Below are 56,573 nucleotides of genomic sequence, written 5' to 3' on the forward strand. Positions count from 1 at the left end.
CCCACCGCACGGCGGCCCGCCCGCTCAGTTTTGTCGTGGCCAGTGCGAATATCCGATCCACACTTCTCAGTGGCCACGTCAAAACGTTGGCGGTGGGCGTGTTACGACGCAGACGCCGGGGCGTGCACTGCTGGGGTCTGACGAACTGTGGATAGTCGTCCGCTCTCTCCACAGCCGCAGCCGACCCTATTCCGTCGACTGCCCGGCCGATCGACGATGACCGTGTGCGTACTTTTGACCCCGTCACCCCATTCCGTGGAAGCGCAGCATTGTCGGCGGGACATGTCAGTGCCTACCAACTGAGAGCCGAGTATCGGCGGCTGTTTCCAAATGTATATATCCATTCCGCGGGCGAGATCTCTGCTGGGAAGCTGGTGAGAGCAGCGTCGCTGTGGGCGCCGACAGGGTCCGTGATCGGCGGTCTCGGCGCAGCCCTGTTGCATGGCGAACGCTGGTACGCGCCTCATCGCGTCCGCGAGGCGATCGATGTTTATTGCGTCGGTACCTCGCCAGCGCCCCGGGGCGTGCGGATGCGCAGAATTGCACGGGAACTTCCGCCGAGCCACGTGCTGGAGCAGCACGGGCTGAGGTTGACGACCGCCGCGCGGACCGCGATTGATGTGGGTCGTTGGGAAAACGACGACAACACAGCGATCGCGAAGATCGACGCGGTATGTAACAGGAGCAAGACCCCGGTGGGATCGTTGGATTCCACACTGGAGCAGATGCGCGGTCTGCACGGGGTGAAGCGGGTTCGGTCGCTGCTGCGGTGGTGTGACGATCGAGCAGACTCCCCGCCGGAGACCCGCCTCCGACTGTTGCTGCCGCGCTCGGGGCTACCAGCTCCGACTCCACAATTGACGATCTATAACGAATTCGGGAGCAGGATCGCGACGGCTGATCTGGGATACGAAAAGCAGAAGGTGGCGATCTTCTACGACAGCGGACTGCATCGAGAGAAGTCGCAATGGGAGTACGACGCGTGGGTAAATGCGCAGTTGGCCGAGCTCGGCTGGGAGAGGTTCCGCGTCACTGCGCAGATGATGCGGACTCCTGTGACCCTGATCCGGCAGATCGCCTCGGCGCTGACGCGGGCGGCGTAGCGACGCATGCTCCAGTCGTTGCCTAGTGAAGTTGTTTTGACGTGCTCACTGCGAGATTTTCGGTGAATCGTCGCAGTGAGCACGACAAAGCCCGGCGGGAGGCGGCGGGAGGCGGCGGGAGGCGGAAGAGGCGGAGGCAGGGCGGGCGTGGCGTGGCGTCGGGGCGGAGGAGGCGGGGGACTGGGAGACGCGAGCGTGGCGTCGAGGCGGGGGAGGCGGGAAGCACCTCAGCTCGCGGGGCGGACGGCGGCCAGGAGAGCTTCTGCGTCGGTGAGGTCCGGGAGTACGGCATGGGCCCCGGCGGCGTGGAGGTCTGCGGCGCTCACCCGGCCCGTGGCCACACCGACGCAGCGAGCTCCCGCATCCAGAGCGCCGCGCACATCGTGGACGTGATCGCCCACCACCACGGCGTCGGCCATGGACACATCGAGATCGCGGGCACGCGCAGCCACCACCGCGTCGCGGACGAGGTGGGCACGGTCTGTGTGATGATCGCCAAACGCCCCGAGACCAGGATCGGGCAGCCCGTCGAATCCGCACAATCGCAGCTTGAGTAGAGCGGTCCGCCGCATATTGCCTGTCACGACCCCCTGGTGCAGCTGCGGGTCCGCGGCCAGGGCGTCGACCGCCCCCCGTGCGCCGGGCAGGGGACCGCCACCTCCCGCAAGCAGATCGTCACCGGATCTTTCGCACCTGTCGGCCACCGCATCCATCAGCGAGACGATCGCGTCGTCGTCGTCGTCGACCTTGACTCCGTTGCGCACCAGCAAGTCAGTGAGGATCGCCCGGTCGGTCCGGCCAGCGAACGAGGCGCCCATGGCGGGCACGCGGCCAAGGCGCTTGGTGAGAACAGTCGTGATCATGCGCGTACCGAAGCCGGCCGGGTCGAGCAGGGTCATGTCGAGGTCCCAGAGGACCAGCACGGGTGGGGCATTAAAGGCACGGTTCTGTGCACCGGCTCCTGCGCGGATCTCGGGCGGAGTCATCAGCTCACCGAGCCGGCTGCGGGCTCCGTTACCGCACGGCGGCGGCTGGCCCTGGCGCGTTCCGCCTCGGCGGCAGTCGCGGCGCTCGTGCAGCCTGCTTCACCGAGTGGTTCCGGGCTGTTTTCTACAGAGCCCGCGTGAGTTCGCATCGGGTCATTATGTCCGAGCCCCCGGAAGCTGCAGCTGAGCGCTACTCCGTTGAGTGTGGACAGCGGAAATAGAGACGCCGGCAAGATTGTAGTCCCGCCCGATTAGTGGGTGGGGCCGCCTAGGATCACCGCCATGGTCAGCAATAAGGACGGCAAGGACGGCAAGGACGGCAAGGACGGCAAGGACGGCAAGGACGGCAAGGACGGCAAGGACGGCAAGGACGGCAAGGACGGCAAGGACGGCAAGGACGGCAAGGACGGCAAGGACGGCAAGGACGGCAAGGACGGCAAGGACGGCAAGATCACTGAGACACTCGAGGGCGACTCGTCGAAGAAGGACCTCCTGCCCAGCGGCCTGGAGAAGCTGCCCAAGAAGAAGTACAAGAGGGAGCTCAAGCGCCTGCAGGCCGAACTCGTGGAGATGCAGGCGTGGCTCAAGGCCACCGGCAACCGGCTCGTGGTGGTGTTCGAGGGGCGTGACGCCGCCGGTAAGGGCTCGGCGATCAAGCGCATGACGCAATACCTCAATCCCAGGCACGCGCGGGTGGTGGCGTTGCCGGCGCCGTCCGAGGTGCACAAGACCCAGTGGTACTTCCAGCGCTACATCGAGCATCTGCCGGCCGCGGGGGAGATCGTTATCTTTGATCGCTCCTGGTACAACCGCGCCGGCGTCGAGCGCGTCATGGGCTTCTGCACCCCGGACGAGTACCGACGGTTCCTCCACCAGGCGCCGATCTTCGAGCGACTGCTCGTGGAGGACGGGATCATGCTGCGCAAGTACTGGTTCTCCGTCTCGGACGAGGAGCAGGAGCGCCGTTTCCGCGATCGGCACAACGACCCCATGCGTCGGTGGAAGCTCTCGCCCATGGACCTGGAATCGATTAATCGGTGGGAGGACTACAGCCGGGCCAAGGACGAGATGTTCGTGCACACCGATATCCCCGAGGCGCCCTGGTTCACCGTGGAGTCCGAGGACAAGAAGCGCTCGCGGATCAACGTCATCGCGCACTTGCTCTCGACCATCCCGTGGGAGCAGCTCGATCCACCGGAGCTCGAGATTCCGGAGCGACCCGAGGGCACGCACTACGAGCGTCCGCCGCGTGACGAATTCACGTACGTTCCGGACGTGGCCTCGAAACTGCTCGACGACTGACCTCCCCGGCTCGCAGTCCCGCTGCGCACCGCGAATTTCGTCGTCGCTACTGCGAAGACTGATTGAGATTCTCGCAGTGGCCCTGAGGGGCAGGATGGTTGTGAACCGGAGGTCAGGGAGTTGATGGCTATGAGTGTGACGGTCGAACCTCGGCAGTTCACGCCGGATCAGATCCGGGAGCACGTGTTGGCCTATACGCGGACCAAGCACGGGAGGAAAGCGGCGTACTTGGAGGTGCATGAGATCGGACGAGATCAGATGTACCGGTGGCGGGCGGCGTTCACCGACGGGGACCTCGACTCCGGCAAGATCCCGCGTCAGTCTGGTCGTATGACGCACAAGGATATCTCCGAGATCGAGCGACTCAAGCGACTGCTCGCCGAGCGTGATTCCCAGATCGACGAGCTCGAAGGTGAGATCGATCGGTCCCGGAAAGTGGCTGATGCGCTGGGAAAAGCTATCGACGTCATGCACTCACATGGCGTCGAACCCGACAAGGCGGAAAGCGACTGACCGACCAGCAGCAGGCCTGGTTCGACGAGCTCGTCGCCGCCGAAGGTCGACTGTTGGCCGAGCTCACCGGCGCTGGAACGACGCAGACGGCCGCGATGGCGTTGATCGGGTTGGCCAAGTCGGCGCTGCACTACCGGCGAAATCCCAGGCCGGGCGTGGCCGAGCCGATTGCGCACCGCGATCGGCGCCAGCCCACGGCTATCACTGACCAGGAGCGGGCGTGGATTATCGACCAGCTCAATGCCCATGACGGGGTGCCGGTCGAGCAGGTCTACTACCTGAGCCTGGACCAGGGTGAGGGCAGCTTCGTCAGCCTGGCCACGTTCCACCGCATCGCCCGGGTGATCGAGCGACCCTCGTGCCGTCGGCAACGCCGGGCCGGCACCCCAGATGCGGCTCGGCGACAGGCCCCGGACCTGCGGGCCACCGGCCCGGGGCAGGTGCTGTGCTGGGACATCACGGTCCTTCCTGGGCAGTACCGGGGACAGTCGTTCGCCTTGTACGCGGCGATCGACCTGTTCAGCCGCAAGGTGGTCGGCCACACCGTGCAGCCGCGTGAGGACCACATCGTGGCCGCGAAATGGATGGGCAAAGTGCTCGATTCCCTCGGCGGACGAACCAGGGTCGTGCACTCGGACAACGGCGCGGCGATGACCTCCAACAAGATGAAAGACCTGCTGGGAAAACGGGGCGTGACCCACTCACTTTCTCGGCCCGCGGTCAGTAACGACAATCCCCACATCGAGTCCTGGTTCTCCACCGTCAAGTACCACCGCCAGTACCCACAACTGTTCGACGACGTCCACGATGCAGCCAGCTGGTGCGACGAATTCATCGAGCACTACAACAGTGCCCACCGGCATTCCGGGGTCAACGGATACACCCCTGACCAGGTCTTCTCCGGAACCTGGCGCGAAGTGCACGCACGCCGTCAAGCCAGCGCCGACCAGGCCTACAACACCACGCCCATCCGATTCCGACGACCACCAACCGTGCCCGCCCCGCCCGAGCACACCCGCCTGGCCGTCACCGCACGCAAAGCACCCACCGCGACGAGCACAGTCGAACAACTACTCGCGGCTTAAACCAAACAAAAGTTCAAAAGAGGTTGACACCAAGCGAGCGACGACAAACCTGGGCTGCGACCGGTGGGATGCGACGGTGGGCTGCTGGGATGCGGGCGCGTGAGCGGGTGGCTGAGACGGTCGGCTGGCGGTTGGCTGGCGCCGGCTCGGTCCCGGGTGGTGACTGTGAGCCGCCGAAGGGTCGACGACGACACACTGTGCGCTCAACCCACCCGCTCGGTAGGAATTCCTAGTATCGGCTCGCCGTGCCACGCGGGGCCTGACAGACTGGGACCATGAGTGAATTCGTCATCTCCCGGCGCGAAGGCCGGATGCAGCACATTGTCCTGGACCGACCCAAGGCCCTGAACTCGCTGGACCTGCCGATGTGCCAGGCCCTGCACCAGGCGCTCGACGCGGCGACCGAGGATTCGGGCGTCGAGGCAGTGGTCACCACCAGTACTTCTGAGAAGGCGTTCTGCGCGGGTGGCGACATCGTTGCGCTGCGGGACGCGGCGGCGTCCGGCGACCACGAAACCAATCGCCGGTTCTTCTCCGAGGAATACGCGATGAATCACGCGTACCACACGCACCGACTGCCGACGGTCGCCGTGATCCACGGTGTCGCGATGGGCGGCGGGCTCGGCATCTCGATCAACGGATCGCACCGCGTGGTGACCAAGAAGGTCATGATGGCCATGCCTGAGACCGCGATCGGCTTCATTCCGGACGTCGGTGCGAGTCACTTCCTGCCGCGCCTGAGCGGTGGCGGCGCGCGCGGCCTCGCCGTAGCGATATACCTGGGCACCACGGGTGTTCGGATGAACACGGCCGATGCCCTCTACACCGGTCTCGCGACACATCTGGTCGACGACGACGAGCGCTACAACTTCGTCGAAGCCATCGGCACGGAAGGCCTCGACGCCGCGCTCGGAAAGTTCGGCCTCGACCGGTCAGCGGCGGGCGAGTCTGCTGTGGAGGCGCACATCGAGCGGATCGAGGACGTCTTCTCGCGCGATACCGCGCAGGCGATGATTGCCGCACTGGAGTCCGGAGAGCAGGACGAGTGGGCGAGCGCGACACTCTCGATGCTGCGTTCTCACTGCCCCACGTCCGTGGTGGCGACCATTGAGTTGCTGCGCGCGGGCGCCCGGGCCTCGAACTTGCGCGAGTGCCTGGACAACGAGTTGGCGCTCGGCGGCTGGATCACGGCCCGCCCCGATTTCGTGGAGGGGGTGCGCGCGGTGGTGATCGACAAGGACCGTAATCCCACGTGGAACCCGGCCGACCTCGACTCCGTCGACGTGGACGCCATCCGTTCGGTGCTCGCCGGGAGCTGATCGGGCTACTCTGATCGGCGTCCGGCGCAGGGTGCGCCGCCTGTCAGGAGAGTCATGACGACAACCGGAGACGACGATCGGTCGCCGATCGTCCGCGAGACCGCGGTCCCCGAGACTGATGCCCCGGAGGCTGAAGCGCCCGAGACCGCGGCTCGCGAACCGGAGGTGGCAGCACCGGACGAAGAGCCCAAGGGATGGGGGATCGGCACCGTTACCGTGGTGTCGTTGGCGGCCGCGTTCGTGGTGGTGTGGGGGATCTCCCAGCACGCGAGCATGGTGATGCCGGCATTCCTGGCGCTGAACCTGGTCATTGCCGCGCAACCCCTGCAGAAGCGGCTGGAGAGGTTCGGACTGCCGCGATGGGGCGGGATGATCGTCGTTCTTCTGGTGCTCTACATGGTCCTCGCGGCGCTCGTGGGGATGCTCGTGTGGGCGGTGTGGATCGCTGCGGAGGAGATCCCGCAGTACCAGGACAAGTTCACCGAACTGTATGAGCAGAGCATCGAGTTCCTCGGCACATTCGGGGTCAGTCAGGACCAGATCTCGTCGAGCCTGTCCGGGATCGACCCCCAGGCCATCATGGGAACGGTTCAGAATGTCGCGGGGCAACTCTCCTCTGCCGGGGGGATGCTCTCAGTGCTGGTGATCGCGCTGACGTTCCTCGTGTTTGATATCCCCGGCATCGCACGCCGTCGCGACGTGATTGCCCAGCAGCGGCCGCGGCTCGCGGACTCGCTCGGCTCGTTCACGGACGGCATCAAGTCGTACTGGATCGTCTCGACCGTGTTCGGGCTGATCGTCGCAGTGATGGACTGGGTGGCCCTGCTCATCCTCGGGGTTCCGCTGGCGATGGTGTGGGGTGTGCTCGCCTTTGTCACCAACTACATTCCCAACATCGGGTTCGTCCTGGGCCTGGTCCCGCCGGCCCTGTTCGCCCTGCTCACCGGCGGCCCCGTGGACGCGATCTGGGTGGTGGCGATCTACAGCGTGGTCAACCTGGTCATGCAAAGCTTTGTCCAGCCCAAGTTCACCGGTGACGCGGTGGGTCTCACTCCGACCGTCACGTTCCTGTCGCTGGTGTTCTGGTCCGCCATCGCCGGCGCGCTGGGCGCGATTCTGGCCGTGCCGCTGACGCTGGCGGTCAAGGCGTTCCTGGTAGACGCCGACCCGAGGATGAGGTGGCTCTCTGTATTCCTCACCACTCCGAACGCCGAAAGAAAACGGGACAGGCGTCGAGCGGAAACCGCGGCGTAATGCCGCGCCGGCCGGCGACGTCGCGGCGCCGGCCGGTGCGGACCGGTGCGGTCAGAACGCGCGAAGTCAGTCGTCCGCGCTGTCTGCGTCGTCCCCGACCCGAGCGAAATCGCCCCACCCGTTGGGGTCCAGCAGATCGATGGTGACGGTGTCGTCGTCAAAAACCACGCTGCCTCGCGAGCCGTCGGGCCAGTTTTCGCCCGACGGCGACATCGCGAACGTATCGCCGTCCCAGTGCTCGAGCGCCCACTCCTGGCGCTGCGCGTCGGGCCCGGCGGCGATCACGAGGTCGTCTTTGCCGGTCCGTCGCACGTCGACCGTGCCGAAGTAGTCGTTGCGGTAAGCGCCCGTCAGGTCGTCGAGCGGGGGCGGCGGTCGCGGGGACACCGGCTGCTTCTCCGACACCAGGTCGCCCACAGGGTCGAGTAGTGGCCCGAACGCGTTGCTGTAAATACTCCGCCAGTCCTGCGCCGGGTCGCCATACTGGGCCAGGTCCGCGAAGCGTGCGTTGACTGTCTCGGCCATCCCCGTCGGAGCGGCGTTGGTCAGCGTGATGATCCCCAGATCGAGTGAGGGCATCATCAGCATTGCGGTGCCGGCGCCCTGCGCGAACGCGCCCGAATGGCTCCACTGAACGCGACCGGACGAACTATCCGAGATGTTGAACCCGTAGCCGTAGGTCCCCGTGCGATCCACCGCGGATCGCGGGGGCGACGACACGGCCTGCGGGGTCAGGGCCTCGCGGAGCGCGCGTGAGGGGACCACCTGCGCACCGCCGGGGGCCCGCCCGTCCGCCAGCACCATCGACATCCACCGCGCCATGTCGGATAGGGACGAACTCAGGCCCCCGGCGGGCGCCTGGGCGTCGGGATCGCGGGCCGGATCGGCCGGAACCCAGTCGCCGGACGACTCACCTGAATCGGCGGCGGCTTGGCGGACATGACCCACTGCCCGGTTGGGGCGCTTGAGCAGCTCCTCGTGGGAGAACGACGTGTCGTCCATCCCCAACGGGGTGAAGATCCGCTCGTCGGCGAGCTCGTTCCATGGCGTTCCCGCCGCCACCGCCACGGCTTCGGCGCCAGCAGTCAAGCCGAAGTTCGTGTACGTATAAGATGCCCGGAACGGGGTGAGCGGCAGATGCCTCAGACCGTGGAGGACGGCAGGACGGTCGTAGCCGAGGTCTTCGAGGTCGTCGCCCGCGTGCTCCGGAAGACCCGAGCGGTGTGCGAACAGATCTCCTACTGTCACGGCGGTCGTCACGCCCGGCTCAGAGAGTGCGAACCAGGGCAGGTAATTCTGTACAGGGGTCGACCAATCTACGTCGCCGTTGCCGCTCTCCGCCGCCACCACGGTCGCACTGACCGACTTTGAGATCGACGCCAACGGGAAGACCGTGTCGGTGTTCACCGGCTCACCCGTAGAGGAGCCGCGGACACCGAATCCCCCGGCAAAGGCGACATCACCACCGTGGACCACAGCCACCGCGGCGCCCGGGGTGCCTGCGGCGTCCATCTCCTCGGTGACGATGTCCTCGACTTTGCTAATCGCATACTCGATCCGGTCCTCGCCCACGCCCAATCCCGAATAGGCCGACGGGCTCTGTCCCTCGACCGGGTCGGGGAGGGCGTCGCCGCACGCAGTGGCGGTCAGAGCGACGAGGGCGCCTATCGCGAGGAATCGGGTGGAGCGGCGCCACACCAGGCGGCTGCGGCGGCGTCGAGCCGGATCCCTGAGCATTCCCCCAGGTTAGTCCGTCGCAGTCTCGTGCGGCTCCCGCACTCGGCCGTGTCCGGCGAACGCCACCGTCGCCGCGGCGGAGGTGCTGCGCATGCGGCGGGACCGGACGATGAGCCAGCCCACGAGGGCCACGAGCAGGCCGACGAGGACGACGACGACGTCGGGGATGCGGCGTGCCCACCCGAGGACGTTCCCCTCGAGTTCGGCCTGCGTGCCCGCCCCGAGCAACCCGGTGAGTTCGGTGGTCCCCGCGGTGGCCAGGAGCAGAACGCCGACGGCGATGGTGAGGACGCCGCCGATGATCCCGGTCCAGGTGTTGCTCCAGCGGCCGAGCGTGACCTGACGCGGGCGCACGAGATTCCGCACGGCCGGGAGACGGCCCCACAACAGTGCCAGGACGAGCAGCGGCAGGGCCATGCCGGCGGCAAACACGAGCACGATAATCCCGCCGGTCAGTGCCGTGCCGGAGACTGCGGCGACGGTCAGAACGGCGCCCAGCAAGGGGCCAGCGCACACGCCCGCGAGACCGTACACGGTGCCGAGGGCGTAGACCGCGGTCATCGAGGTGCCCTCGGTGCTGGATCCCCGTCGCAGAAGCGGGACGGGGACGTTGAGCAGCATGAGCGCGCCGAGCACGATGACGACGAGCGAGGCGACGGTGACGAAGCTGAAGCGGTGAGCGTTGACGAACGCGCCGAGGGTCCCGGCGAGGATGCCGAGCGGGACGAGACTCGTGATCAGCCCGAGGTAGAAGACGCCGGTCCGGGTGAGCAGCTCGCGAGGGTGGGCGAACGCGTAGGAGAAGAACGCCGGCAGAAGCATTGCCGAGCACGGGCTGAGCAGGGTGAGCACGCCGCCGAGGAACGCACCGAGGAGTCCGATGTCCATGCGCTACTCGGCCTTGGCCAGGGCGTCGTCGAGGTACTCGCGGAAGCTGTCCAGCGGCTGCGCGCCGGACATCGCGGTCTTGCCCGCCACGAAGAACGGGACAGCCGAGACCCCGAGTTGCTGCGCGGTTGCCGTCTTGGCTTCGGCCCGGGCGCGGACCGTGGGGTCGTCGAGGTCCGCGGTGAACTTGCTGAGGTCCGGCATGTCGACCTTGGCGGCGAAGTCGATGAGGACCTCGCGGGTGAGGTCGGCGTGGCCGTTCTCGGGGGCCTCGTTGAACACCGCGGTGAGGAAGTCGACGTACTTGTCCTGGTTCGCAGCGGCATGTGCGGCGACCGAGGCATCTCCGGATTGCGCGCCGAAGTAGGCGACGTCGGTGAATTCGATCCTCACGCGGCCCGTGTCGACGTATTCCTCAATGAGGGTCGGCAGGGTGTCGCGGCTGAAGGAGGCGCAGAACGGGCACCGTAGGTCGACCCATTCGGTGAGGACGACCGGCGCGTCGACGTCGCCGATCGCCTTCGGATCGCCCGCTTCGCGCCGGACGAAGTCCATGTCGCCGCCCGTGGCCTGCTCGCCCCCGGTGGTCTCGGACGCGGCGGGGGTGGGGGAGGAGGTCGGCGACTGCCCGGGCAGCATCTGGGCCACCACCACGATGCCGAGGAACACGACGATCGCGGCCAGGACACCGTTCAAGATTTTCGACCTGCGGTACTTCGCCTCCAGGGTGTGTCGCGAGAGGGGGTCGTTCACGGGGCGGCCCTTCTGTCGGAGGCGGTGAGCACGCAAGCGACTATGGCACATAGTCGACTATCGCGGATAGTCGACGCGTGGCATGATCACCCCCGTGGACCGATTCAGGCGAGAAGTGTCCACCTGGCCCCGGGTGGTTTCTCAGGCGGCAATCGGGCTGCGGACCCTGACGCGTCGTCAGGTTGCCGTGGCCGTCGCTGTCGCGATCGCTTTCGGGATCCTTCTCGGCCTGGCGACGGTGCTGATCCCCAATTCCGTCTTTTCGCGCGACATCCCGCCGGTGTGTTGGAACTACCCGGTCTGGATCGCCACGTCGGCGTTCTCCGGTCTGCTGTTGGCGACCTACGTCCGGGATGATGCGCAACCGCAGGAGGACGACGACAACGACGAGGCCCGGCGGTCAGGCAGAGCGGGAGTGGCAGGGGCCTTCCTCGCGTGGTTCGCGGTCGGATGCCCGGTCTGCAACAAACTCGCCCTGCTGGCCCTGGGGTACTCCGGCGCGATCACCTGGTTCGTACCGCTCCAGCCGGTCCTCGCCGTGATCGCTCTGTTCCTCACCGGCATCGCACTCGTGGTTCGGCTACGCGGCCGCGTCGCGTGCCCGCTTCCATCGGGCAGCACGACGGAGGTGGCCCGATGACCGGACGACGGGATGCGTCGCGCCTGGGTGCGCTGGAGTCGCAGGTGATGGACCTCCTCTGGGACCAGGGGCAGTCGACCATCCGAGGGCTCATCGACAGGCTCCCGGGCGAGCCCGCCTACACCACCATCGCCACCGTGCTCGGCAACCTTCAGCGCAAGGATCTGGTGACCACCCGTAAAAAAGGTCGCTCGACGGTGTACCGATCCACGGTGACCAGAGATGAAAACGTGGCGTCGATGATGAACCACGCGCTCGGTGGGAGCCGGGACCGCGCGGCGTCCATCCTCCACTTCGCCGAGAGCATCCCTGACGCGGAGCTCGACCTGCTCCGTGACTTCCTCGCGCGCCGCGATCGGGAGCGCTCCTGATGACCGTGCACCTGCTGATGCTCCTCGTCGTCGTCGGGCTCGCCCTTCCCGCGTTGGCCGGGCCCCGCATCCTCAGGAGCGCAGCGCCTGCGCTGATGAGGTTGCCGCGGGTGGCGACAGGGCTGATCGTGGGGAGCACCACGGCGTGGGTTCTGGCAGCACTGTCGATCGGCCCGCTGCTCGCCTGGATGGTGACCGGCCCCGACATCCTGCCGGGCGGCGCCGCAGAGGTGTGTAGCAAGTGCCTCGCGGCCGCCGATCCGTTCGGCCTCGACCGCGTGGACACCGCGGTCCCGGTGATCCTCCTGCTGGTCGTGCCGTTTGCTGTCTCCGGGTTCCAGGTGGTCTCGATCGCGCGCGAGTTGCGTCGGAGGCATCATCGGCTCCGACGCACGGCCGACGAGCTACGGCACGGGAGCCGGACGCGGCGACTAGTCGGACACGCGGTCCGTGTGGTCGACGACGCCCATCCGTTCGCGATGACGCTGCCTCGCCGCTACGGCGGCATCGTCGTCTCCTCTGGTGCTCTCGAGGCGTTGGCGCCCGACGAGTTGCGGGCGGTTCTCGCCCATGAGCAGGCACACCTGAAGCAGCGACACCATCTCATCACGGCGTTCGTCACGATCGTCACCGCAAGGATGCGGTGGGTTCCGCTCTTCACTGCCGCCGAGTCGGCGCTCCACCACTACCTCGAGATCGCCGCTGATGATGCCGCCCGGCGGACCGTCGGCACCACCGCGCTAGCGAGTGCACTCCTCGTCCTGGGCCAGCAGGGGCATCCGGCCCGACACCGGTCCGGGTCTGACACCGCGCTGTTCGACGACGCGCTCCACGCTCTCGGCCCCGACCGCATCCGGCACCTGGTGGAGCCGGGGCGGGGGACGGCCGGCGTGGCGGCGACGGTGGCCACAGCGTTCTGCCTGACTTCTCTCGCCCTGCTCGCCGCGGTGGTCCACGTTCCGTACGCGATGCTCATGTTGACCGGGTGTTTCTGAGTGCTGGTCGGTGCCGGACGAGAGCCGGTCAGGCCTCGGCGCGCGCGATGAGGTCGCGGTACCAGTACCAGGAGTTTTTACGTGTTCGCTTCTGGGTCGCGTGGTCCACGTGGACGAGTCCGAAGCGCTCAGCGAAGCCCGCCGCCCACTCGAAGTTATCCATGGCAGACCACACGTAGTAGCCACGCACGTCCACGCCGGCGGCGATCGCGTCGGTCACCGCGGCCAGGTGCGCGCGCAGGTACTCGATCCGCTGATCGTCGTGGACGCGACCGGCCTCGTCCACGACGTCGTGGTACGAGCAGCCGTTCTCGGTGATGGTCACCGGCGGTAGCTCGGGGTAGCGCTCGTGTAGTTCGACGAGGATGTCGGTCAGCCCCGACGGCACGATCGGCCAGTCGAAATCCGTTCGCGGAACCCCGTCGACACGGACCGGCCGGAACGGCATGTCCTCGGGGAAGTCCACCTCCAGGACCCCGGAGTAGTCCTTGTCCGGGCGTGGAGCCTCGATCACGGTGGGCTCGTAGTAGTTGACCCCGTAGTGGTCGAGGGGACGGGAGATGACGACGAGGTCGCGCTCGAGCTGCTCCGGCGTCAGTCCCGCAGACTGCTGAACGAGCTCGGCAACCCAGTCCTCCGGATAGTGTCCGCGCAGGATGGGGTCCGAAAACGTCCAGTTGGTCAGGATCCGGAAGAGGTCGGCGGCGTCCACGTCCTCGGTGGACTCGCTCGCGGCCCGGACGGGGAAGTGCTGTTGCACGACGCCCACCTCGTGCCGGTCGCCGGTCGCGCGGATGGCGTCGACCGCCAACCCGTGCGCGCGCAGCAGATTGTGCGCCACTGGCAGACAGTCCAATCCACGTCCGAGCGCGGGCGCGTGATCGGTGAGCGCGTGGCCGTAGAGCGTGTGGACATTCATCTCGTTGAGGGTGAACCACGTCGTTACCCGGTCGCCGAGGGTCTCCACCATGAGCGAGGTGTAGTCGGCAAAGGTGTCAGACGTGGAGTGGGAGAGCCAACCGCCCTCATCCTGCAGAGCCTGCGGCAGGTCCCAGTGGTACAGGGTCGGCACCGGCCGGACCCCGGCGGCGAGCAGGTCGTCGACGAGCCGGGAGTAGAAGTCGAGCCCGGGCCGATTGACCCCACCGCGTCCGGTGGGCAGGACGCGAGACCAGGAGAGGGAGAAGCGGTAGTCGTGTACACCAAGGTCCGCCAGGTCCCGCACGTCTTGCGCGTGGCGGTGATAGTGGTCGCACGCAACCGCCGGGGTGTCGCCGCCGCGGATACGTCCCGGTTCGGCGGCGAAGGTGTCCCAGATGCTCGGTCCGCGACCGTCCGCGCTGGCACCGCCCTCGATCTGCGCGGCGGCTGTCGCGGTGCCGAATCGAAACATCGATGGAAGGTGTGGGTGCTCCGGGTTCACAGGAGTCCTTTCTCGGTCGGTGCAGGAAAGAGGCCCGCTCGGCGACGGGCGGTAGGCGGCGGTGTATCGAGCCGGTTCATCGGACAGAGCGCAGGGGCAGGGTGCACAGTGCGGCGGCCACAGCGATGGCCGCTCCGACTCCGTAGAGGCCGGGGTAGCCGGCGGCGGAGGTCACGAGCGGCGCGGCGATCGCCGGTGCCACCACTTGTGGCAGCGAGTTGGCGACGTTGGCCACACCCAGCAGTGTGCCGGCCGAGTCGGACGTCGTGAGCGAGCTGGTGACGATCGCCATGTCGACCGCGATGAACAGGCCCCATCCCAGCCCGAGCACGGTGGCGGCGGCCAGAACTGCCGGCAGAGAGGAGGACATGGCGAGACCCGCCAGTCCGCATGCCGTCGCCGCGGCCCCGGCCACGGCGAACACACGGCGCCGGCCGTACCTGTCCGAGATGGTCCCCGCGATCGCAGCGCAGGCCGCGGCCAAGACGAGGGTGATCACGGTGACCAGCAGGACTGCTCCGCCGGGGTCCGTCGTCTCAAGGACCCCGTCGAGAAAGAAATACAGGTAGATCAGCAGGATCGCGTTGGTGAGGTTCATCAGAAAGCGCAGCAGCCATGCCCACGCGAAGTCCCGGCTCGGGCGGAACGCCGCGAGTCGGAGGCCGCGGGCCGCGATGGCCTGGTCGCCGGCGATCAGTACTGTGTCGCCGCTATCTGCGCCGCGATCGTCGACGCGCGCGGGGACCCGCCTGGAGGCCAGCACGACCGCGCCCAATAGCAGCGGCGTGACCACAGCGAGCACGAGATAACCTGCGGGACCGCCGCCGACCGACTCGGCTACCACCGTGCCGGCGATCACTCCCGCGATCTGTCCTACCCCGAACAGTGAGCCCACCAGGCCGCGCTGGCGATCGGGGACATGGTCGACGATCAGCGCAGCCAGAACGGCAAAGGGACCGTTGAACCCCAGTTGGACCAGGATCCACCCCGCGAGCATGGCCGGTCCCGAGTCTGCGGTCAGAAGTACCAGTTGGCCGGCCACCCCGATCGCTGTTCCCGCAAACACGACGGGCATACGGCTGCCGAGGCGCTCCCGACAGCGGTCGGAGACGAACCCCCACGCCGGATTGGCCACCATGGACACGGCAGCGCCGCCGCCCACGATGACGGCCAGCAGCGCTTCCCGACCGCCGGGCCCGGCGATGCTGTCGGTCTGCGCCGGGAGCAGGATCTGCAGTGGGCCGAACCAGGAGGCGAAGACCGCCACCACGCCGAGAGTGAGCGCGAGCACCCACATCGGACCGACCCGACGATCGTTGCCGACCGCGGTGGCCGGTCCGGCATCGGTCACCTCACGCGCTCCCAACCGGCCGTCCAGGCCTCGGCTCCGCCCATGAGCTGCCGCTCGAGCTCGGCGCGGTCCGGCCCGGCTCGGTGGAGGACGTCCGCCACCCAGTCGGCGTACAGGCCGTACTGGGCCACCCCGTCCACGTTGAGGTCGTAGACACGGTCGCCGAAACGCCACCGGTCCATCACCTCGCCACTCGGAGCGGTGAAGGGATACACCAGCGGGTCAATCGCGGCGCTGGGCCGGGGCTCGGCGAGGGGAGCGAGACCGTTGACGTCGGATCCGATGCCGTACCCGTCCCAGGGCCGGCTGGTGCCGTGGGTGTTCTGGCGCCACAGGTCCAAGAAGCCCTCGTCGAAGTTCTCGGTCGGCTCGGCCGGGTACGCGAACGACGCGGTAAAGCCCCCCATCTCGTGGATCCGGTGATTGATACGCGGGTCCGCCCAGTCGTGGTCCACGACTATCCCGCTGTAGCCAGTCTCGTCGGCGATGTCGAGGGTGCGGTTGGCGGTCTTGACGCTCATATGGTCGATGTTGATGAGCATCCCGCGTTCCATGAGGCCACGCACCGCGTGCTCGCCCAGTGGGGTCAGCCCGCGCACGTTGCACAGGGGCTCATTCGGGTACACGGGGAGGGCCACGCCGTCCGGGGCCTGGGAGGACGCCGCCGCCAATCCGGTAGAGACACCGGTGTGGGCGAGCGGCTGGGCGTGGTCCGAGGCCGCCGTCTCGCACGGTTCGGTCTCCCAGAAACCCTGCGTGCCCAGCTTGTTGCCGATGTTGACCGCCAGCCCGGCCAGGTCCTCGTCCATCCGAGTGCCGCCCAGAGCGTTGTCGAATTTGTGCACTGGGAACACCGTGGACACGCCCCACGCTGCGAACTCGTCAAGACCCCGGTCGATGTCCTCGGTCGTACACAGCGGCCCGTCGTTGATCATGCGGCATCCGAACGGCTCCGACGTCTCCACGCCGAGCGTCACCGCGAGTTTGCCCTGTGCGGCGATGGCGCGAACATCCTCGGGAGACCGCGCTATCCGGAACCAGCCCTGCCCGGGCCCACCGTGCTCGGCGTCGATATGCGCTTCCATCTGGTTCAGAAAGCCCACCTGCCTGCGCAGTTGATCCATCTCGTCGCAGGAATACGGTGAGCCGATCAGCGTTTCGCACAGCACGCGATTGGCGACAAGGTGATTGTTGAGCACGCGCTGCCCCGACTTCCAGCCCCGTTCTATACCGGTGTAGTAGGCCTGCTCGTGCAGTTGCGTATTGTGCGCCGGCCACTGGGCGAACGTGGGGAAACCCTGCGGCCCGCCCGGGATATCCGTGCCACCGAGGATTCCCTCCAGCAGCGCGAAGTGCCCGGTTCCCGAGTGGGACGGGCAATCGGCCATCGCCTCTTCGAGTCCGCCGGGCGCGAATGGCTTGCCGCAGCGCAGTGCGCCGCCAAACGCGACCGACGCCGTGATGTGGGTGTGCGCGTCGATGAATCCGTCGATAGGGGCGCCCACCCGGCTCGGTGTGGCCGAGGCGGGACCGGTTATCGCCGTGCTCAGGGAAAGGACCATGACGACGACGGCGAGAACCGCGGCTGCAGCCCGTGGCCATCGTTCGGAGAGCATCGATATCGTCGTCGTTGTCGTCCCCTGCGCCACCATGGCCTGACACTAACCTCGCAGTGTCTGCGGCGGTGAGGGTTTCCCGGACCGCACCGCACCGCACCGCACCTCACCTCACAGAACCGGCCCCGGGAGCGAGTCAGAGCTGCCGGGCGACCTCAGAGGCGACCAACTCGAGATGATCCAAGTCGGACATGTCCAGGACCTGCAGATAGATCCGGCGGGCCCCGACCTCGGCGTACCGACCGATCTTGTCGACCACCTCGTCGGGAGTGCCGGCCGCGCCGTTGGTGCGCAGTTCCTCGACCTCGCGACCGATGGCGTCCGCTCGGCGTGCAATCTGCGCCTCGTCGCGACCGCAGCACAGCACGAGTGCCGCCGACCGGATGATCTCCTCCGGTGCGCGACCACGCTCCGCACACGCTTCGTCCACGCGCCGGTACTGGGTGGCCAGGGTGTCGAGATCGGCGAAGGGCACGTTGAACTCGTCGGCGAAGCGGGCCGCGAGAGCAGGGGTGCGGCGTTTGCCGTGGCCACCGACGATCACCGGCGGACGCGTCTGGACCGGCTTGGGCAGGGCGGGGGAGTCGACCATCGACACTCGCTTGCCCTTCACGGTCACGGTCTCGCTCGCCGGAGTGGTCCCGAACTGCTCGAGCGCACCGAGGGTGTCTTCGAGCAGATCGAAGCGTTGGCCCAGAGGCGGGAAGGGGATGCCGTAGGCGGTGTGCTCGTCTTCGTACCAGCCGGCGCCCAGCCCCACGTCGAGTCGGCCGCCCGACATCTGGTCGACCTGTGCGATGGAGATCGACAGCGGCCCGGGGTGGCGAAAAGTCACGGACGTCAGCAGCGTCCCGAGCCGGATGCGCGAGGTCTCGCGGGCCAGGCCGGCGAGTGTCAGCCACGCGTCGGTGGGACCGGGCAGGCCGCTGACGTCGCCCATTTTGAGGTAGTGGTCCGATCGGAAGAACGCCTCGTAGCCGAGATCCTCCGCCGCTCTGGCAACGGCGAGCTGGTCGGAGTACGCGGCGCCCTGCTGGGGTTCCACGAACACGCGGAGGCTGACGGTGTCGGTAGCGTTAGCGGGAGCGGGAGCGGGCGCTGAGGCTGCGGGAGTGGTGGGCATGTCATCCATGATGGCTGTGGTCGGGCCGCTGGCGCCACCGACCGTGCGTGGGCTGGGTGCCTGCCCCGAATCGTGCCCCGCCGCCGCCCCGATGCCGGGGGTCGACCCGTTTTGTCGTGGCCACTGCGGAAATTTCAAAACTTTGTCGCAGTGGCCACGACAAAATTCGACGGGTGCAGGCGATGCCTCGGGGGCTAGTTGGTGTCGGCGACCAACGGCTCGATGGTGAGGTGGTCCATCTCCTTGGAGATGTACTGCAGACGCCACTTGTCGCCGAACAGTGCGAGTAGCTCACCATCGGTGCGCTCGAAGACCTCCACGCCACGCTGCCGGCCGAGTTCGACGGCGGAGTCGGCGTCGGTGCGGCGGGCAATGCTGTACGGCAGGTTGTCGACCAGCACCTCGACGTTGAATTCGGCCCTCATGCGGGCCGTGACCACCTCGAACTGCATGGGTCCGACCGCAGCCATGACCGGGTTGGCGTCACCGCGGGCGTCGTTGCGCAAGATCTGCACCACGCCTTCGGCTGCCAGTTGGTCGATGGCCTTGCGGAACTGCTTGTACTTGCCCAGCGATTGCGCACGCACCACAGCGAAGAACTCGGGGGCGAACTGGGGGATCGGCGGGAACTTTACTTTCTTACCGCTGTAGAGGGTGTCGCCGGGAGCGAGGCCGGTGGCGTTGACCAGGCCCACCACGTCGCCGGGGTAGGCGGTCTCGACCGTATTACGATCGCGGCCGAACACGGTCAGCGCGTACTTGGTGGTGAACGGCTTGGCGGTCTGGGCGTGTTGGACCACCATCCCGCGCTCGAACTCCCCGGAGACGACCCGCATGAACGCCAGGCGGTCGCGGTGGGCGGCGTCCATGCCTGCCTGCACCTTGAAGACCACGGCAGAGAACGGGTCGGTCGGCTCGCGCTGGGTGCCCGTCACCGTTTCCCAGGGCTGCGGCGCGGGTGCCAGCTCCACGAGCGCGTCGAGGATCTGGTGAACGCCGAAGTTCAGCATCGCGGAGGCGAAGATCACGGGGCTGGTCTCGCCGGCGAGGTACAGCTCCTGGTCGTGGTCCTGACCCATCGCGGACAGCAGTTCGGACTCTTCGACGGCGGTCTCCCACACGTCGCCTTCCCGCTCGAGCGCGGCGTCCGGCGTGTAGATCTCCTCTGGCGCGATCGTGGAGCCGCCGGCGGTGCGGGTGAAGTGCACGTATTCCTCGGGCGCACCGTCCTCGCCGCGACGCAGCAGCCCGCGGTAGTCGCCCGCGATGCCGACGGGCATGAAAAGGGGAGTGGGGACCAGGCCGATCTGCTCGGTGATCTCGTCCAGCAGTTCCAGCGGCGTCTGGCCGGGCCGGTCCCACTTGTTGATCACCGTGATGATGGGCAGGCCGTTGTGCTTGCACACCTGGAACAATTTGAGGGTCTGCGGCTCCAGGCCTTTGGCGGCGTCGATCAGCATGACCGCGGCGTCGACGGCGGTCAGAACGCGGTAGGTGTCCTCCGAGAAGTCTGCGTGGCCGGGGGTATCCACCAGGTTGATGACGTACGGCTCGTCGCCGGGATCGGATCCCTCGGGGGCGTACGTGAACTGCAGTGCGGTGGAGCTGACGGAGATGCCGCGGGCCTTCTCCATCTCCATCCAGTCCGACACGGTCGAGCGACGGCCTGATTTGCCGTGGACGGCGCCTGCCTCATTGATCACCCGCGCGTGCAGCGCGAGCGCCTCGGTCAGCGTGGACTTACCGGCGTCCGGATGCGCGATCACGGCGAACGTCCTGCGGCGCGAGGCCTCGGATGAGACGTCCCCGCCGGCGTCTGCACCGGCCGAGCGTCCGGCGGTCCCGGTGTCCTCGGCGGTCTCCGTCACACGATCTCCTCCTGGCAGTCGACAGACCTCGTCGTCGTCGTCGCGTCTTTTCAGGGTACGTGCGTGCGCACCCGAGCACCCAATCTGCACACTGCATCCGACGCCCCCGGGGCGGTCGTACGAAAGTCGAGGTCAGACGAGCGGAGTAGCTCGGACAGTGGCCGTGGAAGTGGTTAACTCCACAGTGACCCACCGTCCGCGCAATCACGTGGCCACCGCGGTCACCCGTACCGACCCGCCACAGGGTGGATCGGGCTCACGAGGAACGGATGGCCCACGTGCACACCTTCTCCCACCGGAGTCTCGCCACGGCTCTGGCCTGCACGCTTACCGCGGGCATTCTCGTTTCCGCACCGTTTGAGGCGCCTCCGGCCACCGCGCAGAGCTCGGGCTCGTCAACGACCGAGACGGTCACACTGCTCAACATCACCGACTTCCACGGTCGAATTTCCGCTGCTCAGCCCTCTACCGTCGCGTTTGCCGACTCCATCGAGAAGCTGCGCGCCGAGGCCGGGCAGGGGTCCAGTCTGCTGCTGTCTGCAGGCGACAACGTGGGCGCCACCCTCTTCGCCTCGTCGTTTAGTGACGACCGGCCCACCATCGACGTGCTCAACGCGGTCGGCCTGGCAGCCTCGGCCGTCGGCAACCACGAATTCGACCGCGGCGTGGCCGATTTGCGCGACCGCATCGCCCCGGCCGCCGACTGGGACTACCTCGCGGCGAACGTCACGGTGGACGGTGAGCAGATGCCCGAGTACTCGCTCCACGAGGTATCGGGGCTGACGGTCGGCGTGATCGGTGCGGTGACCGAGCAGACACCATCTGTCGTCAACCCGGCCGGGATCGTGGGCGCACGGTTCGAGAACCCGGTGGACGCCGTCAACCGTGTCGCCGCGCGCCTGGCAGACGGGGACCCACGCAACGGGGAAGCAGACATCGTGGTGGCCGAGTACCACGAGGGCCCACCGGCCGCGGGCTCGATCGAGGTCGCCCGTGCCTCTTCGGCGGTGTTCGACGACATCGTCACCCGCACCGCCGGGAGCGTCGACGTGATTTTCACCGGCCACACCCACCAGGCATCGGCGTGGCAGGGGGAGCGGGAGGTCAGCGAACCGGCCGGTGTGGGCTCGCTCGGCACGGGTTCGGGAGGTTTGCTCGGCGCAGGTTCGCTCGGTGCGGGCTCCGCCGGCTCGATGGGTTCCCTCGGGTCCCTCACCGGCTCCCTGGACGGGGCGCAGGAGCAGCTTGTGGCCACCCGCCCTGTCGTGCAGGCCGGCTCATACGGCGCGTACATCAGCCGCGTGCAGCTCGACGTGGACCGCGGAACGGGCCGGGTTTCCGGTCACACGCAGGAGAACGTGGCCGTTCCGCCGAGCGCCGTCGGAGCCGATCTTTCGAACCCGGTCGTGGGGGAGGTCAAACGCATTGTCGACTCTGCCCTCGCCGAAGCCGATGTCGTGGGCGGGCGGCCGGTCGGCACGGTCCGTGGGGACATCACCACCGCCCACCGCGACGGCAGACGCGACGACCGACTCTCCGAATCGACGCTAGGGAACCTGGTGGGCCAGTTCTTCAAGGACGCGGTCGCCGACCGTGGTGGCGCCGACCTGGGCTTCATGAACCCGGGTGGCCTGCGGGCCGAACTCCTGGACGATCCGGCCGGTCAGGACGGGAACGTGACGCTGGCGGAGGCGGACGCTGTTCTGCCGTTTGCCAACACCCTCCTCACCCTCACTCTGACCGGCGAGCAGGTCCGTCGGGTGCTGGAGCAGCAGTGGCAGCCGGTGAGCACGTCCCGACTGTTCCGGGCGCTCGGCACCTCGGACAATCTGGCCTGGACTCTTGACCCCGTCGCTCCGGTCGGCGAGCGCATCACCTCGGTGACCCTGGATGGCGAGCCGCTGGACCCCGCAGCCGACTACCGGGTGGCGGTGTCCAGCTTCCTGGCGGAGGGCGGCGACCACTTCACCGCATTCACCGAGGGCAGGGATGTCCGCGACACCGGGCTGATCGACTCCGAGGCCTGGCTGACCTACCTGGCCGAGCGCCGCGAGGGGGGCGTCGCGCCTGACTTCGGTCGGCACGGGGTGGCGGCCAAGGGACTGCCGGGGACGGTGGAGGCCGGAGACGAACTGTCCTTTACGCTCAGCGACCTTGACCTGACCTCTCTCGGCGCACCCACCACAGCCACCGCCACGGTCGACTTCGGCGGTAGGCAACTCGGCACGTTCGACGCGGTGCCGGGTGTGGACAACGAGACCTTCGGCCCCGCCCCGCACGCCACGCAACTCGACGGCCGCGTGGATATCTCCGTCACGATTCCGGCCGGCACCCCGCCCGGTGCCACCGCGCTGACCGTCACCACCGACACGGGCACAGTGGTCACGGTCCCGTTCACGGTCACGTGAGGTCGCGAAGCGCCCCGAGGTAGCGGCGCGTGATGCGGTCCTGTTCGGCGCGAGCGACCGGGGCGCCTATCCGGGCCAGGAGGGTGGCGTGTGTGGACTCTCCGGTGATGGTCAGCGTCACAGCGTCTGTGGCGTGGTCGTGCCGGACGAGGAACGTCTCCCAGCCGTGCTCGGGGTGGCCGGGCAGGGAATGGTAGGTGAAGCCGCGGGCCTCGGACCGGTCGATGACCTCGGTGACCTCGCAGCGCGCGGTGATTCGTAGCCACGCCGCGGGTCCGGACCGGGGGCGGAGCGTGACCACGCGGCCCGGGGTTGCGGGACCATCGGCGACGACGACGAGGCCCGCCCGGCGATGCATCTGCCAGTCGATGAGTGCGCTGCTCGCGCGGTCGAAGAAGTGTTCTCCGGCCCCCAGGATCGCGTCGCGCTCGAACCGCCGCGGGGGGCTCAACTCGAGTGGACCTGGTTCTGGGCGGTTTCCAGACCGTGCTTGAGGAGCATCTCCACTGCGTCAGCGGCATCCTGGATGAGGAATGGCACGTCGGGCTGCTCGAGCTTGGAGAAGCGCTTGAGCACGAAGTCGGCCACTGCCAACCGACCGGGCGGGCGGCCCACCCCGGCGCGGACCCGTATGTAGTCGCGGGTGCCGAGCGAGCTGGACATCGACCGCAGGCCGTTGTGACCGCCCTCGCCGCCGCCGCGCTTGAGGCGGACTGCGCCGAAATCGATGTCGATCTCGTCGTGGATCACTATCACGTCCGTCGGCGCGATCGAGAAGTACTTGGCCACTGACGCCACCGGGCCGCCCGAAAGGTTCATGAAGCTGCGGGGGCGCGCCAGCACTACCTGCTTGTCGGCCAGGCGGGTCTGGGCGATCTCGCAGTTCGTCTTCTTGTGGGTGCTGAAGGTGGCCGGCATGGGCAGCGCGCGGGCGGCGAGTTCCTGCAGGACGTCCCAGCCGATGTTGTGGCGGGTGCCCGCATAGTCGGGGCCGGGGTTGGCGAGGCCCACCACGAGAGTGGGTCCGGTCGGTTCGGCGCTAGTCACGCCACCCATGATCCCAGATGGCGGCGCGTACCCGCGACAGTCAGGTGCGCAGGTCCGCGCGAGCGGTGTCCAGTACCGCGGCGGTGAGCGCGTCGAGGTCGGGTGACTGCAGCTTCCAGTGTTGCCAGAACAGCGGTACGTCGAGTGGACGGTCGGGTGAGACGTCCACGATCTCCCCGGACACCAGCCACGGTGTGGCCAACTGCTCGGGGATCAGGCCCCAACCGAGTCCGGCGACGATCGCCCGCACATGATCGTGCGAGCTGGGGACAAAGTGCCGTGGCCCGGTGGGCTGCCGACGGGATAGTCGTCGGTAGTAGTGGTTCTGGTGCGCGTCACTGCGGTCGAAGTCCACGATGGGTGCCCGGCCGAGCGCGGCGGTGGGGGATCCGTCGCGCAGATGCCGGGCCACGAAGCCGGGGCTCGCGCAGGCCAGGTAGCGCATCGACCCCAGAGGCAGAGCCCGGCAGCCCTGGACCGGCCGCGATTCGCTGGTCACCGCTGCCATCACCTCACCGCGCCGCAGCAGTTCGCTGGACAGGGACTCGTCCTCGCGACGGATATCGAACACCACGCGGCCTGCCGAATGGACTTCGGTCATGGCGTCGAGGAACCAGGTGGCCAGAGAATCTGAGTTGCACGCCACCGCCAGCACCACATGGTCCTGGGCCGACCCCGAATCGTCGAGCTCTCCGGCGAGCGAATCCTCCAGGTGCAGCATTTGGCGAGCGGTTCGCAGGACTATCTCGCCAGAGTCGGTGGCGGTGATCGGACGCTCGCGACGCACCAGGATCCGCCCGGCAGATTCCTCCATCGCCCTGATCCGCTGCGAGACCGCGGACTGCGTGATGTGCAGGTGCGCGGCGGCGGCCTCGAACGATCCGAGGTCCACCACCGAAACGAGAGTACGAAGTTGGTCCAGCTGAAGTGCATGCATAAGTCCAACTAATGTTAGAGCAGAATACGTAGTAGCGCTACTGTCGCGACGGGCCTAGCGTTGACTCCGTGACCACCACTTCCACGCTTCTCATGGGCGCCGGCATGGGCCTCGGGCTCATCGCCGCCGTCGGCGCACAGAACGCCTATGTCCTCCAGCGATCGATCCGCGGAGACGTGGCGATGGTGCCGATCGTGGCGTTCTGCGTTCTGTCCGAGGCCGCGCTGATTCTGCTCGGGGTCGCCGGCGTCGGGGCGCTCGTGGAGACCGCGCCCGGAGCCATCGCCGTGATGAAGTGGATCGGCGTGGTGTTCCTGCTGGGCTACGGCGCGTTTGCCGCGTACCGGGCGATCCGTCCCGGAGAGGGGCTACACGTCAACGGGAACACGCGCATTCCCTCGACCTTCGGTGCGGTGGCGGCGTGTGCTGCGTTCACCTGGCTCAACCCGCACGCGTATCTCGACAGCGTGGTGTTCCTCGGCACGCTCGCCAACCAGCAGGGCGGCGACCTGCGCTGGGTCTTTGCCGCGGGAGCGTTCCTCGCGGGCACAGTGTGGTTCTCAATCATCGGGTTCGGGGGCAAGGCCCTCCGTGGGGTGTTCTCCAAGCCGGGTGCGTGGCGAGTGCTCGACGGCGCTATTGCGCTGATGATGCTGGTGCTCGCGGTCAGTCTCATTCGCGGCTGAATCCGACACCCCGCGCATCTGCACCCGCGCCTGCCCGCCCGCGCACCGCGCGCCGCCCCGCCCCGCCGCGAAGAGGAAATCGCCTGCATCGGTCGAGTGGGATTGCACGAAATCCTCTTCGCGGCGCAAGGCGGCGCGAGGCGGTGCGAGGCGGCGCGGTGCGAGGCGAGGCGGCGCGAGGCGAGGCGGTGCGAGGCGAGGCGGCGCGAGGCGGCCCGAGGCGGTGCGAGGCGAGGGGCGGCCGGGAAATGCGGAACGGGCCCGGCACGACAACGATGTCGTACCCGGCCCGTCCCGGAGGTGCAGCTTTCAGACTGCGGCCGCGTTGTTCACGCGGCGGAGGATCACTCCTCCTCTGCCGCCTTGGCAGCGTCCTCGGCGGCCTCGCCCTCGGGAGCCTCTTCCTCTTCCGACTCGAGGTCGGACTCGCTCGGCGCCTCGATGACGTTGACGAGCAGCATCTCCGGGTCGGAGATCAGCGAAGCGCCAGCGGGCAGCGTGATGTCGGCGGCGGTGAACTGGGTGCCGGCCTCGACGCCCTCGACCGAGAGCTCGAACTCTTCGGGGATGTCGGTGGCGGCGACCTCGATCTCGATGATGTCGGCGTCGGTGGTGACCAGCGTGCCGGGGGCGGCGTCACCGGTGACCAGCACCGCGATGTCGACGTGGACCTTCTCGCCCTTACGCACGACGAGCAGGTCGGTGTGGTCGATGACGCGGGTCAGCGGGTGCACGTCGATCTGCTTGGGCAGCGCGAGCTGCTCCTCACCATCGATGACGAGGGTGAGCAGGGCGTTGGTGCCCGCGTGACGCAGGATGGCGGCGAACTCCAGCGCACCGAGAAGCAGGTGGCGGGGCTCGGTCTTGTGGCCGTACAGCACGGCGGGTACCTGGCCCTCGCGGCGGGCGCGGCGGGCGGAGCCCTTGCCGAACTCCGTGCGGACGGCGGCGGTGATCTTGTTCTCAGACATGCGATGACCTCTGTGTGAGTACTACTTTCCGGCCCGGCGCGAAGCGCACCTCTCGGAAAGGACCTGAGGTGATCGCGTCGATAACGGAGTGACCACTAGGGTCCTCCCTCGCCGAGATGACCTGATGAGCCTACCGCCGTGCTGTTCCGGCGCCCAAATCAGCCGAAGTGCACGGCGGCGTTGCGGACGAATTCGCGGCAGAGTTCGGGCGACTTGTCACCGCTGGCATCGTCCACGCCACTGTTCACGTCGACCCCGAAGGGGTGCACCTGCTCTGCGGCGGCCGCGACGTTGCCCGGCTTTAGCCCACCCGCAAGGATCACGGGGGTCTCGAAGGGGGCTACCGCCTCGACGATCCGGCGACTGATCGACCAGTCGTGCGTCTGACCGGTGCCGCCGAGACGGTCCTTGGACCGCGAATCGAGCAGCAGTGCGTCGCAGTGGGGTGCGGCCTCGATGGCGTCGTCGATCGCCTCCTCGCCGGAGACATGGACCGCCCGGAGGACCTTCCTGCTCCCGGCGCCCGCGCGGACCTGCTTGAGAGTGTCCAGCGTGACCAGTCCGTGGACCTGGATCGTGTTGACCCCGGTCCGGTCGGCCAGGTCCAGGATGCTTTCCGGGGTGTCCCGGTGGGTCACCAGAACGGTGGAGACGAACGGGGGAGCAATTCGGGTCAGCTGACGGGCGAGCTCGGGGGTCACCTCGTCCTCACTGCGATGGTTGATTCCGCAGATCAATCCGATGGCGTCGACACCGGCATCCAGGACGATCCGCAGATCGCTCTCGCTTCTGATGCCACAGATCTTGGCGCGCACGGCGTCAGAGGATCTCTTCTACCGCGGCCGTGGGGCGGCCGAGACGGGTGCCTTTGGGCGTGACGACGAAGGGCCGCTCGATCAGCCGCGGGTGGGCGGACATCGCGGCGAGCAGTTCGTCATCGGTGGCCTCGATGAGTCCGAGCTCGGTGAACTCGGCCTCCTTGACCCGAACTGCCTCCCGCACCGTCAGCCCGGCATCAGAGATGAGGGTGCGCAGCTCCTCGACCGTGGGCGGGGTCTCCAGGTAGTACACGACCGTCGGCTCGATCCCGTGCTCGGTGAGCAGGTCCATTGCCTGGCGCGACTTGGAGCAGCGGGAGTTGTGGTAAATCGTGGCGTCCATCAGATGCCTATGCCGAACCGTTGAACAGGCTGGTGACCGAGCCGTTCTCGAATACCTCGTGGATGGTCCGGGCCAGCAGGGGCGCGATGGACAACACGGTGAGGTTCTCGAAGCGCTTCTCCGGCGGGATCGGGAGCGTGTCAGTGGTGATGACCTCCTTGGCGCCACACGTCGCGAGACGCTCGGCGGCAGGGTCAGAGAAGATGCCGTGCGTGGTGGCGATGATGACATCGCCGGCTCCGGCGTCCTTGAGCACTTTGACGGCCCCGGCGATCGTGCCGCCCGTGTCGATCATGTCGTCCATCAGCACGCAGGTGCGGCCCTCGACGTCGCCGACCACGCGGTTGGACTTGACCTGGTTCGGCACGTTGGGATCGCGGGTCTTGTGAACGAACGCCAGTGGTGCGCCGTCGAGGGCGTCGGCCCACTTCTCGCCCACCTTGACGCGACCGGCGTCCGGGGAGACCACCACGATGTTGTCGGTGCCGTAGTGCTTACGGACGTAGTCCGAGAGCTGGCCCTGGGCGTGCATGTGGTCAACCGGGCCGTCGAAGAAGCCCTGGATCTGGTCGGTGTGCAGGTCCACCGTGATGATGCGGTCTGCTCCGGCGGCCTTGAGCAGGTCAGCGATGAGGCGGGCCGAGATGGGCTCACGGCCACGATGCTTCTTGTCCTGCCGGGCGTACGGGTAGAACGGCAGCACGGCCGTGATCCGCTTGGCCGAGCCGCGCTTAAGCGCGTCGATCATGATGAGCTGCTCCATGATCCACTTGTTCAGCGGAGCAGGGGCGCTCTGGAGGACGAAGGCGTCGCAGCCGCGCACCGACTCCTCGAAGCGGACAAAGATCTCGCCGTTGGCGAAGTCCCGTGCGGTCTGCGGGGTGACTTCGACACCCAACTCGGCGGCAACCTGATCAGAGAGCTCGGGGTGTGCGCGCCCCGCGAAAAACATCAGGTTCTTCTGGTTATCGATCCACTCGCTCACGGCGTGAGTCCGTCCTTCTGGGAGTCGTTCCGGGCACGAAGGGCGGCCGCAGCCGAGCCGGAGTCCGGCCGATTCTCGATCACCCAGTCGTCGATATTCCTCTGCCGCCCGCCAGACACCGCCAGGGCTCCCGGGGGGACGTCGTCCTTGATCACGGTACCCGCGCCCGAATAGGCGCCGTCTCCGACGTTCACCGGGGCGACGAACATGGTGTCCGAGCCGGTGCGGCAGTGATCGCCGATCACTGTACGGCTCTTGTTGACCCCGTCGTAATTGACGAAGACGCTGGATGCCCCGATGTTGGTGTGCTCGCCGATGGTTGCGTCGCCAACATAGGTCAGGTGCGGCACCTTGGTATGAGCACCGATGACCGACTTCTTCACTTCCACGAACGCCCCGATCTTGGTGCTCTCGCCCAGGTCGGCTGCTGGGCGCAGGTATGCGAACGGGCCCACCTCGGCCCCGGCACCGATACTCGCCCCCATCGCGTGGGTGCGGGTCACGGTCGCGCCCTCGCCGACCACGGTGTCCTGCAGCGTGCTGTCCGGGCCGATGGTCGCGCCGTCCCCGACCGAGGTGGTCCCCGTCAGATGCGTGCCCGGCAGGATGGTCACGTCGCGCCCGGTGGTCACGCCGACGTCGATCCACGTGCTGGACGGGTCGATGATCGTGGCCCCGGCCCGCATGGCGGTCTCGCACAGGCGTCGATTCATCTCACCGGCCAATGTGGCCAACTGCACACGGTCGTTGACGCCCGCCACCAGGCCGGCGTCCTCGACGCGGTGCCCGCGGATGAGACCGTTGGCCCGCCGGGCCAGCTGGATGACGTCGGTGAGGTAGAGCTCGCCCTGTGAGTTGTCGGTGCTCAGCTGGCCGAGCTTGTCCCGCAGGACCTGCGCATCGAACGCGTAGATGCCGGAGTTGACCTCGTCGATCGCCTTCTCGTCGTCCGTAGCGTCCTTGTGCTCGACGATCCGGAGCACCTCGCCGTCGTCGTTCCGCACGATGCGGCCGTACCCCGTGGGGTCGGGCGCCGTCGACGTGAGAACGGTGACCGCCGCGCGCGGGCGCATATCGTGGCGGGTCACCACGTGAGCGAGCGTGTCCGTGTCCAACAAGGGGATGTCCGAGGTGGTGACCAGGACCGTGCCCGAGAAGTCGGCGGGAAGCCCGGCCATACCCGCGGCCACCGCGTCGCCGGTGCCGTTCTGCTGCTCCTGCACGGCAGTGCTGACGGGAACGCCCAGTTCTGCGGACAGCTCGGTCACCGCAGCGGACACCTGGTCCCGCTGATGACCCACCACCACGACGATCGCGTCTGGCTTGATCCCGGCCGCCGCGTGCAGTGCGTGCCCGAGCATGGTCCGCCCACACACGCGGTGCAACATCTTGGGGGTGGCGCTCTTCATCCTGGTGCCGGAGCCGGCGGCCAGGACGATGACCGCGGTCTGCGCGCGATCTGTGTGAGGTGTCGTCATCAAATCTCCTCGGGCATGGCAGTGCCCTGGGTCGGGTGATGCAGCGGTAGATGAGTGCAATATCGGTCAACCGGAACGAGGCCCGCCGAACGGACCGGCATTCAGGATAGAGGGTTAGACCGACACCCTGGCCAGCCCTCGCGCCGAGTAGCGTGCCCGACGTGTCACTCCTGAGGCGGCAACTCGCGGACACCCGACCCCTGGCGCAGCCGGATTTCCGCAGGTTATGGATCGCCAACATCGTCACCGTGATCGGTGCCCAGCTGTCGATCGTCGCCGTCCCGCAGCAGGTCTTCGCCATCACCGGCAGCTCCGCCTACGTAGGGCTGACCGGCGTGTTCGCGCTCGTGCCGCTGATCGTGTTCGGGCTGTGGGGCGGAGCGTTGGCCGACGCGCTGGACAGGCGCAGGCTGCTGATGGTCACCACCACCGGCCTGATCGTGACCGCCCTGCTGTTCTGGGCGCAGGCCGCAGCCGGCAACCGCAACGTGTGGCTGGTCATGGTGCTGCTGGCCGTGCAGCAGGCATTCTTCGCCGTCAACCAGCCCACCCGCGCGGCGATCATCCCGAAGCTCATCCCCTCGGATCAGCTGGCCTCGGCGTCCGCGCTGAATATGACGGTGATGCAGTTCGGTGCGATCGTGGGACCTCTCACCGCCGGCCTGCTCATCCCGGTGCTGGGCCTGTCGACGATGTACCTGTTCACCGCAATCGCGCTGGTGGCCACACTCTTCGCCGTGTTCCGCCTAGCCCCGCAGCCGATAGAGGGGGAGCGCGGCTCGATGGGGCTGCGGTCGGTGATCGACGGGTTCGCCTACCTGGCCACCCGGCGCATCCTGTTGGCCTCATTCCTCGTGGACATCGTGGCCATGGTGTTCGGTATGCCGCGGGCCCTGTTCCCGCAGATCGCCACCGAGTCCTTCGGCGACCCGGTCACGGGCGGCACCGCGCTGGGCATGTTGTTCGCTGCTATGAGCGTGGGCGCCGTGGCGGGCGGCGTGTTCTCCGGCTGGATTCCGCGCGTGCGCCGACAGGGACTGGCCGTGCTGGTGTGCGTGGCGCTGTGGGGACTGGCCATGGTCGCCTTCGGCGTGTTCGTGGGTGCGGCCTCGCCCGAGGGATCAGCGTGGTGGCTGTGGCTCGCGCTCGCGGCCCTGGCCTTCGGTGGCGCAGTGGACATGATCTCGGCCGCGTTCCGGCAGGCGATCCTGCTGGACTCTGCGACCGACGAGATGCGCGGTCGCCTCCAGGGCGTGTTCATCGTGGTGGTGGCGGGCGGGCCCCGCATCGGCGACGTGGCCCATGGTGTGGCCGCCGCGTCGGTGGGAACCGCGGTGGCCGCGTCCGGGGGCGGTGTGCTGGTGGTGATCGGGGTGGTGATCTGCGCCGTCGCGTTCCCGTCGTTCCTGCGCTACGTCGTGCGGAGTGCGGTTGAACGAGGAAGCAAGGGCTGAAGCGTCAGACCGCCGGGTATTGAGCGTCCTGCAGCAGCCGCGCCAGGTGCGCCGCGTTGCTCGCTGCCGTGGCGTTGGTCGATGCCACCGCGGACGGGGTCTTGTCCAGATCCTTGTAGTCGACCGGATTCATGGCCTCGTTGTTCCAGTAGGTGCAGCCCTGTGCCGGGATGCTGAAGCCGATGTCGTTCAGACCCTGGAACATGTCTGCCACGATCTTGTGCGCGCCGTCCTCGTTGCCTACCACCGCGACCACCGCTACCTTGCCGAACATGGCGGGTCGCCCCTCCGAGTCGGTCGACGACAGTTGCGCGTCCAGACGCTCGAGCACCCGTTGCGCGATGCTCGACGGGTTGCCCATCCACGTGGGCGTGGCGAGCACGAGCACGTCGGCAGCCTTGATCTTGTCGAGGATCGCGGGCCACTCGTCGCCGCCGCCCATGTCGTCGTCGACGCCCGGTCGCACGTCGTAGTCGGCCACCCGCACCGTCTCGCCGGTCACCCCGTGGCCCGCGAGCTCGTCGAGCACCTGCCGGGCGATCAGCTCGCTGCTCGACTGGGAAGGCGAGGCCTTGAGCGAACAGACCAGCGCCACTGCCTTCAGATCGGTGTCCATGCAGCGCACGCTAGGGCCACTGGCTGGGCCAGACAACCGGTAGGCGGGGGCGGGCGCGTGCCACCCGCCGATCTGTGCGCAGTTTCGCCCCCGACAACCGGCCGGCACGCACCGCGGCGACGCCCAGCCGCGAGTTTTGCCGTCGTCAGTGCGAAAAACGAGGCCAGCCAGCGCAGTGGTGCCGACAAAACTGGCTAGGGGGCGGGGCAAGGGGAGGCGGGGGGAGGGGGCGCGGAGTAGCGCAGGAGCCAGGCGCGGGGCGCGGGGCCGCCAGCCGTTGAGCTCCCCCGCCAGGACTCGAACCTGAAATGCCTGAACCAAAATCAGGAGTGTTGCCGATTACACCACGGGGGAACGACCCTGCATCGGGTCGTGGACATTCTGGCACATCGCCGCGTGCCCACCGGCGTGTACCTGCGCTCCGCCCGGCCCGCCGGGTCGGTGCAGCGGCTTCGGATCAACAATGACGCAGAGAAGTTCGGCGCGGATGCGGGCCGCGACGCTCTAGATGAGTCGGAGAAGAGCCGGAGATGCCGAGCGCGTAGCGGGAAACTTCCGGGACCGGGGGAGGGGACAGAGGGTGATGTCAATATTCGACTAACCTCGGTCAGAACTAGGAGGGCCGACGATGACGGGCGAATCGATACCGACGCAGGCGCCGAGGACCAGGATGTCGGCTGCCAAGCGGCGCCAGCAACTGGTCGAGGTGGGCCGCCGGATTTTCGCCCAGTACGGCTACGACGCGGCCACCGTCGAGGAGATCGCTGCGGTCGCGGGTGTGTCGAAGCCGGTGGTCTACGAGCATTTCGGTGGTAAAGAGGGCTTGTACGCGGTGGTCTGTGATCGCGAGCTCGCCTATCTGGGCGCCGAGATCACCGAGTCGCTCGAGGGTGAGGGGTCTCGCCGGCGGATCGAGCGCGCGGCCATGGCGCTGCTGCGCTACGTCGAGGAGCGCACGGACGGGTTCCGCATCCTGGTCCGCGATTCCTCGCTGAGCAACGGCGGCTCCTATTCGACTCTGCTCAACGACGCCACTGCCAGCGTGACATACATCCTCGAGGAGGAGTTCGTGGCGCGAGGTTTTGACCCGGTCACCACGAACGTCTACGCCCAGGCGTTGGTCGGCATGGTGTCCGGCACCGCGCAGTGGTGGCTCGACGTGCGCACCCCGCCCAAGGAGGAGGTGGCCGCGCACATCGTCAACCTCTGCTTCAACGGTCTCTCGCACCTCGATCCGCGGCCGGTGCTCGAGTCCGAGGTTCTGGACAAGTACGCAGCCCCCGGGGACGAGAGCTGCGCCCGCGACATGCGACCGGGCCCGGCTAGCCCCTGAGGGTGCCGGGCCCGGGTATGCGGGTGCGGTGCCCGCTGACGGGCAGGCGCCTGATAGATCAGGCTGCGGTGTGCCCAGTGTGGGCCGGCAGCTTGGTGGCGGAACTGCGCAGTCGGAACGCGACCGCGGCCATGATCACGCCGACGATCACGCCGAACCAGCCCGCGAACGGCAGAACGGACTCGACGGTGGACGGGCCCGCGATGACCAGAACCAGGCCGACCACTGCCACGACCACGCCGAGCGCGGTCATCATCCACGAGTTGGGTACGTCCTTGCGCAGCTCCCACGCGCCGTAGATCACGAGCACACCGGAGGCAATCAGCCACAGCGCGAACAGTATGACCAGCGCGGTAACGGTGATGTTCGGCCAGAACAGCACAATCAGGCCCAGCACGACAAATGCAACACCGGCGCCCGCGAGGATGCCTTTACCGCCGCTACCGTCCCGGATTCCGGTTGCGGCGATGATATTCATCGCGCCGTCTCCGATCGCAAACGCGGCCACCAGGAATGCGGCCAGAAAAATTCCCGTGCTGGGTGCGATCAACGCGGTCAGGCCGAGCCCGAATGCCAGCACGCCGCGGATCAGCTGGATCCACCAGTTGCGGGTCAGTGATTCGATCATTGCTTCCACCTCTTTCTTTCAGGTGGCGGGCTGTTGCCCGCCGTTCGTTACTGTAATGATCACTACAGTAGTATGTTAAGGACGCCATTAGCAACGGTATGGGGTGTCAGACACACTTGGAGGGCGGATGGCCCACGACGAGAAAATCGAGCCGACGACGACGAAGACGACGACGACGAGGCGCACGCGCGCCAACGGCCGCGAATCGCGCCGGAGAATCATCGAGGCCGCCGCCGCGGTCGCGGGCGAACGCGGTTACGAGGGCACGTCGATCGCGCGGATCAGCAAGGCCAGTGGCCTGCCGGCCAGCTCGATCTACTGGCACTTCAAGGACAAGGACGCACTGCTGGCCGCGGTGGTGGCGGAGGGCGTCGAACTCTGGCTCGGCCAGGTCACGCAGACCGACGGGTCATCGCTACCGGAGAAAGTGATGTCCCTGAGCAGAGGGGTGGCGCGGGCGCTGACGGAGTCGCCCGACTTCCAGCGGCTGGGCGTGATGTTGGCGCTGGAGAAGCGACCGGACCAGACCGCAGGTCGGGAGATCTTTCTCCGGCTGCGGGGCGAGGCGGTCGAGGCGATCGCGCAGGAGCTGCACAAGGCCCGGCCGGGCCTGAGCTCGGAGCGGGCGCACGACCTGGCCACCTACGCTCTCGCGGGTGGAGACGGGATCTTCCTGGCATCCCAGTTCGGCGAGGTGGACCTGGACCGAATGTTCGCGATCCACGCCACCGCGATGATCCACCTGATCGAGCAGGTCGAGGACGACGCTCGAGTGGACGCCGACTCCCCAGGGCGAACCCGGTCAACGGTGCCGGAAGACGTCGAGTAGAAAGTCCTCCTCGCGATACCTGGCCAGCGGCGTGAGATCGCGGCGTCGCGCGAGGGCGGCGTGGACGTCCTCGCCGTGGCAGGCGTGGTCCGTCGAGTGCCCCAGCCAGTGACACGCCGCGATCGTCCCGCCGGGACGAACCAGCCCCAGCAGCGTTGTGATCAGCGAGTCGAGGCCGTCGACCGGCGTGTAGTAGAGAAACTCCGACAGTACGAGCAGGTCGCACGCCGGGCGGGGCCACGGGTCGGTCGCATCGGCGGTGCGTACCCGCACGTGGTCGAGTCCGGCCCGGGCGACCCGGCGGCGGGCCTGCTCAGCTGCGGTGTCCACCACGTCCACGGCGTGGACCTCGTCGCACCGATCGGCGAGCATCTCCGTGAGCACACCCACCGAACAGGCGGGCTCGAAGCACACCCGGTACCGCGGCTCCGGCAGCGAGGCCACCAGCAGTCCGTAGCGGCGTAGTTCGTACCACGAGCCGGCGAAGTCCCACGGGTCTTCGGACTCCGCGTACATCTGCTGAAAATAGTGGTCCGGCGTACTCATACCAGCACCGTCTCCTCCCGCGTGAGCAGGCGGTCGAGAATCCAGTCGGGCAGGATCGCCTCGTCCCCCGGATGCTCGGAGAGGGGGTGGATCTGGGTGACGAACTCTTCGACGGCTGCTCGTTTGGCGGCGAGCTCGGAATCGTCGAGCCGCACCCTGCGCCGCCGGTCCCAGGGCACCCGGGAGTCACCGGGGCTGGCCCAGTGCCACGTCCACACAGGATATTCCGCCAGCTGGGCGCCGGTTTGAGCGCAGGCGCGGGCAGCCGCGCGGCCTGAGGCCTCGTGGTCCGGGTGGCCGTCGCCCCGCCAGGTGCTCAGGACGAGACAGTCCGTGCCGGGTGCGCCTGCCCTCGCCCCGCGACCGTCAGCGACGAGCCCCGCGATGGTCTCGGCGAGCCGCTCCTCGTGGGCGTGCACCCCACCGTCAGGTAAGCCGACTCGCACCGGCTCGGGCAGACCCAGGATCGCGCAGGCGCGTCTGCTCTCCTCGACCCGCAGGGCGCCGAGCCGGTCGCCGGTCAGGGTGGGGGAGTCGGGGTGTGAGGCGTCGCCGTCCGTGACACCCACGATCACCACCTCGACCCCCGCTGCGACGGCCCGTGCCGCTGTGATGCCGACCCCGAGGATCTCGTCGTCGGGGTGGGGCGCCACCACCAGCAGCCGCCGGATCCCGGTCGGCAGGCGCAATTCCGGATCCGGAGCGCGCTCGGCGAACCACGCGTCCCAGAGGTCGTGGGGGGTCCCGCGGTCGTCGGGCCCGATTCCGTCCCAGGCGGTCACCGAGCCCACCCGCCGTGGGTAGCCGCGGTGGCGCCGAGTGCGGCGAGGTCACGCTCGGCATGGAATTGGCGAACGTACACCTGGGCGTCCAGGACGTTCTGGGCATGGCGAGGATCCATCGCGAGCGGGCCCGGGCCGAGAGCCCTGCCGACGCGCCGGATGGTCTCGTCCACCGCGGCCTCGACCACTGCCCGAGCGCGCACGGCCCGGTGACGCGCGGCCGTGAGGTCCGTATCCGGGCCCTCGCGGTCGATCTCGGTGGCGGCTGCATCCAGCGCCCACTCCGCCCCGCCGAGGGCCACGTCGACCGCGCCGAGGTGCGCGAGGGTGTGAGGGTCGGTGCCGGGCCGGTCTGCTCGCGCCACCAGTGGCCGCGCCACGGCGATACCGGCTCCGAGCCAACATGCGGCCACTCCGATCCCGCCGTGCCAGAACCCGGGCCGGTCTAGGTACGAGCGGTGATCGCCGAGGGCGCGGGCCGGGACGTCCGTGAAGGCCACTTCGGATGTACGGCTGCCCGCCATTCCCGGGTTGGCCCAGTTCCCGGGTCGGGGTGCGACACCGGGCTCGCGCAGGTCCACGGTGAAGAGGCGCGGTGCGTCGTCGTCGAGTGCGGTGACCAGGGCGTGCGTGCACACGTCGCTGCCGGAGCACCAGGCTTTGACCCCGCTGAGCAGCCAGGCGCCGCCCGACCGCCGAGCGGTGAGCACGGGTGTCGGTGGTTCGGCGGCCCACACTCCCCACAGTTCGTCGCGGCCGACACGGGAGCCCTCGATCTCGGCGAGGATCGCGTCCGCGTCGACGTGGGCTTCCACCAGACGGCCTGCGGAGACGTCGCGCGTGCAGAATTCGGTGAGCGCGGACCAGCGGGCGCGGGTGTCGCCCCCCGCGGGTAGCGGCAGTTCGGCCTGACCGGTTCGCACCCAGTCGAGCGCGATTTCAGAGCTGTGCCGGGCCGGATCACTGGTGTTCACTGGCTGACCGCCTGGTCGGTGGTCGCCAGGTGCCCCGCGAAGCCCCCGAACACGCGGGCGGAGCGGCGCGCGGAGGTGAGAACGGGCGACGCGGTGGACCAGGCCACGGACATTCCGGCGCGCTCGGCGCGATCGACCAGCTGGACGTCCTCGTGGACCGCCAGTGGCGTGAAGCCGCCGAGACGCCGGTAGGCCCGGGCGCTGACGCCGATGTTCGCGCCGTGGACGTGGCGGTGGCCGGGGCCCCGGCGGTAGCCCTCGAGGTAGCGCTGGCGGGTGGCCGGGCTCCAGTCGGACCAGTCATCCACCTCGACCAGCCCTGCCACCACGTCGGCGCCGGCCTCGGCCAGTGCCAACTGGTCCGCCAGCCAGGTCCGGGGGACGCGGGAGTCGGCGTCGGTGGTGGCGTACCAGTGCCCGTTCGCGCCGTCCGTGCCGTCCGTGCCGTCTGTGTTGTCCGTCCCGCCTGCTCGCGCATGGCCGGGTGAATCGAACCCGGCGGCACGCGCCATTCCCACGTTGCGCGCGTCGAGGCGCAGGACCCGGGCGCGACCATGGGCGATGCGCGCCGAAGCATCAGTGCACGAATCCAGCACCACGGTCACCGTCACCGGCACCGGCGTGACGGCCTTGCACTCATCGAGCGCGTCCAGGCAGTGACCGAGGAGGTCCTGTTCGTCGTGGGCCGGGATCACCACGTGGACTCGGGTATAGGACACAATCGCTGGCGTATCAGAGGTTGCCGAAGAAGTCTGCCCAGTAAAAGTCCCAGAACGCCCACAGGATGATGCCGGCCACCGCGAGGTACCAGACCACCACCGGGACGAGGTGCCACCGCTGCAGGGAACGCACCCAGCCGGCGCTGGTGAACTTTCCCAGCACATGCAGGCCGGTGTACCAGAACATGGGGATGACCATGGCCCAGACGACCATGCACCAGGGGCACAGCACCTGGATCGCGAAGATCGACTGGAATGCCAGCCAGTGCACGAACCCGGCGGCGAACGTCAGCCCCAGCAGCGCGCCCAGCCAGTACCAGCGCGGGAAACGCGTCCCCGAGGCGGCGGCGACACCGATCGCGATCAGGACGCCGAACCCGATCAGCCCGATGAACGGGTTGGGGAACCCGAACGCCGCGCCCTGCTCCGAGTTGATGACGCTCTTGCAGCTCATGAGGAGTGAGAAGTTGCAGGCCGGCACGTAATCCGGGTTCTCCAGCAACCGGATCTTGTCCAGGCTGAGCTCGAACGAGGCGATCAGCGCGAGTGCGGAACCGAGGGCCAGCAGCACGCCGATCCACCGGTCGGTGAACAGTCTCGAGCCCACTCCTGCGCGGATGCGCTCGTCCGGCTCGGTATCGGCGGGGGCGATCGTCACGGGGGCGGCGGCCCCCCCGCTGGAATCTCCGGCAGACTGCCCGGTGGGTTCACTGGCGGTATTGCCGTGCTCGGCGTCTGTGGTCTCGCTCATACGCACAATCTACCGTCGCCGCGGCGCATCTAGACTGGGCCCCTCACAACCCGGGCATCGTGAACCCAGGGTCATCCCGCGCGGCCTTCGTGTCGCACCGGCGCCGATGTACCCGCCCGCGACCTGCCCGACATTTCACCGCACCGTTTCTCACCCGGAGGCAGAACACGCGTGACCACCACCGCCACCGCACCCAGCACCGCTCCCGCCACCCTGTCGGGTCTGGCCACCGCGGTGATCGCCAACCCGGCGTTGGCCGACCTGCGCGAGGGTCTGGACCGGGACACGGCGGTGGTGCGCGCGCCCGAGGCGATGCGGCCGTTCCTGGTCGCCGCGCTCGCCCGGAGCACCCCACTGTTGGTGGTGACGGCCACCGAGCGCGAGTGTGAGGAACTGGCCGACGAGCTGGCGGGGTTGTACGACGACGAGGTGGCGCAGTTCCCCAGCTGGGAGACGTTGCCGCATGAGCGGCTCTCGCCCGCCTCGGACACGATCGGTCGCCGGCTGCAGGTGCTGAACTCGGTGTTGTCCGGTCGTCCGCCGGGGATCGTGGTGGCGGCGGCGCGGTCGGTGGTGCAGCCGATCTCGCCCGGCGCTGCCCGCCGTGAGCCCGTGCGGGTGGCCACGGGTGCCGAAATAGACCCGGCCGACCTCATGGTGCGGCTCGCCGAGTTCGCCTACCTCCGCGAGGACATGGTGGCCCGGCGCGGCGACGTGGCGGTGCGCGGCGGGATCGTGGACGTCTTCCCGACCACCGCCGACCATCCACTGCGCATCGAGTTCGACGGCGACACCATCGCCGAGATCCGTGAGTTCTCGGTGGCCGACCAGCGCTCGCTACCTGACGGCGAGGTCGAGTCGGCAGCACTGTTCCCGTGCCGCGAACTGCTTCTCGACGACACCGTGCGCGCCAGGGCGGGGGAGTTGGCCGCCGAGCACCGGGCCAACCCGACCCTGGCGGAGCTACTGGACTCGCTGGCCGAGGGCATCCCCCGCGACGGCATGGAGGCACTGACCTCCGTGCTCGTTCCGGAGGAGATGACCACCCTGCCGATGCTCATGCCGGCCGACACCCGCGTGGTGGTGTGCGATCCGGACAAGGTCCGCCGCCGCGCCGCAGACCTGGCCTCCGCCGGCCGGGAGTTCCTCGAGGCCTCGTGGACCGCCGCGACCATGGGCGGCGACGCCCCCGTGGACAGCGAGACCCTGGACCTGTCCGGCTCGGGCTACCGCACCTTCTCCGCGGTCCGCGAGGAGGCGACCGCTGCCGGTCGTGCCTGGTGGCAGCTGGTCCCGCCCGGATTCCTCACCGACCCCGAGGACGGTTTGCTGGTGACCGTGCCCGCGGGCGATCCGCCGGCCCCGCGCGGCAAGGACACCGAGATGGAGGCGATGTTCGTCCGGCTGCGCGCCCTGGTATCCGGTGGTGGGCGTGCGGCGGTGGTGGTCCCGGGCCACGGCACCGTCACCCGTATTCTCGAGCGCCTATCCGAGGCGGAGGTCCCCGCCACGGCCGCCAAGACGGGCGCCGAGCCCGCGGCCGGACTGGTCTCGGTCTACGAGGCGGTCCTGCACGGCGGGTTCACGCTCACCGAGGGCGCCGACTCGGTGGCCGGCAACCTCGTCGTCGTCTCCGAAACCGACCTCACCGGTAACCGCCTCGGCTCCACCACCCGGCCCAAGGCGCGCCACTCCAAGCGGCGCAACCAGGTGGACCCGCTGGCGCTCAAGGCCGGCGACTGGGTGGTGCACGACCAGCACGGCATCGGCCGGTTTGTGGAGATGGTCGAGCGGCAGGTGCGCGGCGGCGACGGCTCCTCGCGGCGCGAATACCTGGTGATCGAGTACGCGCCGGGCAAGCGCGGCGCCGCCGGCGACCGGCTCTACGTGCCCATGGAATCGCTCGGGCAGCTCAGCCGCTACGTCGGCGGCGAGGCCCCCACGCTGTCCAAGATGGGCGGCGCCGACTGGCAGAACACCAAGCGCAAGGCCCGCAAGGCGGTCCGCGAGATCGCCACCGAGCTGGTGCAGCTGTACGCCAAGCGGCAGTCCGCGCCCGGCCGCGCCTTCGGCGCCGACACCCCGTGGCAGCTCGAGATGGAGGACGCGTTCCCGTTCACCGAGACCGTCGACCAGCTCACCGCGATCGAGGACGTCAAGGCGGACATGGAGAAGACCGCCCCCATGGACCGCGTGGTGGTGGGCGACGTGGGATACGGCAAGACCGAGGTCGCCGTGCGCGCGGCGTTCAAGGCCGTGCAGGACGGCACCCAGGTGGCGGTGCTCGTGCCCACCACCCTGCTGGCGCAGCAGCACCTGGCCACGTTCGCCGATCGCATGACCGGCTTCCCGGTGACCATCAGGGGGCTGAGTCGCTTCACCTCCGACGCCGAGGCCAAGAAGGTCCTCGCCGGTCTGGCCGACGGCACCGTGGATGTGGTGATCGGCACGCACCGACTGCTCGCCACGGGTGTGCGCTGGAAGAACCTCGGCCTGGTGATCGTGGACGAGGAGCAGCGCTTCGGCGTGGAGCACAAGGAGCACATCACCTCCCTGCGCACCCACGTGGACGTGCTCACCATGTCCGCGACGCCTATCCCGCGAACGCTCGAGATGTCGTTGGCGGGCATCCGCGAGATGAGCCAGATCCTCACCCCGCCCGAGGAACGATTGCCCGTACTGACCTATGTGGGCGCGCATTCGGACAAGCACGTCGCCGCCGCCATCCGGCGCGAACTGCTGCGGGAGGGCCAGATCTTCTACGTGCATAACCGCGTGCGCACCATCGACGCCGCCGCCGCCAAGATCCGGGACCTGGTGCCCGAGGCGCGCGTGGTCGTGGCACACGGGCAGATGGGGGAGGAGCAGCTCGAGCAGACCGTCGGCGGCTTCTGGAACCGCGACTACGACGTGTTGGTCTGTACGACCATCGTCGAGACCGGCCTGGACATCTCCAACGCCAACACTCTGATCGTGGACCGCTCTGACCAGCTAGGGCTGTCGCAGATGCACCAGCTGCGCGGCCGCGTGGGCCGGTCCCGCGAACGTGGGTACGCGTACTTCCTCTATGACCCGGAAAAGCCGCTCACCGAGACCGCGTACGACCGGTTGGCCACCATCGCGCAGAACAACGACCTCGGTGCCGGCATGGCAGTGGCGATGAAGGACCTCGAGCTCCGCGGTGCTGGCAACGTGCTGGGTGCCGAGCAATCCGGGCACATCGCGGGTGTCGGGTTCGACCTCTACATCCGTCTTGTGGGTGAGGCGGTTGAGGCGTACCGCGCTGTTGCCGACGGCGAGACCGTCGAAGTCGAGGAAGAGCTTGGCGATGTCCGCATCGAGCTGCCCGTCGACGCCTATATCCCGGTCGAGTACGTGGACGGCGACCGGCTGCGGCTCGAGGCCTACCGCAAGCTGTCGCAGGCCCGCGAGCCCGCCGACATCGACGCCGTGGTCGAGGAGCTGCTCGACCGCTACGGGCCGCTGCCCGTCGAGGCCCGCCGCGTGGTGTCCGTGGCGCGGCTGCGGCTGGTGGCGCAGAAGTACCGGGTCCGCGAGATCGTCCTGGCCGGTTCCAGACTGCGCGTGGGCCCGCTCGACCTGCTGGACTCGCAGCAGATGCGGCTCAAGCGCATGTATCCCGCCGCGCAGTACCGGGCCACGCAGAAGACCGTCCTGCTGCCGCTGCCCAAGGCCGCCGGTGCCCGCGCGGGTGCGGGCGGGGAGAAGGCGCGCGACGACGAGATGTTGCAGTACGCCGCCGATTTCCTCACCGCGATGGCAGGGGATCCCGAGGGGTCGAATCCGGTGCTGCAGCCCGAGACCGCGCCGGTCGGCTGAGGCGGGTCCGATGAGCTCAGGCCCACCCCGCCGCGAAGTTCCGGGCCCACCCCGCCGCGAAGATTCAGCCCCACCCCGCCGCGAAGAGGATTCCGAGCAAAGCCACTTGGGCGATGCAGGCGAAATCCTCTTCGCGGCGGGAGCGGGGGACGCGGGGGACGCGGGGGACGCGGGGGGCGCGGGGGCCGGTGCGGGAGCGAGCACCGACGGCGTGGGCGCACACCGCCGCGATCCGCTGAGTGAGGCGGTGGCGCTGATGGCTCGCATCCGCCGCGACGGGAAGTGGGAGGCCGCCCAGACCCATGCCTCGCTCCTGCCGTACCTGCTGGAGGAGTCCTGGGAGCTGGTGGACGCGGTGGCCGATGGCGACCGCGACGAACTGGTCTCCGAACTCGGTGACCTGCTCCTACAGGTGCTCTTCCATTCCGCGATCGGCGCTGAGCGTCCAGGTGACGCCTTTGACGTTCAGGACGTGGCGCAGGCGCTGCTCGACAAACTTCGCCGCCGCGCTCCCTACTGGTTTACCGATTCGGGCTCGGGCGACCTGGACGCCGCTGAACAGGATCGCCTCTGGCAGGAAGCCAAAGCCGCCGAACGCCGTGATGCCGAGCTCGCAGGTCGAGCTCGCCGCGGGGTGCTGGACGGGATCTCATGGGACCAGCCATCCCTCGCGCTCGGGCAGAAGGTGCTCGGCCGCGCGCGTTCCGCGGGGATCCCCGACGACCTGGTGCCCGACGAGATGCGACTGGTCCGCGTGGACCCGGTGGGCGTGTTCCATGAATCGGGCTCGGCCGAGGTCTCATACCGCCAGATCGTCCGCGCGTTCGCCGACCGGATCCGCACCGCGGAATCGCGGCTCAATTCACGAGCTGCCGACGCCGCTTCCGGCGCCCCCGCCGACACGGCACGCGCCGACGCCACGGACGCCACCACTGCCGCCGTCACGGCCGCCGCATGGCGTGCCGCCTGGCCCTCCTAAGACGTCTGTCTGGGGCCGTTCGGGCACAAATCACGCCGGAAATCGGGCGGAAAAGCTTAAAAAATCGCCGGCACCCTCTCCGGTGCAAGCCTGAGAAAGCGTCCTCGATAAGCGCCGCATCTCATCCCTCGATTTGGCTATTTCCTCCATTCTTACTGCGGTTATACGTCTGTGCGCTGGGCCAAAGCCTCGCCGCCGTTGGATGATCCGACAACAGGATCTGCCGTCACGATTCTCAGCTTCACGGGTGTCAGCACTATGCTTTGCTCGATGGTCTGACAAAAGAAGAGGGAAGGGGACAGATGGATTTGCTTGGGAATACCACCGCATTGAGCGCGACAGCTGTCGTGCTTCTACTGCTGCTTTTCTATGGCGGCACGATGGTCATGTCCATGCGTATCGCCCGCAAGGATGAGAACGCAGACAGTTACATGACCGCCGGTCACCAGATCGGATTCGGAATTTCGGCGGCGTCGATGACCGCCACGTGGATCTGGGCGTCGTCGATGTACGCGTCCGTGAACTCGGGATACCTCTATGGCGTCTCCGGGCCGATCCACTACGGGCTCTGGGGTGCCCTGATGATTCTGTTCATCTACCCCTTCGGTAAACGAATTCGAAAGGTCGCACCTCAGGCGCACACGCTCGCAGAGGTCATGTTCGCCCGCCACGGCCGGTCGTCCCAGCTCATGCTGGCCGGATCCAATATCCTCGGTTCCGTCATCTCTCTGACGTCGAACCTCATCGCCGGTGGCGCGCTGATCTCCATGCTGAGCCCGTTCAGCTTCATCCAGGGCGTCCTCGTGATTGCCGCTGGAGTGCTGATGTACACCCTGTGGTCCGGCTTCCGCGCGTCCGTGCTCACGGACTTCGCGCAGGTGGTCGCCATGCTCGGCGCGGTGGTCATCATCGTGCCCGCGATGTTCTTCTTCCTGGGCGGCACCGAGCTGTTCGCTTCCGGCGCGGAGAACCTGACGCCGCAGCAGCAGTCGTTCTTCTCCTCGGACGCGTTCCTCAACCAGGGGGCGCCGTACATCGTGGCGGTGCTGGCGTACGCGATCGGTAACCAGACCATCGCGCAGCGCCTGTTCGCGGTGCGCGAGGACCTCATCAAGCCGACGTTCATCACCGCGACCATCGGTTACGGCGCCACCATCATCGGCATCGGCATGGTCGGCGTGCTCGCGCTCTACGCCGGAATCGAGCCAATCGGTGGAGACCCGAACAACGTCCTGCCGCAGGTCGCGGCCGAGTACCTGCCCGCAGGCCTCGTGGCGGTGTTCTTCATCATGATCATCGGTTCGCTCTCGTCGACCGCCGACTCCGACCTGGCAGCCATGTCCTCGATCGCGATGTCGGATATCTACGGCCAGGGCATGCGTGGCCGCGGACGGCTGCCAGATCCGCGCGTCATGCTCACCATCGGCCGGATCACCATGATCCTGGCGATCGTGGCGGCGCTGATCTTCGCCAACATCCAGTTCAACATCCTGGATCTGCTGGTCTTTGTGGGTGCCCTGTGGGGCGCGCTCGTGTTCCCCGTGATCGCGAGTTTCTACTGGAAGAAGGTCACCAACATGGCCTTCACCGTCTCGGTGCTCGCGGCACTGGCCGTGTTCCTGCCGACCCGCTTCGACCTCATGCCGGACACCGGTGTGGTGCCGTGGATCCTCGAGGCACTGGCCGTCGTGGGTGTGGGCGTGGCGCTCGGCCTGATGACGTTCGGCTTCTTCGGCCTGCGCCCAGCGCTGGTCATCGGCACAGTCGGTGCGCTCGCTAGTGCGCCGTTCGTCTTTGACTTCCTGCGCGACTACAACACCCTGACCGCCTCGCTCATCGCGTACGCCGTGAGCACCCTGGTCTGCTCCGCGATGTCGTTCCGTAGCTCCATGGACTTCGACTTCGACAAGATCGCCAAGCGCACCGAGGACTACGACACCGACGAGGTCGCCGAAGAGCTCGCGGAGGAAGAAGCCGAGGCCGCCTCTGTGGCCGCCGGTAAGAAGTCCAACGACGACGACGATGACGACGACAACGTCGTCCGCGTCTAGGAAAGGACACTCATGTCACCGATCCTGCTCACCATCTATGTGCTGATCTGGCCGGTTATCGTGGCCGGCGTTCTCACCGTGCTCGTCCGCGGTTTCGTCAAGGAGGCTCTTGAGGCGAGAGAAGAAGGCGTGCCGATCATCTAGTCGGTGTTCAGCCATATTCAGCAGTTCGGCCCCCCGCGGGATTCGTCTCGCGGGGGGCCGAACTGTTCGCGTGCTCAGATCAGGTCAGGCGCATCGTGGTGAGGCAGGTCAGGTCGTCCTCGCCGGTGCTGACGGGCGAGGTTGCTTCGCCGCCGTCGTAGCGAATCGTGAGCGTGCCGGTGGTGTCACGAGGCAGCCACAGCCCGACGAACCCGTTGTCAAAGGTCGTCCGGGTGTCGTCGAGCACCACCTGCCCGGTCTGGTCGTCGGTGACTGTGACCTCGACGTCCTGCTGGGACAACTCGCCCCGGCAGGTGGTCAGGCTGTGGAAGACGCAGTCGTGGGTCTGCTCCCGATAAGGGGCGACGGAGAGGTAGAACTCGTCGTCGGGCATCGGCAGTGTCGTCGTCGTCTCCCCGGTTCTATCGGAAGGATCGGTGAGGACCAGCTCGTCCGGCTGGACCGAAGCCAGCAGGTCGGCTGGGCGGTCGGCGACGGGCTGGGCGTCGAGTCGATCAATGATCTGCCGGGCATCGAGGCCGGTGAGCCCGTGCTGGTCCAGCGGCGACCCCTCGGTCTCCGGCGGGGTAGCGGGCGAGCTGCAGGCAGCCACCACGAATGCGCTGCCGAGCAACGCGGTCGCGAGGGCGCCGCGCCGGGTGAGAGCGCTGCGCCGGGCGGTGACGGTGGGGGTCACAGCGAGTTCAGCATGTCGCGCATCTCATCGATCTCCTGCTGTTGGGTGGTGATGATGGTGTGCGCCATGTCGATCGCGGGCTGGTAGGTGCCGTCGGCGACCTCGTCTTCTGCCATGGTCACGGCGCCCTCGTGGTGGGCGATCATCTGCTCCATGAAGATCCGTGCCGCGTCGGTCCCCTGGGCGTCTCGGAGCTGCTGGAGTTCGTCGTCGGAGAGCATGCCCTCCATCGTCGACATGTCATGCCCCCCACCGTCGTCCTGCGGTTCGACGGGCTCTCCCCACTGCTCGAGCCAGTCGGTCAGTTGCTGAATCTCCGGGCCCTGGGCGGCCTGGATCTCCTCGGCCAGCGCCACCACGTCGGCGGGGATGTCGTCCTTGCTCAGAATGATGTCGCTCATCTCGATCGCCTGCTCATGGTGCGGCATCATCATCTGGGCGAACATCACGTCGGCCTCCGAATGCTCGGAGGAGCTGGCCTCGGCCTTGCCGTCGGTGCCGTCATGCGTAGCGGTGGCCGACGAGGACTGCGTGGTCTCGGGGGCCCCATTGGCCGGCTCGGAGGTGTCGTTGCCGCCGCACGCGGAGAGAGCGAGAACCGTGACGGCCGTTGCCGCGGTGAGGATGAGCTTGGTGTGGGTCATCGAGGAAGTCCTTCTGACGGGGTTCTGGTGACTGTCTCCGTCCATCGTGCCCGCGAGGGTCGTGTAATCACATGAAGGTCGTATGAAGATTCGGTCAAGACGACCGCCGGGGGAAGGACCGCTCGGCTACGGGGCGATGATGGTCGGCATGTCTTCTGTGTCCCGCTCCGCCGGGCTGCGCGCGATGGTGATCGACGACGAGGAGCCGCTGGCCGATCTGGTGGGCTCGTACCTCGAGCGCGACGGCTTCGAGGTCACCACCACCGGCGACGGTGCGGAGGCGGTGGCCCTCGCGAGCCGCATCGATCCGGACGTGATCGTGCTGGACCTGGGGCTGCCCGGCCTTGACGGGGTGGAGGTGTGCAGGCGGATCCGAACCCACTCGGACGCCTACATCGTGATGCTCACGGCGCGCACCGACGAGGTGGACATGCTGATCGGTTTGTCGGTGGGCGCCGATGACTACATGACCAAGCCGTTCAGCCCACGCGAGTTGATGGCCAGGATCCAGGCGATGCTCCGCCGGCCCCGGACGGGCGCCGCCCACGCCGGGAGTGCTCCGGCGGGCGGCGAGCGACGGGTCTGTGGAGATCTGGAGATCGATGTAGCCGGTCGCGACGTGGAGGTGGCCGGGGAGACGGTGGCCCTGACGCGGACCGAGTTCGATCTCCTCGCGGCGCTCTCGCGGGAGCCGGGCGTCGTGTTCAGCCGCGGACAGTTGATCGCGGACGTGTGGGGCCCGAACTGGGTGGGGGATGACCACCTCGTCGACGTCCATATCGGACACCTGCGCCGCAAGCTCGGAGACGACGCAACTGTGGGCCGCTACATCCGCACCGTCCGGGGCGTCGGATACCGGATGGGCGACGGGTCATGACGGTGCGACCGCCCGCGGCGGGCTGGAGCTTCGGCACCCGACTCCTGCTCGCGATGTCGGGCCTGATCGTGGGATGCGCCGCCAGTGCGTGGCTGGTGGCGTCGGCGCTGGCCCCAGGGATCTTCCACGACCATCTGGGCCAGGCCGGCATCGATGAGAATTCGGAACAGGCGGCTCACGTCGAGGAGGCGTTCACGGCCTCGATCATCGCGGCGTGGGGGCTGGCCGTGGCGGTAGCGGTGATTCTGGCTCTGCTCACCAGCTGGTACCTCACCCGCCGCGTGCAGCGTTCCGTTGGTGCGGTGACGTCCTTGACCGCAGAGATCGCCGGCGGACGATATGGCACACGCGTGCCGGGCCCGGGCCTGGGGCGGGAGTTCGATGAACTGGCGGTGAGCGTCAACGAACTGGCCCGTCGGCTCGAGGCCACTGACGCCACCCGGCGCCGGATGCTCGCCGACCTGGGGCATGAGATGCGTACCCCACTGGCCACCATCGATTCGTATCTCGAGGCGCTGGACGACGGCGTCCGCGAGTTCGACGACACCACCGCGAGCGTGCTCTGGGCCGCGACTCGTCGATTGGAGAGGTTGGCGGCGGACATCGTCGCGGTGTCGGATGCCGAGGAGCACCTGACCAGGCTCCATCCGGTCCGGACGACGGTGGCGTCAGTGATCGGGACGGCTGTTGATGCGGTGCGCGAGCAGTTCGGGGACAAAGGCGTGGACCTGGAGGTGGGCGCCGTGACGGCGCGGGAGATCACTGTGGATGTGGACCGGATCGGTCAGGCTCTGGGCAATCTCCTCGACAACGCGCTCGGGCACACTCCCGCGGGAGGTCGGGTCACGGTGGACGCGGTGGAGCGTGAGTCCGGGATGGCCGCGATCAGCGTGACCGATTCCGGGGAGGGCATTGCCGCCGAACACCTGGATCACGTTTTTGACCGGTTCTACCGTGCCGATGCCGCGCGGGGCCGCGAAGCGGGCGGGAGTGGCATCGGCCTGTCGATCACCCGGGCACTCGTCGAGGCTCACGGGGGCCGGGTTGAGGCCAGTAGTCAGGGACCGGGGCGAGGGGCGCGGTTCACGATCGAGCTGCCGGGCGGCGGATCATGATGGTCGAGGACTGCCCCGGCTGGGTGGGCACCTGCGCGACCGCCTCGAAGCCGAAGCGTTCGTAGAGCCTGCGGCTGCCGGGGGTGGTGGACTCCAGCGCGGTCGGCGGCGTGAGGGCGGCCATGCCTGCCGGGTGTGTACCCCCGGGAGCAGTGGCGGCGTCGATCTCGGCGAGCCGGTGCGTGAGGAGGGCCGAGCCGACGCCTTTGCCGCGGGCCTGAGGGCTGGCGGCGACATCGTGGATGTACCAGTGGGGCTCGAGCGGCCGGTGCTTCTCCACGGCGAGCGTGTGCGCGATTCCCTGGCGGCCGGGTAGTCGGCTGACCAGGCGGCGGGCGATGCGCGAGCCGGATCGAAGGATCGCTGCGACGGTCGACTTCTTGTGCGGCGCCTCCCACATCAGGGCGCCCACGATGCGTCCGTGGTCGACAGCCACGTCCGCGAGCTCGGGATGCTTGCGCACCCGGCGGCGATAATGCGCATTCAGCTTTGCCGGCCGGGTGGAGGCGTCGGGGTAGTACACGGACCAGGTGGGGTCGTCGCGGAACGCCTGGGCCATCAACTGCCCGACGAGGTCGGCATCGGAGGACACTGCGGGCCGGATCGTCACCATGGCGCCCAGCTTAGGCCGTTAATTCAGCGTGCTGAGGAGCGCCAGCCCCGCTGCGCCGCACGCGGCCGCGACCAGCAGTGAGGTGAGTGTGCCGATGATGAACCGCTCGCTCACGGCAGGGTTCTCGCGGATCTCCGGATAGCGACCGAGGGCCTTGATCGCCACCACCACCGCGGCCAGTTCGAAGCGGCCCGCGAGGATCGCCGCGGTGAGGCCCACTCGTTCGAGGATCCCGATCCACATCCCGCCCCGCAGTACCTCGCGCACGTGCGGCTCGGAGTTCTCGCGCCGCTGCACCACGGGAGTGCGCGCGTCACCGGTCACCTCGACGCTCGGGGGTTCGGGCACGCGCGCCGACCGCAGGACGAGCGAGGCCAGCGGTGAGCCGAGGCCCGCGGACACGGCCAGTGAGAGCACCACCACCAGCGTCGCGAGGATCCAGTCGGGCCAGCTGCTCATCGGTGTGCCTCCGCGTCGGAAGTGGCGTTGTCGGAGGCGGCCGCGGAAGTAGCGGCGTGCGCGCCCGCGAGCAGTCGGTCGAGGGCGGGGTAGGCGGCGCGCTCCTCCCGGATCCGGGACAGTTTGAGCGAGCCGGCGACGGAGGTGGGCGTGATCCCCAGTTCCTCGGCGGCGGCAGCCTGGGTGGGGGAGCGGTCGACGGCGTCCACGGCCCGCCACTGCGCCTCGGTCCGGTCCAGCACGAGCGGAGCGGCCAGCGCCCAGACGGCCTCGCAATCGGCTGCCCATCCCACCGCGACTTCACCGGCATCCAGCGGGACGCGGACGGCGACCGAGCCCGTCATCGACTTGGCTGCCTCTACCGCCTCGCGCGCGGCAAGGTATGCGGGCCCGCGCCCAGCACGTGTGCCGGTGGAATAGGAGTCGTCGTCGACATCCCCCACGCCCACACCGCAGTGCCATTCCCCTTGGCGGAGCGCCACGAGCAGGGCCGCGCGGACGGCGGCGGGGTCGTCGAGTAATCCCTGTACCTCGTCGCCGGCGGTGCGCTCGAAGCCGGAGACGCCCGGGATTTCGGCCAGGGCGTCGAGGAGCTCGGGCACGCGGTCCTTTGAGGCTCGGCTGTGTCGCTGGTCGATCGTCAGCACGTACATGAGGCGATCGTGCCACACCCCGCCGACATGAGCTGAATATGCCTCATATCCAAATATGAGCCTATATCGCCTCATTGAGCTGGGTGAGGTCACTTCGCCTCACGGTGTCCGCCGAGCGTCGCAGGTCGCCGGGGACCGAGATCGCGCGAACCGATGGAGTCCGCGCGGCACGCAAGCCGTTGAGGATCACCACCACCTCGGCCAGCTCGTGCACCAGCACGACAGCAGCCAGGCCGAGCACGCCGGTGAGGGCGAGCGGCACGAGCACGGTGATGAGCAGCAGTGAGAGCACCACGTTCTGGCCGATGATCCGCCCGCCCCGACGCGCGTGGTCGAGGGCCCGCGGCAGCAGCCGGAGGTCCGTGCCGGTGAACGCCACGTCCGCCGATTCAATGGCCGCGTCCGACCCGGCGGCGCCCATCGCGATCCCCACATCGGCGGCGGCCAGGGCGGGGGCGTCGTTGATGCCGTCGCCGATCATCGCGGTCGGCCGCCGCGCGGACAGTTCCGTGACGGCGCGCGCCTTCTCGGCGGGGGAGAGGTCGGCGCGGACGTCAGCGATGCCGGCCTGCGCGCCCAGTGCGGCCGCGGTGCGGGAGTTGTCGCCGGTCAGCATGGTCACGCCGACGCCGTGGGCTTCCAAGGTGTCGACGACGACGAGGACCTCCGGCCGCAGCTCGTCGCGGACTCCGATGGCGCCGATCGGCAGACGGTCACGGTGCACCATGACCACGGTCATCCCCTCGTGCTCCATGGCGGTGACCCGGTCGGCGAACGCCCCGGGGTCAAGCCATCGGGGGCTGCCCACGGTGATGGCGTGGCCGTTGACGATCCCGCTGATGCCCTGGCCGGCCGATTCCGTGACCTGGTCCGCGTCCGGGGCGTGCTGGGCCGCGGCGGTGATGGCGGCGGCCAGCGGGTGGGTGCTTCCCTGCTCGAGCGCGGCAGCAAAGGAGAGGATCTCTGATTCGGAGGCATCCGGACCCGCGAGAACACCGACGACGGTCGGCGCGTTGCTGGTCAGGGTTCCGGTCTTGTCCACGGCGAGGTGGCGGATGCTCCCGAGTCGCTCGAAGGCGGCGCCCGACTTGATCACCACACCCAGCCGGCTCGCGGCCCCGATGGCGGAGACCACCGTGACCGGCACGGAGATCGCCAGCGCGCACGGCGATGCCGCCACCAGCACGACCAGCGCGCGGGTGATCCACAGTTCCGGATCGCCGAGCAGGGCGCCGAGCGCTGCGACGAGGACCGCGAGCACCAGGACTCCCGGCACGAGCGGCTGCGCGATGCGATCGGCGAGCCGGGCCTTGTCGCCCTTCTCCGTCTGCGCCTTGACGACCAATTCAACGATCGTGGTGAGCGAGTTGTCGGTGCCGGGCGCGGTGGTGGTGACCTCGAGCAGGCCGGAGGTGTTGATGGACCCCGCCAGTACGCGGTCGCCCGGGGCCACCTCAACGGGGATCGACTCGCCGGTCACGGCCGAGGTGTCGAGGCTGCTGTGGCCGGAGGCGACCACCCCGTCGGTCGCGACCCGCTCGCCCGCGCGCACGACCAGGGTCTGGCCGGGCAGCAGTTCGGCGGCGGGGATTTCGACCAGGTCGCGTCCCCGGCGGAGGGTGGCGGTGTCCGGGACCAGTCGCAGCAGGGAGCGCAGCCCGGTGCGGGCGCGGTCCATTGCCCTGTCCTCCAGGGCTTCGGCGATCGAGTAGAGGAACGCCAGCGCCGCGGCCTCCTCGATGTGCCCCAGGGCCACGGCGCCCGCGGCGCTGATCGTCATGAGGAGCCCGATGCCCAGTCGGCCGCGGGTGAACAGGGCCCGCAGCGCGCCGGGGACGAATGTCGATCCGCCGAGGAGCAGACCCGCCCAGAACAGCAGCAGGGCGGCCGTGTCTGCGTTCTGCCACAGGCAGATCAGCCCCGCGACAAACGCGACACCGGACATAACGGGCACCAGGACGTTCAGGTCGCGCCACCACGGCTGGGATTCGCCCGCGTGGAGGCCGCCCTCCGCAGTCGGTTCGGGGGCGCCGCAGCATTCCGCGCTCATGCGCTTTGCTCCACGGCGGCGCCTTCGATCGGTGCGGGGCCGTCGTTTGGTGCGGCGACCACCGTCAGCGACTGCTCCGGTGCCGGGTTGCAGACGTGGCAACCGGGCTCGATGCAGGGCGCCGCACTGTTCACCGCGAGCGTGACATCCATCAGCGCGGTTAGGGCGGCCTTGAGATGCGGGTCGGCGATCTCGTAGCGCATCTGCCGTCCCTCGGGGTGCGCCACGACGATCCCGCAGTCCCGCAGGCAGCTCAGATGATTGGAGACATTCGACCGGGTGAGCTCGAGCTCGTGGGCGAGGTCTCCCGGGTAGCGGGCGTCGTCGAGCAGGCGGAGCAGGATGCGGGATCGGGTGGGGTCGGCCATCGCCCGGCCCAGCCGATGCATGACTTCGAGGCGACTCACTTGCGTCAGCATGTACTGAACAATACAGCCCCCGCTGAACAGTCTGCACCCGCGCCTGTACGCCCGTCACGAATCCGCGGCCGTCGATGAACTCGCGCCGCCGCCGCGGTACGCGCGCGAGTTCATCGTGGGTGGCAGATTCTGGGCGGGACTGTTCGTGGCGGCGACCTCGCGTCTCTGGATGCCAGGGGATGCCCTGACACGGCGCTCCGGCTGGTTCGGGCAGACTTGAGCGCGATGTCCACTCGAAACTTCCGCGCCAACGCGTGTCTTGCGGGTCTAGCTGCGATGGCGGCGGTGTTGTCGTCGTGCTCCTACGGGCCCACACGCGAGGCGTCACCCCAGATCCCACCCGGCATCCCGCCCGGCGTGGGCGCGCCCGTGCCTGCCGTGAATATCAACGAGCCCGGCCGCACCTCCGACCAGCTCCGCCCGTGGGCGCAGGTCATCAACGAGCAGATGAACATCCCGCAGGCCGCGCTGGCCGCGTACGGCAACGCCGCTGAGACCATGCGGCAGACTCAGCCCGAGTGCAACCTCGCCTGGACCACGCTCGCCGGGATCGGGCATGTGGAGACCCGTCACGGTCGGTACGGGGGATCCACCCTGAACGACGACGGCTACGCGCTTCCTCCGATCATCGGGGTCAAGCTGGACGGAACGCCCGGTTTCGCGGACATCCCGGACACCGACGGCGGCGAGCTGGACGGCGATACCGAGCACGACCGGGCCGTGGGGCCCATGCAGTTCATTCCCGAGTCGTGGGCGAAGTTCGGGCGCGATGCCAACGGCGACGGGCGGGCCGACCCCAACCAGATCGACGACGCCGCCATCGCTGCCGCCCGCCTGCTGTGTTCGGTCGGCGGGGATCTCTCGGAGGCGGAGAACTGGCAGCGCGCGATCCTCGCCTACAACGCGTCGCGGGAGTACGTCATGGACGTGCGGGATGCTGCGGCGGCGTACTCGATCGGCACAACGGCGCCGTGAGGTCGGAGGGCTCTAATGATGGAGGGCTTTAGTGTCGGAGGGCTCTAGTTGAGGCCATCTGCCAGTCGAACGGCGGGGATCCAGTCGATACCGAACACCCGGGCCACCTCGGAGAAGGTGGAGGCGTCTGCATCAGTGCTTGTCGCCGAGGCGATCAGTCGCGAGAGCATCACCGTCCCCGCCCGCTCCTCGATCGTGCCGGCTGCCGCCAGGAGCGACCAGGAGCACAGCTGATGATCCCGGTGTGCGCGTCCCATCGTCTGCTCGGCCAGCAGCCCCGAGTAGCGGGCCTGATGGAAGAAGCCTCTGCGGGGGGTGGCGGTCGCGAACGAGCCGTCGGCGAACTGCTCACGGGCGTGCAGGTTGATCGCGGTGGGGGTGTTGAACACCACCACCGGTGCCTCGCCCCGCTGGAACCGCATTCGCTCGGACTCGGCCTGGGGGTTCGAGCCGTAGATCCGAGCGACCGGGACGCCCTCGGCCTCGAGCATCTCGGCCACCGGGTGCGCGGCCGTGGACACCATCTCGGTGGCGATCAGCACCTGGTAACCGCGCTCGAGTTCAGCTTTGGCCGCCGCGACCGTGTGCTCGACCCGGATCATCGATGCCTTCTGGCGCAGCCGCACCAACGCAGCAAGTCCGCGGGCGACGTTGTTGCCCGTCCGGGCCAGCTGCATCTCGCGTTGGAAGTCGCCCCACTCCAGCTCGTAGGCCCGCCACTGGTCCGGGGTCAGCTCCACCAGGTCCACGTCAAACGGAGGCGGCCCCCATGGCGCAGACCGGGTGAGCAGCAGCGGCGGATCGTGGCGCAGCAGGATGTCGCGCACGTCGCTGATGGCGGACTGCTGGACCTGCAGTGACTCCTTGGCCTCCGCGGTCCACGTCCACTTGCCGTAGGAGGTCTCCAGCGGCACGCCCCGCTCGGCCAGGGCCCGCCCGAAGTCCGCCCACCTGGAAGGCGGGTCGTCGTGTACCTGCGCGTACAGCGACGACAAATACCCCCATTCACCTGGATGGTGGCCCGGGGTGGCGGTGATTGTCAGTACGAACGGGGCCTTCTCGTGCGGTGAGTCCATGCGGGTCAGCCGCCGCATGTAGCTGGTGCGTTTGCTGGTGAACCGGAACTGGTGGGCCTCGTCGATGACCGCCACATCGACCTTGAGGCGCGGGCGTCCGTTCCGGGCCATGAGTTTGCCGAGGCTGTCCGACGACATGATGATCCAGCGCAGATCGTCGTCACCGAGGGCGGCGATGGTGCGCCGCCACGACGGGATGGTGATGCGCGCCGGCCGGTCCACCGTCACCAAGATCGTGTGTGCGCCGCGCAATTCGGCGATGGCCTTGGCCGCGGCCACCGCCACCAGGGTCTTGCCGGTGCCCACATCGTTGGCCAGGTGGACCTGCCGGAATCGCTGCTCGGCGGCCTCGACGATCGCGTCCACGTCCGCGCGCTGCTCCGAACGAAGCGTCATCGGTGCGGCGGTCGCTCCCGGGCCCGCGCTGCCGTTGAGCTCGTCTTCCAGCCACCGCAGGTAGGAGTACGGCTTGCTGGCGTAAGGCTCCAATTGGCTCGGCAGGGTGGTGCCGACGTAGGCGTGCGCGGTGAGCGACTTGTAGTAGGTCACCCCGGCCGGTGTCCCGCCGCCCAGTCCTCCCCACGGGAGCTCCAGCAGCCACACCCGCTGGCCGGGAGGGATCGTAGGGACCGCCGGCGCCGCGCTGGGCTTCTTGGCCGACTTGGCTCGGGTGGAGCTGGTCTTGCGCTTCTTGGTTGTCGAGCGTGAGGACCGGGTCGCCATCAGATGTTTGCCCCGTTGTGGGCGGCGATGACGACGAGTGAGTCCACAGCGTTCTCCTGATCCTGGCGGGGTCGGGCTCACTCTAGGGGTCGGGTACGTCACCGACGGACTCCGCTGGTACCTGCGAACGACGACAACGTCCCGCCGCGCCCAATTCGCTGGCCGTACCCCGGTTCGGATTGATCGCAGACCCTCCCGGGGCACTCGGGATTGGCACAATTTGCCGACCGTGGTGGTGAGTGTTCCGACACGGAAGGTTGTCTTGGGCCAGCAGTAACACGAGCTGGTCGATCAGCGGGTGGCATCCGGGTGATACCAGAATGCGAGCGAAGTCCTACGCGACGGGCTTCGACTGATCAAGCGGCGCGTCGATGGGGACGCCGCCAGGCTGGCCGCGCTAAGCGCAGCTGCCGATCGCGGGTGGGTTGACGTGGCGGAGGGGCGCTACGTCGACGATGCGGACCTTGACGACGCTATCGCGGACATCGGCGCACAAGTCGTCCGGCGTCGGAAAATTTCGCTGTTTGGTACGTCAGCGATGCTCCGGGCTGGTGTCGTACCACTCAGTTAGCCTCGGCTTATGTCGACAGTTATCGCTGCGGTTATCAGTGCAGCCACTGCGTTCT

Annotated in this window: 53 protein-coding genes, 1 tRNA gene and 1 pseudogene (1 of these 55 running past the window's edge); 22 read left to right on the forward strand and 33 right to left on the reverse strand. The window is 68.2% G+C overall.

What is annotated here, in order from left to right; genetic code table 11:
- Window positions 1–224 precede the first annotated feature (224 nt).
- Entirely contained in the window at window positions 225–1,103 is an 879-nt protein-coding gene (locus ON04_RS16550; protein WP_141564810.1) for a hypothetical protein, read from the forward strand.
- A gap of 227 nt (window positions 1,104–1,330) precedes the next feature.
- Here the strand turns inward: ON04_RS16550 and ON04_RS14360 are convergent, their stop codons facing one another.
- Entirely contained in the window at window positions 1,331–2,089 is a 759-nt protein-coding gene (locus ON04_RS14360; protein ID WP_081477206.1) for an HAD family hydrolase, read from the reverse strand.
- Window positions 2,090–2,371: 282 nt separating this feature from the next.
- Here ON04_RS14360 and ppk2 point away from each other — a divergent pair, with 282 nt between their 5' ends.
- The 5 genes from ppk2 to ON04_RS14385 all read left to right on the forward strand — a co-directional run bounded on the left by ppk2 (window position 2,372) and on the right by ON04_RS14385 (window position 7,562).
- Window positions 2,372–3,391, forward strand: coding sequence for a polyphosphate kinase 2 (ppk2, locus tag ON04_RS14365; protein WP_010542334.1), 1,020 nt, complete (start codon window positions 2,372–2,374; stop codon window positions 3,389–3,391).
- 129 nt (window positions 3,392–3,520) lie between these two features.
- On the forward strand, window positions 3,521–3,904 hold the full coding sequence (locus tag ON04_RS14370; RefSeq protein ID WP_010539787.1) for a hypothetical protein: 384 nt from the start codon (window positions 3,521–3,523) through the stop codon (window positions 3,902–3,904).
- 53 nt (window positions 3,905–3,957) lie between these two features.
- The gene (locus ON04_RS14375; protein ID WP_010539786.1) at window positions 3,958–4,989 is read left to right on the forward strand and encodes a DDE-type integrase/transposase/recombinase; all 1,032 of its coding nucleotides are present in this window, start codon (window positions 3,958–3,960) and stop codon (window positions 4,987–4,989) included.
- Between the two features lie 275 nt (window positions 4,990–5,264).
- On the forward strand, window positions 5,265–6,308 hold the full coding sequence (locus tag ON04_RS14380) for an enoyl-CoA hydratase/isomerase family protein (RefSeq protein WP_010542335.1): 1,044 nt from the start codon (window positions 5,265–5,267) through the stop codon (window positions 6,306–6,308).
- A gap of 54 nt (window positions 6,309–6,362) precedes the next feature.
- Window positions 6,363–7,562, forward strand: a complete 1,200-nt coding sequence (locus ON04_RS14385; RefSeq protein ID WP_010542336.1) for an AI-2E family transporter — start codon at window positions 6,363–6,365, stop codon at window positions 7,560–7,562.
- A 66-nt stretch (window positions 7,563–7,628) separates the two neighbouring features.
- On the opposite strand, the gene ON04_RS14390 is transcribed toward ON04_RS14385, so the two are convergent.
- From ON04_RS14390 to ON04_RS14400, 3 genes are read right to left on the reverse strand one after another with little or no spacing between them, the layout of a single operon-like run.
- Window positions 7,629–9,299: a serine hydrolase gene (locus tag ON04_RS14390; protein ID WP_010542337.1), complete on the reverse strand. Its 1,671-nt coding sequence runs from the start codon at window positions 9,297–9,299 to the stop codon at window positions 7,629–7,631.
- Between the two features lie 9 nt (window positions 9,300–9,308).
- Entirely contained in the window at window positions 9,309–10,187 is an 879-nt protein-coding gene (locus tag ON04_RS14395) for a cytochrome c biogenesis CcdA family protein (protein ID WP_010542338.1), read from the reverse strand.
- A 3-nt stretch (window positions 10,188–10,190) separates the two neighbouring features.
- Window positions 10,191–10,940, reverse strand: coding sequence for a DsbA family protein (locus ON04_RS14400; RefSeq protein ID WP_010542339.1), 750 nt, complete (start codon window positions 10,938–10,940; stop codon window positions 10,191–10,193).
- Between the two features lie 94 nt (window positions 10,941–11,034).
- Here ON04_RS14400 and ON04_RS14405 point away from each other — a divergent pair, with 94 nt between their 5' ends.
- Genes ON04_RS14405 through ON04_RS14415 form a run of 3 tightly spaced genes read left to right on the forward strand, consistent with a single transcriptional unit; the run spans window position 11,035 to window position 12,946 of the window.
- Window positions 11,035–11,580 carry a hypothetical protein gene (locus tag ON04_RS14405; protein ID WP_238529340.1) on the forward strand — a complete coding sequence of 182 codons (546 nt, stop codon included), beginning with the start codon at window positions 11,035–11,037 and terminating at the stop codon, window positions 11,578–11,580.
- A complete protein-coding gene (locus tag ON04_RS14410; RefSeq protein WP_010542341.1) occupies window positions 11,577–11,951 on the forward strand; it encodes a BlaI/MecI/CopY family transcriptional regulator in 375 nt (124 codons plus the stop codon). The genes ON04_RS14405 and ON04_RS14410 overlap by 4 nt, the downstream gene beginning before the upstream one ends.
- Window positions 11,951–12,946, forward strand: coding sequence for a M56 family metallopeptidase (locus ON04_RS14415; RefSeq protein WP_010542342.1), 996 nt, complete (start codon window positions 11,951–11,953; stop codon window positions 12,944–12,946). The genes ON04_RS14410 and ON04_RS14415 overlap by 1 nt, the downstream gene beginning before the upstream one ends.
- 28 nt (window positions 12,947–12,974) lie before the next feature.
- Here the strand turns inward: ON04_RS14415 and ON04_RS14420 are convergent, their stop codons facing one another.
- From ON04_RS14420 to ON04_RS14440, 5 genes are all read right to left on the reverse strand, one after another.
- Window positions 12,975–14,339: a GH1 family beta-glucosidase gene (locus tag ON04_RS14420; protein WP_033444355.1), complete on the reverse strand. Its 1,365-nt coding sequence runs from the start codon at window positions 14,337–14,339 to the stop codon at window positions 12,975–12,977.
- A 106-nt stretch (window positions 14,340–14,445) separates the two neighbouring features.
- Window positions 14,446–15,720 (reverse strand): MFS transporter, encoded by a 1,275-nt coding sequence (locus ON04_RS14425; RefSeq protein WP_010542344.1) that lies wholly within the window; start codon window positions 15,718–15,720, stop codon window positions 14,446–14,448.
- Entirely contained in the window at window positions 15,717–17,372 is a 1,656-nt protein-coding gene (locus ON04_RS14430; protein WP_238529341.1) for an amidohydrolase family protein, read from the reverse strand. The genes ON04_RS14425 and ON04_RS14430 overlap by 4 nt, the downstream gene beginning before the upstream one ends.
- Window positions 17,373–17,472: 100 nt before the next feature.
- The gene (locus tag ON04_RS14435) at window positions 17,473–18,459 is read right to left on the reverse strand and encodes an LLM class F420-dependent oxidoreductase (protein WP_010542346.1); all 987 of its coding nucleotides are present in this window, start codon (window positions 18,457–18,459) and stop codon (window positions 17,473–17,475) included.
- Window positions 18,460–18,653: 194 nt separating this feature from the next.
- Window positions 18,654–20,327, reverse strand: a complete 1,674-nt coding sequence (locus ON04_RS14440; RefSeq protein WP_010542347.1) for a peptide chain release factor 3 — start codon at window positions 20,325–20,327, stop codon at window positions 18,654–18,656.
- A 269-nt stretch (window positions 20,328–20,596) separates the two neighbouring features.
- Between ON04_RS14440 and ON04_RS14445 the strand changes: the two genes are divergently transcribed.
- On the forward strand, window positions 20,597–22,735 hold the full coding sequence (locus ON04_RS14445) for a bifunctional metallophosphatase/5'-nucleotidase (RefSeq protein WP_010542348.1): 2,139 nt from the start codon (window positions 20,597–20,599) through the stop codon (window positions 22,733–22,735).
- Here the strand turns inward: ON04_RS14445 and ON04_RS14450 are convergent.
- The 3 genes from ON04_RS14450 to ON04_RS14460 are packed head-to-tail and all read right to left on the reverse strand — an operon-like array spanning window position 22,728 to window position 24,719.
- Window positions 22,728–23,186, reverse strand: a complete 459-nt coding sequence (locus ON04_RS14450) for a DUF1990 domain-containing protein (RefSeq protein WP_010542349.1) — start codon at window positions 23,184–23,186, stop codon at window positions 22,728–22,730. The genes ON04_RS14445 and ON04_RS14450 overlap by 8 nt on opposite strands.
- Entirely contained in the window at window positions 23,183–23,791 is a 609-nt protein-coding gene (gene pth / locus ON04_RS14455) for an aminoacyl-tRNA hydrolase (RefSeq protein WP_010542350.1), read from the reverse strand. Before pth ends, ON04_RS14450 begins: the two co-directional genes overlap by 4 nt.
- A 31-nt stretch (window positions 23,792–23,822) precedes the next feature.
- Window positions 23,823–24,719, reverse strand: a complete 897-nt coding sequence (locus ON04_RS14460; protein ID WP_010542351.1) for a LysR family transcriptional regulator ArgP — start codon at window positions 24,717–24,719, stop codon at window positions 23,823–23,825.
- Between the two features lie 68 nt (window positions 24,720–24,787).
- Here ON04_RS14460 and ON04_RS14465 point away from each other — a divergent pair, with 68 nt between their 5' ends.
- Window positions 24,788–25,405, forward strand: coding sequence for a LysE/ArgO family amino acid transporter (locus ON04_RS14465; RefSeq protein WP_010542352.1), 618 nt, complete (start codon window positions 24,788–24,790; stop codon window positions 25,403–25,405).
- A 344-nt stretch (window positions 25,406–25,749) separates the two neighbouring features.
- On the opposite strand, the gene ON04_RS14470 is transcribed toward ON04_RS14465, so the two are convergent.
- The 5 genes from ON04_RS14470 to glmU all read right to left on the reverse strand — a co-directional run bounded on the left by ON04_RS14470 (window position 25,750) and on the right by glmU (window position 30,000).
- Window positions 25,750–26,376, reverse strand: a complete 627-nt coding sequence (locus ON04_RS14470) for a 50S ribosomal protein L25/general stress protein Ctc (protein ID WP_010542353.1) — start codon at window positions 26,374–26,376, stop codon at window positions 25,750–25,752.
- Between the two features lie 158 nt (window positions 26,377–26,534).
- Window positions 26,535–27,191 (reverse strand): phosphoribosylanthranilate isomerase, encoded by a 657-nt coding sequence (locus ON04_RS14475; protein WP_010542354.1) that lies wholly within the window; start codon window positions 27,189–27,191, stop codon window positions 26,535–26,537.
- Between the two features lie 4 nt (window positions 27,192–27,195).
- Window positions 27,196–27,537: an arsenate reductase (glutaredoxin) gene (gene arsC, locus ON04_RS14480; RefSeq protein ID WP_010542355.1), complete on the reverse strand. Its 342-nt coding sequence runs from the start codon at window positions 27,535–27,537 to the stop codon at window positions 27,196–27,198.
- A 7-nt stretch (window positions 27,538–27,544) separates the two neighbouring features.
- On the reverse strand, window positions 27,545–28,522 hold the full coding sequence (locus tag ON04_RS14485; protein ID WP_010542356.1) for a ribose-phosphate diphosphokinase: 978 nt from the start codon (window positions 28,520–28,522) through the stop codon (window positions 27,545–27,547).
- On the reverse strand, window positions 28,519–30,000 hold the full coding sequence (gene glmU / locus ON04_RS14490) for a bifunctional UDP-N-acetylglucosamine diphosphorylase/glucosamine-1-phosphate N-acetyltransferase GlmU (protein WP_010542357.1): 1,482 nt from the start codon (window positions 29,998–30,000) through the stop codon (window positions 28,519–28,521). The genes ON04_RS14485 and glmU overlap by 4 nt, the downstream gene beginning before the upstream one ends.
- Before the next feature lie 170 nt (window positions 30,001–30,170).
- Between glmU and ON04_RS14495 the strand changes: the two genes are divergently transcribed.
- The gene (locus ON04_RS14495; protein WP_029458551.1) at window positions 30,171–31,454 is read left to right on the forward strand and encodes an MFS transporter; all 1,284 of its coding nucleotides are present in this window, start codon (window positions 30,171–30,173) and stop codon (window positions 31,452–31,454) included.
- 4 nt (window positions 31,455–31,458) lie between these two features.
- Here ON04_RS14495 and ON04_RS14500 read toward each other — a convergent pair whose 3' ends face one another.
- Together ON04_RS14500 and ON04_RS14505 are read right to left on the reverse strand one after the other, a co-directional pair.
- A complete protein-coding gene (locus ON04_RS14500; protein WP_010542359.1) occupies window positions 31,459–32,070 on the reverse strand; it encodes a flavodoxin family protein in 612 nt (203 codons plus the stop codon).
- Between the two features lie 282 nt (window positions 32,071–32,352).
- A tRNA-Gln gene (locus ON04_RS14505) sits at window positions 32,353–32,424 on the reverse strand.
- 316 nt (window positions 32,425–32,740) lie between these two features.
- Between ON04_RS14505 and ON04_RS14510 the strand changes: the two genes are divergently transcribed.
- Window positions 32,741–33,403 carry a TetR family transcriptional regulator gene (locus tag ON04_RS14510; RefSeq protein ID WP_010542360.1) on the forward strand — a complete coding sequence of 221 codons (663 nt, stop codon included), beginning with the start codon at window positions 32,741–32,743 and terminating at the stop codon, window positions 33,401–33,403.
- Window positions 33,404–33,461: 58 nt separating this feature from the next.
- Here ON04_RS14510 and ON04_RS14515 read toward each other — a convergent pair whose 3' ends face one another.
- Window positions 33,462–34,031, reverse strand: a complete 570-nt coding sequence (locus tag ON04_RS14515) for an HdeD family acid-resistance protein (RefSeq protein ID WP_010542361.1) — start codon at window positions 34,029–34,031, stop codon at window positions 33,462–33,464.
- A 127-nt stretch (window positions 34,032–34,158) separates the two neighbouring features.
- On the opposite strand from ON04_RS14515, the gene ON04_RS14520 reads away from it, so the two are divergent.
- Window positions 34,159–34,860 (forward strand): TetR/AcrR family transcriptional regulator, encoded by a 702-nt coding sequence (locus ON04_RS14520; protein ID WP_010542362.1) that lies wholly within the window; start codon window positions 34,159–34,161, stop codon window positions 34,858–34,860.
- Here ON04_RS14520 and ON04_RS14525 read toward each other — a convergent pair.
- Genes ON04_RS14525 through ON04_RS14545 form a run of 5 tightly spaced genes read right to left on the reverse strand, consistent with a single transcriptional unit; the run spans window position 34,834 to window position 38,632 of the window.
- Window positions 34,834–35,406, reverse strand: coding sequence for a class I SAM-dependent methyltransferase (locus ON04_RS14525; RefSeq protein ID WP_010542363.1), 573 nt, complete (start codon window positions 35,404–35,406; stop codon window positions 34,834–34,836). The genes ON04_RS14520 and ON04_RS14525 overlap by 27 nt on opposite strands.
- The gene (locus tag ON04_RS14530) at window positions 35,403–36,197 is read right to left on the reverse strand and encodes a PIG-L deacetylase family protein (RefSeq protein ID WP_420795355.1); all 795 of its coding nucleotides are present in this window, start codon (window positions 36,195–36,197) and stop codon (window positions 35,403–35,405) included. Before ON04_RS14530 ends, ON04_RS14525 begins: the two co-directional genes overlap by 4 nt.
- Entirely contained in the window at window positions 36,185–37,162 is a 978-nt protein-coding gene (locus ON04_RS14535; protein ID WP_010542365.1) for an acyl-CoA dehydrogenase family protein, read from the reverse strand. Before ON04_RS14535 ends, ON04_RS14530 begins: the two co-directional genes overlap by 13 nt.
- The gene (locus ON04_RS14540) at window positions 37,159–37,881 is read right to left on the reverse strand and encodes a glycosyltransferase family 2 protein (protein ID WP_033444356.1); all 723 of its coding nucleotides are present in this window, start codon (window positions 37,879–37,881) and stop codon (window positions 37,159–37,161) included. Before ON04_RS14540 ends, ON04_RS14535 begins: the two co-directional genes overlap by 4 nt.
- 13 nt (window positions 37,882–37,894) lie before the next feature.
- Entirely contained in the window at window positions 37,895–38,632 is a 738-nt protein-coding gene (locus ON04_RS14545; protein ID WP_010542367.1) for a vitamin K epoxide reductase family protein, read from the reverse strand.
- Between the two features lie 171 nt (window positions 38,633–38,803).
- Between ON04_RS14545 and mfd the strand changes: the two genes are divergently transcribed.
- The 4 genes from mfd to ON04_RS17140 all read left to right on the forward strand — a co-directional run bounded on the left by mfd (window position 38,804) and on the right by ON04_RS17140 (window position 45,646).
- Entirely contained in the window at window positions 38,804–42,472 is a 3,669-nt protein-coding gene (gene mfd, locus ON04_RS14550) for a transcription-repair coupling factor (protein WP_010542368.1), read from the forward strand.
- Between the two features lie 106 nt (window positions 42,473–42,578).
- The gene (locus tag ON04_RS14555) at window positions 42,579–43,451 is read left to right on the forward strand and encodes a nucleoside triphosphate pyrophosphohydrolase (RefSeq protein WP_010542369.1); all 873 of its coding nucleotides are present in this window, start codon (window positions 42,579–42,581) and stop codon (window positions 43,449–43,451) included.
- Window positions 43,452–43,753: 302 nt separating this feature from the next.
- Window positions 43,754–45,502, forward strand: coding sequence for a sodium:solute symporter family protein (locus ON04_RS14560; protein ID WP_010542370.1), 1,749 nt, complete (start codon window positions 43,754–43,756; stop codon window positions 45,500–45,502).
- 12 nt (window positions 45,503–45,514) lie between these two features.
- Window positions 45,515–45,646: a putative transporter small subunit gene (locus ON04_RS17140; RefSeq protein ID WP_010542371.1), complete on the forward strand. Its 132-nt coding sequence runs from the start codon at window positions 45,515–45,517 to the stop codon at window positions 45,644–45,646.
- A gap of 79 nt (window positions 45,647–45,725) precedes the next feature.
- Here the strand turns inward: ON04_RS17140 and ON04_RS14570 are convergent, their stop codons facing one another.
- Window positions 45,726–46,343: a CueP family metal-binding protein gene (locus tag ON04_RS14570; RefSeq protein WP_010542372.1), complete on the reverse strand. Its 618-nt coding sequence runs from the start codon at window positions 46,341–46,343 to the stop codon at window positions 45,726–45,728.
- Window positions 46,340–46,987: a DUF305 domain-containing protein gene (locus tag ON04_RS14575; RefSeq protein WP_010542373.1), complete on the reverse strand. Its 648-nt coding sequence runs from the start codon at window positions 46,985–46,987 to the stop codon at window positions 46,340–46,342. Before ON04_RS14575 ends, ON04_RS14570 begins: the two co-directional genes overlap by 4 nt.
- 184 nt (window positions 46,988–47,171) lie before the next feature.
- Here ON04_RS14575 and ON04_RS14580 point away from each other — a divergent pair, with 184 nt between their 5' ends.
- A complete protein-coding gene (locus tag ON04_RS14580; protein ID WP_029458558.1) occupies window positions 47,172–47,864 on the forward strand; it encodes a response regulator in 693 nt (230 codons plus the stop codon).
- Window positions 47,861–48,979 carry a sensor histidine kinase gene (locus ON04_RS14585; protein ID WP_010542375.1) on the forward strand — a complete coding sequence of 373 codons (1,119 nt, stop codon included), beginning with the start codon at window positions 47,861–47,863 and terminating at the stop codon, window positions 48,977–48,979. Before ON04_RS14580 ends, ON04_RS14585 begins: the two co-directional genes overlap by 4 nt.
- Here ON04_RS14585 and ON04_RS14590 read toward each other — a convergent pair.
- From ON04_RS14590 to cmtR, 5 genes and pseudogenes are all read right to left on the reverse strand, one after another.
- On the reverse strand, window positions 48,948–49,592 hold the full coding sequence (locus tag ON04_RS14590) for a GNAT family N-acetyltransferase (RefSeq protein WP_010542376.1): 645 nt from the start codon (window positions 49,590–49,592) through the stop codon (window positions 48,948–48,950). The genes ON04_RS14585 and ON04_RS14590 overlap by 32 nt on opposite strands.
- A gap of 18 nt (window positions 49,593–49,610) precedes the next feature.
- Window positions 49,611–50,051 carry a hypothetical protein gene (locus ON04_RS14595; protein WP_010542377.1) on the reverse strand — a complete coding sequence of 147 codons (441 nt, stop codon included), beginning with the start codon at window positions 50,049–50,051 and terminating at the stop codon, window positions 49,611–49,613.
- Window positions 50,048–50,704, reverse strand: coding sequence for a hypothetical protein (locus tag ON04_RS14600; RefSeq protein WP_010542378.1), 657 nt, complete (start codon window positions 50,702–50,704; stop codon window positions 50,048–50,050). Before ON04_RS14600 ends, ON04_RS14595 begins: the two co-directional genes overlap by 4 nt.
- Window positions 50,705–50,765: 61 nt before the next feature.
- Complete coding sequence (locus tag ON04_RS14605; RefSeq protein ID WP_010542379.1) at window positions 50,766–52,754, reverse strand: heavy metal translocating P-type ATPase; 1,989 nt, start codon at window positions 52,752–52,754, stop codon at window positions 50,766–50,768.
- A gap of 92 nt (window positions 52,755–52,846) precedes the next feature.
- Window positions 52,847–53,173 (reverse strand): annotated as a pseudogene (cmtR, locus tag ON04_RS14610) (Cd(II)/Pb(II)-sensing metalloregulatory transcriptional regulator CmtR); the annotation flags it as partial.
- Between the two features lie 225 nt (window positions 53,174–53,398).
- On the opposite strand from cmtR, the gene ON04_RS14615 reads away from it, so the two are divergent.
- Window positions 53,399–54,148 carry a lytic transglycosylase domain-containing protein gene (locus tag ON04_RS14615; protein ID WP_029458560.1) on the forward strand — a complete coding sequence of 250 codons (750 nt, stop codon included), beginning with the start codon at window positions 53,399–53,401 and terminating at the stop codon, window positions 54,146–54,148.
- A 44-nt stretch (window positions 54,149–54,192) separates the two neighbouring features.
- On the opposite strand, the gene ON04_RS14620 is transcribed toward ON04_RS14615, so the two are convergent.
- Complete coding sequence (locus ON04_RS14620) at window positions 54,193–55,947, reverse strand: DEAD/DEAH box helicase family protein (RefSeq protein WP_010542382.1); 1,755 nt, start codon at window positions 55,945–55,947, stop codon at window positions 54,193–54,195.
- Between the two features lie 580 nt (window positions 55,948–56,527).
- Between ON04_RS14620 and ON04_RS16560 the strand changes: the two genes are divergently transcribed.
- On the forward strand, window positions 56,528–56,573 hold the beginning of the coding sequence (locus tag ON04_RS16560; RefSeq protein WP_141564813.1) for a hypothetical protein. 446 nt of this gene lie beyond the right edge of the window; the window shows 46 of its 492 coding nt (coding positions 1–46); the start codon lies at window positions 56,528–56,530; its stop codon lies off the right edge, out of view.

Source organism: Dietzia alimentaria 72 (assembly GCF_000226215.1).
Classification (GTDB): Bacteria; Actinomycetota; Actinomycetes; order Mycobacteriales; family Mycobacteriaceae; genus Dietzia; species Dietzia alimentaria.

Coding starts and splice junctions, on each gene's coding strand:
- ON04_RS14360 (WP_081477206.1), bottom strand. CDS start 2,089: ATGACTCCGCCCGAGATCCGCGCAGGAGCCGGTGCACAGAACCGTGCC.
- ppk2 (WP_010542334.1), top strand. CDS start 2,372: ATGGTCAGCAATAAGGACGGCAAGGACGGCAAGGACGGCAAGGACGGC.
- ON04_RS14370 (WP_010539787.1), top strand. CDS start 3,521: ATGAGTGTGACGGTCGAACCTCGGCAGTTCACGCCGGATCAGATCCGG.
- ON04_RS14380 (WP_010542335.1), top strand. CDS start 5,265: ATGAGTGAATTCGTCATCTCCCGGCGCGAAGGCCGGATGCAGCACATT.
- ON04_RS14385 (WP_010542336.1), top strand. CDS start 6,363: ATGACGACAACCGGAGACGACGATCGGTCGCCGATCGTCCGCGAGACC.
- ON04_RS14390 (WP_010542337.1), bottom strand. CDS start 9,299: ATGCTCAGGGATCCGGCTCGACGCCGCCGCAGCCGCCTGGTGTGGCGC.
- ON04_RS14395 (WP_010542338.1), bottom strand. CDS start 10,187: ATGGACATCGGACTCCTCGGTGCGTTCCTCGGCGGCGTGCTCACCCTG.
- ON04_RS14410 (WP_010542341.1), top strand. CDS start 11,577: ATGACCGGACGACGGGATGCGTCGCGCCTGGGTGCGCTGGAGTCGCAG.
- ON04_RS14415 (WP_010542342.1), top strand. CDS start 11,951: ATGACCGTGCACCTGCTGATGCTCCTCGTCGTCGTCGGGCTCGCCCTT.
- ON04_RS14420 (WP_033444355.1), bottom strand. CDS start 14,339: ATGTTTCGATTCGGCACCGCGACAGCCGCCGCGCAGATCGAGGGCGGT.
- ON04_RS14430 (WP_238529341.1), bottom strand. CDS start 17,372: ATGGTGGCGCAGGGGACGACAACGACGACGATATCGATGCTCTCCGAA.
- ON04_RS14435 (WP_010542346.1), bottom strand. CDS start 18,459: ATGCCCACCACTCCCGCAGCCTCAGCGCCCGCTCCCGCTCCCGCTAAC.
- ON04_RS14445 (WP_010542348.1), top strand. CDS start 20,597: ATGGCCCACGTGCACACCTTCTCCCACCGGAGTCTCGCCACGGCTCTG.
- pth (WP_010542350.1), bottom strand. CDS start 23,791: ATGGGTGGCGTGACTAGCGCCGAACCGACCGGACCCACTCTCGTGGTG.
- ON04_RS14460 (WP_010542351.1), bottom strand. CDS start 24,719: ATGCATGCACTTCAGCTGGACCAACTTCGTACTCTCGTTTCGGTGGTG.
- ON04_RS14470 (WP_010542353.1), bottom strand. CDS start 26,376: ATGTCTGAGAACAAGATCACCGCCGCCGTCCGCACGGAGTTCGGCAAG.
- arsC (WP_010542355.1), bottom strand. CDS start 27,537: ATGGACGCCACGATTTACCACAACTCCCGCTGCTCCAAGTCGCGCCAG.
- glmU (WP_010542357.1), bottom strand. CDS start 30,000: ATGACGACACCTCACACAGATCGCGCGCAGACCGCGGTCATCGTCCTG.
- ON04_RS14500 (WP_010542359.1), bottom strand. CDS start 32,070: ATGGACACCGATCTGAAGGCAGTGGCGCTGGTCTGTTCGCTCAAGGCC.
- ON04_RS14510 (WP_010542360.1), top strand. CDS start 32,741: ATGTCGGCTGCCAAGCGGCGCCAGCAACTGGTCGAGGTGGGCCGCCGG.
- ON04_RS14515 (WP_010542361.1), bottom strand. CDS start 34,031: ATGATCGAATCACTGACCCGCAACTGGTGGATCCAGCTGATCCGCGGC.
- ON04_RS14520 (WP_010542362.1), top strand. CDS start 34,159: ATGGCCCACGACGAGAAAATCGAGCCGACGACGACGAAGACGACGACG.
- ON04_RS14525 (WP_010542363.1), bottom strand. CDS start 35,406: ATGAGTACGCCGGACCACTATTTTCAGCAGATGTACGCGGAGTCCGAA.
- ON04_RS14545 (WP_010542367.1), bottom strand. CDS start 38,632: ATGAGCGAGACCACAGACGCCGAGCACGGCAATACCGCCAGTGAACCC.
- ON04_RS14560 (WP_010542370.1), top strand. CDS start 43,754: ATGGATTTGCTTGGGAATACCACCGCATTGAGCGCGACAGCTGTCGTG.
- ON04_RS17140 (WP_010542371.1), top strand. CDS start 45,515: ATGTCACCGATCCTGCTCACCATCTATGTGCTGATCTGGCCGGTTATC.
- ON04_RS14575 (WP_010542373.1), bottom strand. CDS start 46,987: ATGACCCACACCAAGCTCATCCTCACCGCGGCAACGGCCGTCACGGTT.
- ON04_RS14580 (WP_029458558.1), top strand. CDS start 47,172: ATGGTGATCGACGACGAGGAGCCGCTGGCCGATCTGGTGGGCTCGTAC.
- ON04_RS14585 (WP_010542375.1), top strand. CDS start 47,861: ATGACGGTGCGACCGCCCGCGGCGGGCTGGAGCTTCGGCACCCGACTC.
- ON04_RS14590 (WP_010542376.1), bottom strand. CDS start 49,592: ATGGTGACGATCCGGCCCGCAGTGTCCTCCGATGCCGACCTCGTCGGG.
- ON04_RS14595 (WP_010542377.1), bottom strand. CDS start 50,051: ATGAGCAGCTGGCCCGACTGGATCCTCGCGACGCTGGTGGTGGTGCTC.
- ON04_RS14600 (WP_010542378.1), bottom strand. CDS start 50,704: ATGTACGTGCTGACGATCGACCAGCGACACAGCCGAGCCTCAAAGGAC.
- ON04_RS14605 (WP_010542379.1), bottom strand. CDS start 52,754: ATGAGCGCGGAATGCTGCGGCGCCCCCGAACCGACTGCGGAGGGCGGC.
- ON04_RS14615 (WP_029458560.1), top strand. CDS start 53,399: ATGTCCACTCGAAACTTCCGCGCCAACGCGTGTCTTGCGGGTCTAGCT.
- ON04_RS14620 (WP_010542382.1), bottom strand. CDS start 55,947: ATGGCGACCCGGTCCTCACGCTCGACAACCAAGAAGCGCAAGACCAGC.